The following is a 57,369-nucleotide window of genomic DNA, read 5'->3' as shown; positions in this document are numbered from 1 at the left end:
CGAACTGGAGGCGATTCGCGAATTCAATCTCGACATCGCCGAGGGCGAATTCGTCGCCATCGTCGGCTCCAGCGGCTGCGGCAAATCCACTTTGCTGCGTTTGCTGGTCGGCCTCGACACCGAGTTTCGCGGACAGATCAGTGTCGATGGCAAGGCCGTCAGCGGCATCGGCGGCGAGCGCGGTATCGTCTTTCAGGAACATCGTCTGTTTCCGTGGCTGACGGTCGCCGACAACATCGGCCTGGGTCTGGTCAATGAACCGCTGAGCGGAGCGCAGAAACAACAACGCATCAAGGATTTCATCGAGCTGGTCGGCCTCAGCGATTTCACCGCGGCCTATCCGCATCAACTCTCCGGCGGCATGGCGCAACGCGTGGCGATCGCGCGCGGCCTCGTCGCCAGCCCGCGAATCCTGTTGCTCGACGAACCCTTCGGCGCCCTCGACGCACTGACCCGCCAGCAAATGCAGGACGAGCTGCTGGCGATCCGCGAGCGGGCACAGATCACCACGATTCTGGTGACCCACGATGTCGAGGAAGCGATTTTTCTGGCCGACCGCGTGGTGGTGATGGAGCCGCGTCCGGGGCGGATCAAGCAAGTGGTCGACATCGCCCTGCCGCACCCGCGCCAACGCAGCGGTTACGACTTTCATCAGCTGCGTGAAGAACTGCTGCACGAGCTGACCAGTGATGACCATTACCAACCGAGCGCAGCGGTGCAGATCCGCGATCTGCCGCTGACGTTCATTGCCTGCTGAACAGGAGTTTCGCGATGCCGCAACGTCCCAACTTTCTAGTGATTCTGGCCGACGACCTAGGCTTTTCCGACATCGGTGCGTTCGGCGGCGAAATCGCTACGCCGAACCTCGATGCGCTGGCCGAGAACGGCCTGCGCCTGACCGATTTCCACACCGCACCGACCTGCTCGCCGACGCGCTCGATGCTGCTGACCGGCACCGATCACCACATCGCCGGTATTGGCACCATGGCCGAAGCGTTGACCCCGGAACTGATCGGCAAACCCGGTTACGAGGGCTACCTCAACGACCGCGTCGTCGCGCTGCCTGAGCTGCTGCGTGAGGCTGGTTACCAAACTTTGATGAGTGGTAAATGGCATCTCGGTCTTAAGGCCGAACTGGCGCCCCATGCGCGCGGTTTCGAGCGCTCGTTTTCACTGTTGCCGGGCGCTGCCAACCACTATGGTTTCGAGCCGACCTACGATGAGCAAACGCCGGGCCTGCTGAAATCCACCCCGGCGCTGTACATCGAGGACGATCAGTTTGTTGACGAGTTGCCGAAGGATTTCTATTCCTCCGATGCCTTCGGCGACAAGCTGCTGCAGTACCTCAAGGAACGCGATCAGACCCGGCCGTTCTTCGCTTACCTGCCCTTCTCCGCGCCGCACTGGCCGCTGCAGGCACCGGCCGAGATCGTCGAGAAATACCGTGGCCGCTACGACGCTGGCCCGCAAGTGCTGCGCCTCGAACGCCTGGAAAAACTCAAGGCACTGGGTCTGATCGAGGCAGACGTCGAACCGCACCCGCTGATTCAGCTCAGCGCGCAGTGGGACGCGTTGAGCGATGAACAAAAGCAGATTTCCGCACGAGCCATGGAGGTCTACGCGGCGATGGTCGAGCGCATGGACTGGAACATCGGCCGGGTCGTCGATTACCTGCGCCAGCAGGGACAGCTCGACAACACCTTCATCCTGTTCATGTCCGACAACGGTGCCGAAGGCGCGCTGCTGGAAGCGTTCCCCAAGTTCGGCCCGGAGCTGATGACCTACCTCAACCAGCATTACGACAACAGCCTCGACAACATCGGCCGGGCCAATTCCTACGTCTGGTACGGGCCGAACTGGGCGCAAGTGGCAACCGCGCCGTCACGCTTGTTCAAGGCTTTCACCACCGAGGGCGGGATCCGCGTGCCGGCGCTGCTGCACTATCCACAATTGCCGCTGAAAGGGCAGATCAGCCATGGTTTCGGCACGGTGATGGACATCACCCCGACCATTCTCGATCTGGCTGGCGTGCGGCATCCGGGCAAACAGTGGAAAGGCAAAGCCGTGGCGCCACTGCGCGGCAAGTCGTGGCTGGGCTTCCTGTCCGGCGAGACCGCGCAGGTGCATGACGAGCATACGGTCACCGGTTGGGAATTGTTCGGACGCCGGGCGATTCGCCAAGGGTCGTGGAAGGCGGTGTGGATTCCCGGACCGGTCGGGCCAGCGACCTGGCAGCTTTATGATCTGGCGAGCGATTCAGGGGAGATTCATGATCTGGCGTTGAGTCAGCCGCAGAAACTCACTGACTTGATCGGGCATTGGCAGCGGTATGTGGAAGAGACCGGAGTGATCCTCAGTGCTTCGCCGTTTCAGCCGGATTGATAGGGTCTGACAGATCGTATTCGCGAGCAGGCTCGCTCCCACAGGAAACCGGATTCCAACTGTGGGAGCGAGCCTGCTCGCGAAGGGGCCTTTGAGCACAACCCATCAAGCCCGGGCTGAACTCACCTCTTCATTGACCATCTCAGCCGGACGCACAAACCGGTTCGCCCGACCAAACGTGCCGAAATCATTGAAGCGCACACCCATCTCGCGCATCACCTTGTGCGCCACCGGCACGGTCATCTGACGAATGTAAAACGGCTCCTTGACCACGAAATGATGAATCCCGTGACTGCTGCCGAAGTTGAAGCAGAACGCTTGCAACGGCCACAGCCACCACGGGTTCAGCACCTGGCATTGCTGCAGCACATTGCCCGGTTCGACGTCGCCGTAGTAATGCATGTTCGAGCTGATGAAGTGCAGGCAAAAAGTGCGCAACACATTCGGGCCGATGATCACTACGGCGGCGATATCGATCACCTGCATCACCGAAAGCGTGGTGGCCGACCACTCGATGGACGAGCCGAGCAAATGCGCAATGCCATCGGCCGCGTGAAAGCCGAGAAACACATACCACGCGCCCCAATGCAGCAGCGCCAGCGGTGCGTAGACCTTGAGCACGCGTTTGCCGATGCCCCACTTGTGTGCCCAGGTCCTGGCGCGGAGCAGGCGGATAAACGCCGACATCAGGTTGTCGCCAACCATCAGCAGACGGGCAAAACCCCACGGCTCGCCGTTGGTGATTGCGCGCTCTTCCATGTCGGCTTCAGTGCCGGAAACCTTGTGATGGTTGAGGTGCAGGTGGCGACGGATCCACGGGTTGATCGTGCTCGGCCGCGCCAGCCAGACCAGGCCCATCATCAGGTTGTGCGGTACGCGCTGTTTGCGGAAGTACATGCTGTGGATCAGGTCGTGTTCCAGCTCATGGGTCAGCGAGGCGAAAAAAGCATTGAACAGCAGGCACACCCACCAGGCCATATGGCCAGTGATGTACAGCGCCGCCGAGCCGATCATCCCGGCCAGCGCGAACGCCAGAATCCCCGCACCGAGGGCATCCTGATGCCGAAAAATCGGGTAGCGCTCACGTAATTGCACGCCTTTGGCCAACACCACTTGGCGAATATGTGCCGAGCGCTGCGCCGCATTCAGTCGTTCAGGGCTTGCAGAAGTACCGTCCATGCTTCCATCCTCGGGTCTAAGATGAATGCATCGTGCCTTGCCGGGGTTCGATCCGCGCTAGCCAAAAACGCCAACCTGTTGACCGGACGCGCCAATTCGCATGAAGGAACCGACCTCCCTCGCCAGCTGGACCCGCGCCTTGCGCAAACAACTCGACGCGCTCGGGCTGGACAGCCTTGCCTTGTGCCAACAGGCCGGGCTCGACCCAGCGCTGATGGACGACCCCAATGCGCGCTATCCGCTGTCCGGTACCACGCGCCTGTGGGCACTCGCCGTGCAGGCCAGCGGCGACCCGGCGCTGGGCTTGCGCGTGTCGCGTTTCGTCAGCCCGACCACCTTCCACGCGCTTGGTTATGCACTGGTGGCCAGCGGCAGCTTGCGCGAGGTGTTCGAGCGCATCGTGCGCTATCACCCGGTGGTCAGCGATGCGCTGGAACTGGAGCTGAGCCGCAGCGAAGACCGCTATCAATTCCGCCTGAAAATTCCGCCCGGCAACCCGGCGCCGGCCGTCGAAGCCATTGACGCCTTCGCGGCGATCTACGTGCGCACCTGCCGCAATCGCCTCGGCCGTGACTACGCACCGCTGGCGGTGTACTTGCGCCGCCCCGAACCGAGCGATGCCCAGCAATGGCACAAAGTCTTCCGCGCGCCGGTGTATTTTTCCGCCGCCGAAGACCGCCTGGAATTCGCCCTCAGCGACTTCGACAGCCACCTTGACGACGCCAACCCGGAACTGGCCGAACACAACGAAGCCGTACTCAAACGCACCCTCGCCCAGCTCAAACCGCTGACCTGGGAGCGCAAGGTGCGCGATGCCATTGAAGAACAATTGCCCGAAGGCGAACCGAGCGCCGAGCGCATCGCCCAGGCCTTGCACCTGAGCCTGCGCAGCCTGCAGCGGCATCTGGCGGATGAGGGCTGTCGCTTCGACACCCTGCTCAACGAAAGCCGCGAAAATCTCGCGCTGCTGCACCTTCGTGACCCGCAGTGCTCGTTGAGTGAAGTCAGCTATCTGCTCGGGTTCGCCGACACCAGCAGCTTCAGCCGCGCGTTCAAGCGCTGGACAGGGATGACGCCGGGGCAGTTTCGCGATGGGTTGCGCTGATCCGAAATCACCATTGTGTGATCCAGCGCCTTCGCGAGCAGGCTCGCTCCCACAGTTGGAATGCGTTTCCTTGTGGGAGCGAGCCTGCTCGCGAAGAGGCCGTCAGACCACCACAAACCCCAGCTCAAAAACAGTGCCGTCGGCGTCACTCCTCACCCGCACCCGCCCGCCATGCAACTGCATGATCGACTGCACGATCGCCAACCCCAGCCCACCCGAATCCCCCGGCTCCGCCCTTGAGGGGTCGACGCGGTAGAAACGATCGAACAGTTTGCCGAGATGCTCAGGCGCGATGACCGGGCCGTGGTTGTGCACCTGCAGCCAGCACATACCCGGTTCATCACGGCGTTGCAGGCTGATCAGGGTGCCGGGGTCGGCGTGGCGTACGGCGTTGGCCAGCAGGTTGCCGAGGGCGCGTTGCAGCAGTTGCTGGTCGGCGAGCAGTTCGCCGTGCATGCGGTTTTGCAGCTTGAGATTACGATCATCGGCCAGGGCTTCGAAGTAATCGCAGAGTTCGTCGCCGGCATTGTGCAAGTCCAGTGTTTGCAGATTGAGCGCACGTTCGGCCTGTTCGGCGCGGGCGAGGAACATCAGGTTCTCGGCCATGCGCTTGAGCCGTTCGAACTCTTCCATGTTCGAGGCCAGCACTTCCTGATATTCGGCCGTGCTGCGCGGATGGTTCAGCGCCTGGCCGTTGCTGGCGAGCAAGGTGTGCAGCGGCGTGCGGATTTCGTGGGCAAGGTCGGCGGAGAACTGCGACAGGCGCTGCACGCTGTCGTCCAGCCGCGCCAGCATGGTGTTGAGCGCGTGCACCGGTTCGCGCAGTTCGCTCGGCGTGCCGTCGACCGGCAGGCGTCGATCGAGGCTGCGCAGATCGATACTGCGCACCGCTTCGCTCAACTGATGCAAGGGCTGCAAGCCACGCCGCAGCAACAGCAGGCCCAGAGCGAAAGCGAGCAACGCGCCGAGGCCGACGGACAGATACAGACGCAGGCGATAACTGCCGAGCATCTGCTCGCGCTCGCTGAGCACTTTGCCGGCGATCACCGTGAGGTTTTCACCGTTGGGGCCTTGCGCCTGGCCGGACAGCAAGGCCAGCTCGGCGCCGTCACTGGCCTGCCAGGTGAGCACGTCACGGCGCTGCGGCATTTGCTCTCGCGGTAATGCACTGAGCGCCGGCAACTCACGCTGGCGCGGGTTGATCGCGATCACGCTGGAGCCGTCGGCCCGGCGCACCAGCAGCAGACTGTCGAGATTACCGAGCATGTTCTGATACAACCGTGGCCGCGCCTGCAAAGCGTCGAGGCTGTCGCTGTCGGCGAGCAAGGCGCGTACTTGCTCGAGGCGACCGAGCAGGGCCATGTCGTCACGAAAGGCCAGTTCCGAGGCCAGCGAGCGGTAGAGAAACACGCCGATTGCGCTCAGCACCAGCGCGCAGACCATGGCGAAGGCCAGCGCCAATCGCCAGGCGATCGACTTACTCCACATCGTCCGGCGCTTCCAGTTGATAACCGACGCCGCGCACGGTGTGGATAAGTTTCGGCATGTACGGATCGTCAACCTTGGCACGCAGGCGACGCACGGCGACCTCGACCATGTTGGTGTCGCTGTCGAAATTCAGGTTCCACACCTGCGAAGCGATCAGCGTGCGCGACAGCACTTCGCCCTGGCGGCTGGCGAGCAGCTGCAAGAGGGCGAACTCCTTGTTGGTCAGGGCAATGCGCTGGCCGCCGCGACTGACGCGGCGGCGCAGCACGTCGATTTCCAGGTCGGCGATGCTGTACGACTCGGCTTCGCGCATCGGCCCGCGTCGCAGCAGCGTGCGCACGCGCGCGAGCAGTTCGGCGAAGGCGAAGGGTTTGAGCAGGTAGTCATCGGCGCCCAGTTCGAGCCCACGGACGCGGTCTTCGATGGCGTCCTTGGCGGTGAGAAACAGCACCGGTGTGGCGCCGCGCTGGCGGATCAGTTGCAGCAATTGCCAGCCGTTCAGACCGGGCAGCATTACGTCGAGGATGATCAGGTCATATTCCTGCTGCTCGATAAAATAGCGGCCGTCGAGGCCATTGAGCGCCACATCCACGGCAAAACCCGACTCGCCCAGGCCCTTGGCGAGGAAATTGGCGGTTTTGGCTTCATCTTCTACGACCAGCAAACGCATGGCACACCTCGATTGATCAGGCACACAGGCTAGGCGTGTTCGGCGCCTTTGCCCATTACAAACTTGTAATGCGCCTGACGGGGTTCTGACGAAGTGCGCCGGTTAAGGTGCAGACCTTCCCATTCGGAGCCTGCACATGACCGTCAAATACCTTGTCGCCAGCCTGATCCTCGGCCTCAGCGGCGTTGCCAGCGCCACGCCAGAACTGCCGCGCCACGCCGATCTCGACCTGAAAACCGCACGCTGGCTGGCGGACAAGGCGATGAGCAGTTGCACCGGCACGGTGTCGGTACTCGACCGTGGCGGCAACCTGCTGGTGACTCTGCGTGGTGACGGCGTTGGCCCGCACAACACCGCCGCCAGCCAGCGCAAGGCCTACACCGCGCTGTCGACCAAGACGCCGACGCGGCTGTTCGCCGAGCGCGCCCGCAGCAACCCGGAAACCGCCAACCTCAACACCCTCGATGAATTGCTCTTGCTCGGCGGCGGCATTCCGCTGTTCGCCGGCAGCGAACTGGTCGGCGCCATGGGCGTGGCCGGTTCCGGCGGCGGTGAACAAGACGAAAACTGCGCCCGCGCCGCCGCCGACAAAGCCGGCCTGACCATCACCCGTTCCCACTAAGGAGATCCACCATGACCACCCTGCGCATGACTCTCGCCGCGCTCGGCCTGAGCGCTGTTTCCAGCCTGGCGCTGGCCGCCGGCAATCCGCTGAGCGTGCACGTGCTCAACCTGGAAAACGGCCTGCCGTCACCGGGCATCAACGTCACCCTGGAAAAACACGTCGGCGAAAACTGGCAGCCACTGGCCCAAGGCACCACCAACGAACAAGGGCGGATTGCCGAACTGTTCCCGGCCAAACAGCCTTTTGAAGCAGGCGAATACCGCGTGGTGTTCAAGACTGGCGAGTACTACCAGAAGATCAAGCACGAGACGTTCTTCCCGGAAATTCCGGTGATCTTCCAGGTCAAGCAGACCGATCAGCACTACCACATCCCGCTGCTGCTGAGCCCGTACGGTTTCTCGACCTATCGCGGCTCGTAATCCAAACGCAGATCCTTCGTAGGAGTGAGCCTTTGTGGTGAGGGGATTTATCCCCGCTGGAGTGCGCAGCAGTCCCTTTTTCAGGGCCGCTTCGCGCCCCAGCGGGGATAAATCCCCTCGCCACAGGTGCCAGTTCCGACATTGGATCGGTTTCAGTTTTCAGATCGTGGCCAAGGCACGCAATCTCACCGCATCGAGAATTTCGATTTCGCCGTATGCGAGCCCGATAATCCCCTGCCCCTGCAGATCCTTGAGGATCTGATTGGTGGTCTGCCGCGACAGCGACAGCATCGCCGCCAATTGCTCCTGCGGCAGTTGCAGCACCCGACGCGGTGCGTCGAGTTCGCCGTAGCCTTCGGCGATCATCAGCAAGCGATGCGCCAGACGCGCTGGTGCCGGCAGCAAACTCAACTGCTCCAGATTGATGAACGCCAGGCGCAATTTGTGGCTCATCAACAGCGCCAGATGCCGCCAGTACTGCGGCTGTTCGTCGAGCAATTTGAGTATCGTCGCCTGCGGGATATTCAGCAAGGTACACGGCCCGACCGCATAGGCGTCATGGGTGCGTGGCTGACCGTCGAACAGGCAGATTTCGCCGAACCAGTGCGGCGCCTCCACCAGACTCAGCAAGGCCTCCTTGCCCTGCTCGCTGACCGCGCCGATTCGCACGGCGCCATCGAGCACTGCATACAGACCGCACGGCGCATCGCCACGCTGGAACAGTCGTTGTCCCGCCGTCAGCCGCCGCTCCCGGGCCAGCGCCAGCAGGCTATCCTGCAAAGATGCAGGCAGATGACTGAACCACTGGCCGCTGAGCAACCGTGCACGAATTTGCATAACCACTCCTGGAGTGTCGCCTGCCCGACAGAGCGAACGCGGATCCCGAGGGATGATGCATTCAACCCCACTGGAGGAACAACAATGAAAAGCCTCGTCGACCACCTCAGTCAATACGCCGCCTACCACCGCGACCCGCGCAACATCGCCAGCCACTTTATCGGCATTCCGCTGATCGTGGTGGCGGTGGCGGTGCTGCTGTCACGGCCGCAATGGACGCTGGGCGGATTGTGGATATCTCCAGCCGTCGTGGTGGCGCTGGCCTCGGCGTGGTTTTACCTGCGCCTGGAATTGAAGCTCGGCGCATTGATGACCGTACTGATGGGCCTGTCGGTCTGGGCCGGACATGCACTGGCGCAGCAGAGCACCCTGGTCTGGCTGAGCAGCGGCCTGGCGATGTTCGTGATCGGCTGGGTGATCCAGTTTGTCGGGCATCACTATGAAGGGCGCAAACCGGCATTTGTCGATGACATCAGCGGGTTGATTGTCGGGCCGTTGTTCGTTGTGGCCGAGCTGGCGTTCTTGCTCGGGCTGCGGCAGGAATTGAAACAAGAGATCGAGTTGCGGGCGGGGGTGGTGCGGGTCAATCCGAAGCGTGCGGCTGTTTAGACCGCTTTCGCGAGCAGGCTCGCTCCCACAGAAAAACGCATTCCAAATGTGGGAGCGAGCCTGCTCGCGAAGCTTTTGCTTTTAGAGGTTAGCGACTTTCTGCCAGACCTTCGGCTTGAAGAACAAGGTCTCACCCTTGGCCAGGCCGATCAGGCTGTCGTGATCCTTGACCACTTCCGCTTCGATCAGATCGGTCTGCCCCTCCACTTTCAAGGTCACCCGGGTAGTCGCGCCCAGCGGGCGGATATCGCGCACTTCAGCGGCGTGGTGATCTTCCAGCTCATGCCTGGACAACGACACTTCGTGCGGGCGGAACAGCACGTGATTGTCGTCGCTCAGCAGCAAGCGGTTCGAGTCGCCGAGGAAGTGATAAACGAAGTCGCTGGCCGGGTTTTCGTAGACGTCGCCCGGTGAGCCGATCTGCTCGATCACGCCTTTGTTCATCACCACGATACGGTCAGCGACTTCCATCGCTTCTTCCTGGTCGTGGGTCACGAACACCGAAGTCAGGTTGATATCTTCGTGCAGCCGCGCCAGCCAGCGCCGCAGTTCCTTGCGCACCTTGGCGTCGAGGGCGCCGAACGGTTCATCCAGCAGCAGCACTTTAGGTTCCACCGCCAAAGCACGGGCCAAAGCGATACGCTGACGCTGACCACCGGACAACTGCTCCGGGTAGCGATCCGACAGCCAGTCCAGTTGCACCATGTTCAGCAGTTCGTGAACCTTGGTGGCGATCTGGCTTTCGCTCGGGCGCTGGTTTTTCGGTTTCATGCGCAGGCCGAACGCGACGTTGTCGAACACCGTCATGTGGCGGAACAAGGCGTAATGCTGGAACACGAAACCGACGTTGCGATCACGCACATCGTGGCCGGAAACGTCTTCGCCGTGAAAAACGATGTTGCCCTGATCCGGGGTTTCCAGACCGGCAATAATGCGCAGCAAGGTGGTTTTGCCGCAGCCCGACGGACCAAGCAGCGCGACCAGCTCACCGCTGTGGATATCCAGGCTGATGTTGTCCAGCGCCTTGAACGCGTTGAAATTCTTGCTGACGTTACGCACTTCGATCGACATGAATTATTCCTCCGCGGCGCTGGCGCGCAGGCGGTTGATACGGTTTTCGCTCCACTGCTTGAGCAGCAGGATGAAGAGCGCCAGGATCAGCAACAGGCTCGCCACGGCGAACGCGGCCACGTGGTTGTATTCGTTGTAGAGGATCTCGACGTGCAGCGGTAAGGTGTTGGTCACCCCGCGAATGTGCCCGGAAACCACCGACACCGCACCGAACTCGCCCATGGCCCGCGCGGTACACAGCACCACGCCGTAAATCAGGCCCCACTTGATGTTCGGCACGGTGACGTGCCAGAACATCTGCCAGCCGTTGGCACCGAGCAGGCGCGCGGCTTCCTCTTCCTGCGTGCCTTGTTCCTGCATCAGCGGAATCAGTTCACGGGCCACGAACGGCACGGTGACGAAAATCGTCGCCAGCACAATGCCCGGCAGGGCGAAGACGATCTGGATGTCGTGATCCTGCAACCACGGCCCGAACAGGCCCTGCGCACCGAACATCAGCACGTAGACCAGACCGGCAATCACCGGCGACACCGAGAACGGCAGGTCGATCAGCGTGACTAGCATGCTCTTGCCACGGAACGAGTATTTGCTCACGCACCATGCCGCACTGACGCCGAACACCAAGTTCAGCGGCACCGAGATCAGCACCGCGAACACGGTGAGTTTCAGAGCCGACAGTGCATCCGGTTCAAAGATCGCGGTGAAGAATGCGCCAAGGCCATTCTTCAAACCCTGCGACACCACGATGAACAACGGCAGCAGCAGAAACAGGAAAAAGATCAGCCAGCCAAGGCCGATCAGGATTCTGCGCGAAGTGGCACTGCCACGCCGCGCAGCGTTGGCCGAAGAGGCGGCCGCAATAGACGATTGGGACATGTTCGCGCCTCCTTATGGGGTTTCGATGCGCCGCTGCAGCAAGTTGATCAGCAGCAACAGGACAAAGGAAACCACCAGCATCAGCACGCCGATGGAAGTGGCGCCGGTGTAATCGTACTGGTCGAGTTTGACCATGATCAGCAGCGGCAGAATCTCGGTTTTCATCGGCATGTTGCCGGCGATGAAAATCACCGAACCGTACTCGCCGACACCACGGGCAAACGCCAGGGCGAAACCGGTCAGCCAGGCGGGCAGCAATGCCGGCAGCAGAATGTGGCGGAACACCTGCAACGGTTTTGCACCGAGGCAGGCGGCCGCTTCTTCGACTTCGCGGGGAATATCGGCCAGCACTGGTTGCACCGTGCGCACCACGAACGGCAGCGTGACGAAGGTCAGCGCGAGGGTGATGCCAAGCGGCGTGTAGGCGATCTTGAAACTAAGGTCGGCGGCGAACTGGCCGACCAGACCGGTCGGCGTATACAGCGCCGTCAGCGCGATACCTGCCACGGCGGTGGGCAAGGCGAACGGCAGATCGATCATCGCGTCGATCACCTTGCGCCCCGGGAACGTGTAGCGCACCAGCACCCACGCCAGTAGCGTGCCGATGATGCCATTGATGATCGCCGCACACAGTGCGGTGCCAAAGCTCAGCTTCAATGCCGCCAGCACCCGCGGCGCGGAAATGATCGTCCAGAACTGATCCCAGGTCAGCTGGGCGGCGTGGACGAACATCGCCGCCAGCGGGATGAGCACAATCAGGCTGAGGTACACCAAGGTGTAACCCAGCGTCAGCCCGAAGCCGGGTATGACGGGGGAGATACGACGCGACATAAAAGTCCCTGGTTGAAAACGCATCAATGTGGGAGTGAGCCCTGTGGTGAGGGGATTTATCCCCTCACCACAAAAGCTCAGTCCCACATGTCATGTGCCCAGACATCAGGCCGGTTGAAGGCGAGATTACTGCGCCTGATAAATCTGGTCGAACACGCCACCGTCGTTGAAGAACTTCGGCTGTGCGGATTTCCAACCGCCGAAGTCCTTGTCGATGGTCACCAGTTCCAGTTTCGGGAACTGCTGGGCGTACTTGGCCGCTACGTCCTTGTCACGTGGACGATAGAAGTTTTTCGCGGCAATTTCCTGGCCGGCCGGGCTGTACAGGTGCTTGAGATAAGCTTCGGCGATCTGCGCGTTACCCTTCTTCTCGGCGTTCTTGTCGACCACGGCCACTGGCGGTTCGGCGAGGATCGACAGCGACGGCACGACGATGTCGAACTTGTCTGCGCCGCCGTCTTCTTTCAGCGCCAGGAACGCTTCGTTTTCCCAGGCCAGCAACACGTCGCCCTGACCGTTGTTGACGAAGGTGATGGTCGAACCACGCGCGCCAGTGTCGAGGATCGGCACATGCTTGAACAGGGTTTGTACATACTCTTTGGCCTTGGCTTCATCACCACCGTTGGCTTTCAGGCCATAGGCCCACGCGGCGAGGAAGTTCCAGCGCGCACCGCCCGAGGTTTTCGGGTTCGGCGTGATCACCGAGACGTCATTCTCGACCAGATCGCCCCAGTCCTTGATGCCTTTCGGGTTGCCCTTGCGCACCAGGAACACGATGGTCGAGGTGTACGGCGTGCTCGCTTCCGGCAGACGCTTCTGCCAGTCGGCCGGCAGGCTCTTGCCGAGCTTGGCGATTTCATCGATGTCACCGGCCAGAGCCAGGGTCACCACGTCAGCGCGCAGACCGTCGATCACTGCACGGCCCTGCTTGCCCGAACCGCCATGTGACTGCTGGATTTTCACCGTGTCGCCGGCATGATCCTGCTGCCAGAACTTGATGAATTCGGCGTTGTATTCCTGATACAGCTCCCGCGTCGGGTCATACGACACGTTGAGCAGCTCGTAATCCTTGGCAACGGCGGAACCGGCAAACACGGTACTGGCCAGCGCGGCCAAAGCATAACGGCGAATCGACGACATGGTGAAAGCTCCTGGAATTCCTGGTGGTGGCTTGTTCTTATGTATTGCTGGAATCGGGTCCCGTTGAAAGATCGCCGCCTTCGCCAGCTCCTGCACACAGCCCCCTGTAGGAGCCGCCGCAGGCTGCGATCTTTTGATTTCAGCCCGGTTGTTTACCGGGTTGCTGCAAACGAAATTTCTCTTTGCGTTCGATCTGTACGACTTGCGCGTTGTGCACAGTGATCTCCACCGCGCCGAACCGCAGATCGCGCAGGGCGCTCTGGATTTCCCGCAAGATGGTGCTTTCGTCCTGACCGTCAACGCTGCGAAGGGATGCGCTCATGGTGCTGCTCCTTTGAAGGGGATTTGCCTGGCAGTGGGCGGCACTGCGTTCGGCGTGGGAGCAATATAAGAGAGGCATGGATATTCTTAAAAAGACTATTTAAGAATGTTTATATAACCAAAAAATAATATGAGAGAGGGCAAGGGTTTGCACTGATTTGAAATCGTTACGAGACTTGTGGCGAGGGGATTTATCCCCGTTGGGTCGCGAAGCGACCCCAAAAAAATGGGACTGCTACGCAGTCCAACGGGGATAAATCCCCTCACCACAAGGTCGGTGATAGCCAGATAGGCCTTTTCAGCCAATCAATGGCGTTTTCGCCCAATCAAGCCGATCCGCAGACACCGGCCGCCCAAACCAGTAGCCCTGCCCCAGATCGCATTCCTGCGCCAACAGAAATGCCGCCTGCTCAGCCTGCTCGATCCCCTCGGCATGCACCTGCATACCCATGCTCCGCGCCAGCGCGATGATCACCCGGACAATCGCCACGTCATCCTCATCCCACGGCAACCCGGCGACGAAGCCCTGATCGATCTTGAGTTTCTGCACCGGCAGGCGCTTAAGCCGCAGCAACGACGAATAACCGGTGCCGAAATCATCGATGGCCAGACGCACACCCAGCTCGCGCAAGCGATGCATCTGTTCCAGCGCCACTTCCGGATCATCCATCACCGCGCTTTCGGTAACTTCCAGCTCCAGATACGCCGGATCCAGCCCGGTGTCGTGCAGCACCTGCGCCACCTGCTGATAAAGCTCACGCCGGGCAAACAGCCGCGACGAAACATTCACCGCGACGAACGCCAGCACCACACCGCTCTGCTGCCATTGGCACATCTGTCGGCAGGCCTGCTGCATCACCCAGGCATCGATCTCGGCGATCAGCCCGGTGCGCTCGGCAATCGGAATGAATTCCGCCGGCGACACCAGCCCGCGCTGCGGATGCTGCCAGCGCACCAGTGCCTCGACGCCGATCAGACGGCTGCTTTGCAGGTCATGCACCGGTTGGTAGTAGACGCGTAACTCTTCCTGCTCCAGTGCACGGCGCAGCTCGAAGGCGATTTCGACCCGTTGCTGGGCGTGGGCGGTGAGCTCTTCGGTGTACAGCGCGTAGCCATTGCGCCCGCTGCTTTTGGCCTTGAACAGCGCACTGTCGGCATTGCGCAACAACTGCTCGGCGCTGAGGGCATCGCTGGGAAACAGGCTGATGCCGATGCTCGCGTTGACGAACAGTTGATTGCCATCTACCAGCACCGGCTCCTTCAACGCGTCCAGAGTCCGTTGCGCCAGCGCGGCGGCCTGGGCCGGCTGTGGACAACTTTCCGCGAGCACCGCGAACTCGTCACCGCCGAGCCTTGCGAGGGTGATGCCGGGGCCGAACAATGCCTGCAACCGCGTGGCGACCGCTTTGAGCAACCGATCGCCGACGTTATGCCCGAGGCTGTCGTTGATCATCTTGAAATGATCCAGATCGAGCATCAGCAGCGCGCAGCCACGCTTGTGTGTCTGTGCCGACGCCAGCGCCTGCTCGGCGCGGTCGCTGAACAGCAGGCGATTGGGCAGATCGGTCAACGGATCGTGATGAGCCAGGTGTTTGAGCTCGGACTCGGAATCCTTGATCGCACTGATATCGGAAAACACCGCCACGTAATGGCTGAGCCGTCCGGAATCATCGAGAATCCCCCGGATGGTCTGCCACTGTGGATAAATCTCGCCGGTCTTGCGCCGGTTCCAGATCTCACCGCTCCATTCACCTTCAGTCTCAAGGGTGGCGAACATCGCCTGATAGAAGCCCGGCGGATGATGGCCGGACTTGAACAGACTGGGCTGCTGGCCGATGACTTCGTCGCGCCGATAACCGGTGATCTCGATAAAGGCGCGGTTGACGTGGACGATCAGGCCCCGGTGATCGGTAACCAGCACACCTTCGCGGGTGCAATCGAACACGGCGGCAGCCTGACGCAGGCGCTCACGGTCGCTGTGGCGCTCGCGCAGGCGGGCACCGATGCCGAGAAACCGACACAGCCGCGCCCGCGCGAGAAAAATCAGCCCGGCACTGAGCGCTGCCAGCAAATAACCGTTGATCAGTTGCCAGCGGGCCAGCGCACTGGAGTCATCGAAGAATCTGCTTAATAAATGATCGGAAACCTGCAGCCACACGGCGGCGAGTACGAGGTAGAGCAGCGCTGCACGCAAGGCATCGCGGTAAGTCGCAGACATTCGGTCGTCCATGTCCCTACAAAAAGGTTGGAATTATAGGTCAAGAAACATTCAGCGACTTCTTATCTGAAAGGGCGACTGGTTTTATCTGTGTGCTTAGTGATAATGCAACGGCTGTTTTTATCTTTATCGAGGGCCCTATAGCCTATGTGGTACGAAGGTTTTCTTGGCTTGTCGGCCTGGTCACTGGTCGCGGTCACCCTGCTGATGACCCATGTGACGATTGTTGCCGTCACGGTCTATCTGCACCGTTACTCGGCCCATCGCTCGCTCGAGCTGAATGCGGGCCTCAAGCACTTTTTCCGTTTCTGGCTGTGGCTGACCACGGCGCAGAACACCCGCGAGTGGACCGCCATCCACCGCAAACACCACGCCAAATGCGAAACCGAAGATGACCCGCACAGCCCGGTCATCAAGGGTCTGTCCACCGTACTGCGCACCGGCGCCGAGCTGTACCGCAGCGAAGCGCAGAACCCGGAAACCCTGCGCATCTACGGCAAGAACTGCCCGGAAGACTGGATCGAACGCAACGTCTACAGCCGCTATCCGCTGCTGGGCGTGGCGATCATGGGCGTGATCGACCTGCTGCTGTTCGGCACCATCGGCATCACCATCTGGGCGATCCAGATGATGTGGATTCCGGTGTGGGCCGCTGGCGTGATCAACGGTCTGGGCCATGCCGTCGGCTACCGCAACTTCGAATGCCGTGACGCGGCGACCAATCTGGTGCCGTGGGGCATCCTGATCGGCGGCGAAGAGCTGCACAACAACCATCACACCTACCCAAACTCGGCCAAGCTGTCGGTCAAGAAGTGGGAATTCGACTTGGGCTGGGCGTGGATCAAGGTCTTCTGCTTCCTGCGTCTGGCCAAGGTGCAGCGGGTCGCACCGATTGCCCACCGCGTCGAAGGCAAGGGCAGCCTGGACATGGACACCGCCATGGCGATCCTCAACAACCGCTTCCAGATCATGGCCCAGTACCGCAAATTGGTGATCGGCCCGCTGGTCAAGCAAGAGCTGGCCAAGGTCGATCATTCGGTGCGCCACCAGTTCCACCGGGCCAAACGCCTGCTGTCGCGCGAAACCAGCCTGCTGGAAGACCGTCATCACTTGCGCATCCAGACCATGCTCGAACACAGCCATGCTTTGAAAGTGATCTACGAGAAGCGCCTGGCTTTGCAGCAGATCTGGGTCAAGACCAGTTCCAATGGCCACGACATGCTCGCCGCCATCAAGGAATGGATTCACGAGGCCGAGGCCAGTGGCATCCAGTCGTTGCGTGACTTTGCTGATCAGCTGAAAACCTACTCGCTGCGTCCTGCGACTGCCTGACCTGCAACGAGGCTGTGATCTAGAAGGTCGCAGCCTCGTTGCACACGTCGCCTCCTTAACCCCGCCGCCCGGCGGGACTCGGTAATGGGCGGGAACTTCGCCGAAAATCCCCTATCTCAAAGACACTTCGCCATTCCGGCGGGTTGTCCTGTGGCCGTCGTCGACATTGCGGCGCGCCCTTTGAGATTTGTGCCGATGGTCAACAACAACCAGAAAGACACAACCTTCACCCAATGGCCCGAGGCCGCGCAAACGCTGATGGCGCTGATGCACGCGCAGGGCGAAGTCGCGCGGCTGAGCGAGCGCGAACAATTGATCAGTTCGCTGCTGGTCAGCGTCAACGCCGTACTCTGGGCTTTCAACTGGGAAACCCGCCAGGTGTTGTACGTCAGTCCGGCCTATGAACGGATCTTCGGCCGTTCCGCCGCGTTGTTGCTGGCGGACTACAACCAATGGCGCGACAGCATTTACCCCGATGATCTGGAGTACGCCGAGCAGAGCCTTGCCGAAGTCCTGCACCGAGGTGCGGTGGAAGATCGCGAGTACCGCATCATTGCCGCCGATGGCCAGGTGCGCTGGCTCAGCGACAAATGCTTTATCAATCGCCAGGACGAGCCCGGGCAGCCGGTGATCATCGTCGGCATCGCGGAAGACATCACTGACAAAAAACACATGGAAACCGAGCTGCAACGCTTGGCCACCACCGATGTGCTGACGCAAAGCAGCAACCGCCGCCACTTCTTCGAATGCGCCCACCGCGAGTTCGCCGAGGCGCGGCGCCAAGGCACACCGCTGGCCTTCCTGCTGCTGGACATCGACGATTTCAAAGTGATCAACGACAGCTACGGCCACCCCGAAGGCGACAATGTGCTGCAACGGATCGCCGAATGCGGGCGCGGCTCACTGCGCCGTGGCGACCTGTTCGGGCGGATTGGCGGTGAGGAGTTCGCCGCGGTGTTCCCCGGCTGTGCGCCGGAGATGGCCGTGCAAGTGGCAGAGCGCCTGCAGCAGGAAATTCAACGGTTGCGCTTCAACCACGACGGCCAGCCGTTCAGCATCACCGTAAGCCAGGGCCTGACCAACCTCACCGACGAAGACAAAAGCCTGGACAGCCTGTTCGCCCGCGCGGATGCCGCGATGTACGAGGCGAAACGGCAGGGCAAAAACCGGATCATTGCGGCCTGACCCGTATTTTGTGGCTGCCGCAATTCCTGTGGGAGCGGGCTTGCCCGCGATGAGGCCTGCACCTTCAACAAAAATGTTGCCTGCGCTGGCGCCTTTGCGAGCAGGCTCGCTCCCACATTGGAATGTGGTGATCTGTCATTTGCGCATCCGCATCAACTCCGGCAGCCCGATCTTGAGCAACCGCGCCGTCCGGCTCTTCGCCAGCTCCTCGACACCTTCATGCTCGGTCAGCCGCGCCATCTGCGCGGCCATGTGCATCACCAGCGCCTCGCGACTGTAAACGCCACCACCGAGCTGGTAGGCCGAAGCAATCAACTCGCGCAACTCCAGCGGCAGACGCCAGCGGGTGCGCAATGCCGAGCCATAAGAAGCGCCAAACTTCGCCAACGCTTCACCGACCTCCTCCAACTCGTCCAGCTCGCCGCCGGCCTGCTGCCATTCCTGCAGGCAGCGCAGCAGCGCCAGATCGCCGAGCCGATGCAGCATGCCCGCGCAATAGCAGCGCTCCTGATCGAGATCGAGCAGGCGCGCCAGCGTGCGGGCGTATTCTGCCGTGTGCAGTGACAGCCCCCAATAGCGCTCGGCGTAATCCGCCAGGCATGGATCGCTGAGCCGCGCGCTGCGTTTGAGCGCTAGCCCGAGAATCAGGTTCATGCTCTGCCCGGTGCCGAGTCGGTGCAGCGCCTGGGCCAGGGTTTGCACCGGCGCGCCGTAGTGTTGCGCGGCACTGTTGGCGGCTGCGATCAGCACGGCGGTAATCTGCGGGTCAGTGCGGACCTCTTCTTCCAGCAGTTTGAGGTCCAGCCCCTCGGGATTGAGGCTGCGCTTGACCGCCACTTGCACGTCGGTCATCAACGGCGCGCCATCGGCCTGCTCGCGACGCCGTTCAAGGAACACCGACAGGGTCATGCCCGGCGCCAGTGCCGGCACTTCGCAAACCACTGCTTCGCCAGCGTTGAGCAGCAACCCCTGCAAGCGCTCGGTCAGGCCTTCCATGTTCAACGGTTTGGTCAGGTACGCCGTCGGCGCCAGCGGAATCGCTTCGCGCACGCTGGCGCTGTCGTTGCGGCTGCTCATCAGAATGAACGGCAGCGGCGGATTGCGTTTGCGCTGGCGGACGCTGCGCAGCACATGCAATCCGTCGATGCCAGGCAGTTCCCAATCGACGATGGCCAGGTCATAGGGCACCTCGCTGAGCAGCGACGTTGCCTGCTGGCCATCGGCACACAAATCCAGGCGCGCATCGCAGCGCACATTGAGCAGCACTTGTTTGAGCAGGTCGCGGGACCAGGGATCGGCCTCGGCAATCAACACCCGGGGTACGGCGGGTAAATCAACGGCAGTCATGCGCGCTCTCCTTGCAATGTCTGAACCTTAGTCAATGCTGGCGATTCGATACAGCGCAAACCCGTCCGATGTGTTTCAAGGAGCGAAAAAAACCCGCCGAAGCGGGTTTTTGTCGAGCGGGTCACACGAGCGGATCAGAGTTCAGAGAAGCACTCTTCGATGATCGCCAGGCCTTTGTCCAGTTGCTCGTCCGGCGACGTCAGCGGAACCAGCACACGCAGCACGTTACCGTAAGTGCCGCAGGACAGCAGGATCAGGCCCTTGTCACGCGCCTTGGCCACCACAGCGGCCACGGCAGTCGGGTTCGGCTTGTGGCTGTCGCCGTTTTCGAACAGCTCGACCGCGATCATTGCGCCCAGCGCACGCACTTCACCGATGACCGGGTACTTGGCCTGAATCGCCTTCAAACCGGTGACCAGGCGCTCGCCGACAGCCTTGCAGCGGTCCAGCAATTGCTCTTCTTCAAACACTTCCATGACTGCCAGCGCAGCGGCGCAAGCGATCGGGCTACCGGCGTAAGTGCCGCCCAGGCCGCCCGGAGCAATGGCGTCCATGTATTCGGCCTTGCCGCACACGCCGGCCAGCGGGAAGCCGCCAGCGATGGACTTGGCGAAAGTGGTCAGGTCGGCGGCAACGCCCATCTGTTCCATGGCGAAGAAGGTGCCGGTACGGCCAGCACCGGTCTGCACTTCGTCAGCGATCAGCAGGATGCCGTGCTGGTCGCACAGCGCACGCAGACGCTTCATGAATTCCTTCGGCGCGACGTAGAAACCGCCTTCGCCCTGCACCGGCTCGATGATGATTGCAGCGATGTCTTTCGGCTCGGCGTCGTTCTTGAAGATGCGTTCGATGGAAGCGATCGAATCGTCGATGCTCACGCCGTGCAGTTCGTTCGGGTACAACGCGCGGAAGATCCCGCCTGGCATCAGGCCCATGCCCGCCGAGTACGGCACGACTTTACCGGTCAGGCCGAGGGTCATCATGGTGCGACCGTGGTAAGCGCCGGTGAAAGCGATCACGCCAGCGCGGCCAGTGGCGGCACGGGCGATCTTCACGGCGTTTTCAACGGCTTCGGAACCGGTGGTGACCAGCAGGGTTTTCTTGGCGAAATCACCTGGCACCTTGGCGTTGATTTTTTCGCACAGCTCAACGTAGGGCTCGTAAGCCAGCACCTGGAAGCAGGTGTGGGTCAGCTTGTTCAGCTGTTCAGTCACGGCGGCGATGATTTTCGGGTGCACGTGGCCGGTGTTCAGTACAGCGATACCGCCGGCGAAGTCGATGAACTCACGACCTTCAACGTCGGTTACGGTGGCGTTCTTTGCCGACTCGGCGAAGATCGGGTGAATCTGGCCAACACCACGAGGTACGGCATTGGTGCGGCGGGCCATCAGTTCAGCGTTAGTCTTGCTCATTACAGTCCTCATTCGCCGCTCATCGGGCGGCGTGGTTCAAGGATGAAGCGGGAGAAATCGGCGGTAGCAGCATGCGATGATCGACTGCCACGGCGTTCCTGGCCGCAGAGAAAATTCCTTTTTGAAACGACGCAAAGGGACAGCGCTCTCGTGCCCTTTGCGTTTGCAGCGATCCCTTTCCCGGCTTAGATGCCCAGGCAGAGGTATTTGATTTCCAGGTAGTCTTCGATGCCGTACTTGGAGCCTTCACGGCCCAGGCCCGAAGCCTTGATGCCGCCAAACGGCGCGACTTCGTTGGAGATCAGCCCGGTGTTGACGCCGACCATGCCGTACTCCAGCGCTTCGGCGACACGGAACACACGGCCAAGGTCACGAGCGTAGAAGTAAGAAGCCAGACCGAATTCGGTGTCGTTGGACATGGCGATCACTTCGGCTTCGTCTTTGAAGCGGAACAGCGGCGCCAGCGGACCAAAGGTTTCTTCCTTGGCCACGGCCGCGTTTTTCGGCACGTTGGTCAGGATGGTCGGCTCGAAGAAATTGCCTTCCATCGCCTTGCCGCCCGCCAGTACGGTGGCGCCTTTGCTTACGGCGTCAGCGATGTGTTCCTGAACCTTGGCCACCGCTTTTTCGTCGATCAGCGGGCCGGTGGTGGTGCCGTCTTCCAGACCGTTGCCGATCTTCAGTTTGGCCACAGCCACTTTCAGCTTCTCGGCGAACGCATCGTAGACCGCGTCCTGAATGTACAGACGGTTGGCGCAGACGCAGGTCTGGCCGTTGTTGCGGTACTTGGAAATGATCGCGCCTTCGACGGCCTTATCCAGATCGGCGTCGTCGAACACGATGAACGGCGCGTTGCCGCCCAGTTCCAGCGAGACTTTCTTGATGTCCTTGGCGCATTCGGCCATCAACTGGCGACCGATTTCGGTCGAGCCGGTGAAGGACAGTTTGCGCACGATCGGGTTGCTGGTCAGCTCGCTGCCGATGTCGCCGGCGCTGCCGGACACCACGCTGAACACGCCCGCCGGAATGCCCGCACGCTGGGCCAGCTCGGCCAGGGCGAAAGCGGAAAATGGAGTTTGCGAAGCCGGCTTGAGCACCATGGTGCAACCGGCGGCCAGTGCTGGGCCGGCCTTGCGAGTGATCATTGCTGCCGGGAAGTTCCACGGAGTGATCGCAGCGGTGACGCCGATCGGCTGCTTGATGACGATCAGGCGCTTGTCCGGCTGATGGCCCGGAATCACATCACCGTAGATGCGCTTGGCTTCTTCGGCGAACCACTCGATGAACGATGCGGCGTAAACGATTTCGCCCTTGGCTTCGGCCAGCGGCTTGCCTTGCTCGAGGGTCATCAGGCGCGCGAGGTCGTCCTGGTTCTCGATCATCAGTTCGAACCAGCGACGCAGCTTGCCGGCACGCTCTTTGGCGGTCAGCGCACGCCAGGCCGGCAGCGCCTTGTCGGCGGCCTCGATGGCACGGCGGGTTTCAGCGGCGCCCATCTTCGGCACGGTGCCGAGGATTTCGCCGGTGGCCGGATTGTTGACCTTGATCGTCTGACCGTTGTCGGCATCGACCCAAGCGCCATCGATGAAGGCTTGCTGGCGGAACAACTGGGTGTCTTTAAGCTGCATGTCGGCTTTCCTTAACAGCACCGCGGCCTGCGCGGAGCAAATTATGATTGTAGAAAGGCGCCTCGCAAGGCTGCCGTCAGGGAAATCAGTGAGCGGATTGTGGCGCGTCTACAGTGCACGACCGGGCGCACCTGCGCTGCAACATCCCGCCAAAGAGCGTTTGAAATCTCAAACGGATCGTAGGTTCAAAGGGGGTAAAGGACAATAGGTCGTTCGAAAAAAAGAACAAAAATGCCGCTTTTCAGATCAACGTACTGAAAACCCGTGCCGCAGGAAAAACCTTAGATCAACCCCGGCAAAGCGCCAAGCGAGGGTTTTGCAGGACGTTACCGCTTTAAGGAATGCAGCGATTTTGCGCCGACACGCACACTGACAAAACCCGCCAAACCCGGCATGGACGCCCCGAGCCGACCTAGGTATGATGTCGCCCGCTGCACCAGTAGCTCAGCTGGATAGAGTACTGCCCTCCGAAGGCAGGGGTCGTGGGTTCGAATCCCGCCTGGTGCACCATGAATCAAACGAGAAAGCCCCGGACTGTGATGGTCCGGGGCTTTTTTGTGGGTAACGATATATGAGACTTATTGAGGCTGATCCGTGGTGGGGGTATCAAATAGCCGCGTTATATCCCGCGCGCCATGTAGTACCCGCTCTATCAGCACATCACTTTTCAATATTGAGTAGAAAATGAGGTATCTGCCGTGAGTGATCATTTTCAGACCTTTGGCGCAATCCTCCCGGGCAATTCCTTGATTTGGCAAACTGGTCAATTGAGCACATCGCATACGTAATTCGGCGACGAAAGAACGAGCACGTCCAGGATTGTCACGAGCGATATAGCGGGCAATCTGCAACAGATCATCTCGGGAAATTGCTGAAAATAATAATCGCATCATCCGTGATTTTGCTCAGCTTCGATGTCATCTATAAGCGCATCAAGCTCTGCAAATACTGTATCGGCTGCGACAACTGGACGAGGATCATTGCGACTTGCAGCAATCGCTTCACGCAATTCAGCCGCCCGAAGACGATCTAATAATTCTTGATATGTCGCATGGGCTAATAAATAGGCAGCCGGACGATTATGGTTGAGAACGGCGATGGGTTCTGCCCCAGCCTGGTCAATCACCGTACTGGGGCTGCGTTTTAATTCGGTAATACTCACCGAGCGATTAGCAAGCAGCTGCTCCATGACGACTCCAAAGGTACGTAAAAAAGTACCTTATAGTGCTCTTTTAAGAAGTCTTGGGTCAATGAGCAAATAGTCCACGGCGTGCAGGCGTCAGCTATGCGCGGTCAAGGGTTAACGCATCCATCGCATAGAGATGGCAGGATTTCAAGCAGATCACTCCGTCGTCCAGTCAAACTCATCATATTCATCGTCGTCATCCCCCTCCTCCTCAGCCTCGTCAAACAGCTCATCTTCTTCAACGATGTCTTCTTCCGGCTGATTCAGCAGAAATTCCTTACGTGTCTCGGTTACTGCACGCCGCATTTGTTCGCCCTTTTCCGGGCAGTTGAGTAGCTGGGCGATGCGGTCGATTTTTGCTGCCACGGTGTCCTCCAGCGCATTGGCAATGGCTCGATAGTGCGCGTTTTCGCGGGGCAATGCCAAATGGCTGGGGAATCAGAGCAGTCAGCCGCCCGTGAGCGGCCGAACCTCAGCGGTGATAACGCCGCACCGCGCTGCTGTTGCGCAGCACATGGCCTTTGATTTTTTCCATCAGCTCGGCGCGGGTCAGGCCGGCAGGCAGGGCGTCCGGGGCGAGGTCGAGGGCGTAGATCTGGATGATGTAGTGGTGCGCGCTATCGCCCACTGGCGGGCACGGACCCATGTAATGGGTGTTTCCTTTGCTGTTGGTGCCGCCGACGCCTTCGAGGGCGGATTTGGCACCGACGCCGGCCGCGATCTGGTGGGTGGTAGGTTTGATGCCGTAGTGAATCCAGTGATCCACGCCCAGGCCTTTCTGGCCATCCGGGTCGTGCATGACGATGGCGTAACTCTGGGTACCGGCCGGGCCGGCGTTCCAGCTCAGCGCCGGCGACTGGTTCTTGCCGCCGCAACCGGGTGCGTCGCTGGCGGCGGCCGAGGTGAACAGACGGTTATCCGACACGCCGGGGATGCTCAGGGTGAAGCGTTCCTGGGCCTGTGCCGGGAACTGCACGCAAAGGGTCACGGCGATGGCCGCCAGCCATGGGTTGAGAGAGGTCAATCGGGTCATTCCGGGAGCACCTTGTGCAGTGAGGCCGTCGTCGGCCCGCAAACTATAGCTGTACCGTTCGTGCCTTGGCAGTAGCAAATGGCTGAACCTCGCGCGCCAGCACCAACTCACAAGAGAAATGCCTGCGAGGAAGCCGAAGATGTCCCTGCACCGTGTCGCCCGCTTCGCCGATGTTCCGCAAGACCGTGGCCTGCAAGTCGAAATCGGCGACTGCAAGATCGTCCTGTTGCGTGCCAACGGCGAGTTGCGGGCGTTTCAGGGGCTCTGCCCGCATGCCGGTGCACCGCTGGCTGAAGGTGCGTTGTGTCACGGCAGGTTGATCTGCCCTTGGCACAAAGCCGCGTACCGCGCCGAGGACGGTGGCCTGTGCGAGCCGCCATCGCTGGACAGTCTCAAGCGCTATCCGCTGGAGTTGCGCGGCGATGAAGTGTGGGTCGATGACCAGCCCCTGCCCGATCCGCACACCCCGCCCGCTGACGATCCAAGAACCTTCGTGGTGGTCGGCGCCGGCGCCGCAGGCACGGCGTGCGCGGCGGCACTGCGCGAGAAGGGTTTTGGCGGGCGCATTGTGCTGATCGACGGCGAGCCGGATGCCGGCTACGACCGCACGGTGTTAAGCAAATTTGTTCTGGCTGGGGAAATGGCGGCAAAAGAAGTGCCAACCTTGCGCGATGAGGCGTTCTACCAAACGCAGCGCATCGAACGTGTGCAAGGCGAAGTCAGCTCACTTGACGCTCCAGGCAAAACACTTCATCTGAACAATGGCGGCATCCTGCGCTACGACGCCGCTGTACTCGCCACCGGTGGCGCGCCCAATCCGTTGAAGCTGCCTGGTGCCGAGTTGGCCAACGTCTTCGTCCTGCGTTCGAAAGCCCAAGCTGAACAGATCATCAACGCCGCTCAACCGGGCCAGCGCGCGGTGATCATCGGCGACAGTTTCATCGCCCTCGAATGCGCGTCAGCCCTGCGCGAATACGGCCTCGACGTTACCGTGCTGGCACGCCACGCAGTCCCGTTTGCCAAGCAATTCGGCGAGGCCGTGGGCAAGGCGATTCGCGCCCTGCACGAAGAGCACGGGGTGAAGTTCATCAGCGAACACGAGGCTACGCAGATCCTTGGTGAGGACAAGGTCGAGGGCGTGCTGCTCGACAACGGTCTGCGCTTGGCAGCGGATCTGGTTCTCGCCGGCGTCGGCGTTCACCCGGCCACTGAACCTTTCGAATCATTGCCCAAGGAAGAAGACCAATCGTTGCGTGTCGATGACGGCATGCGCGTCAGCGATGGCTTGTGGGCCATCGGTGATATCGCCACGTTCCCGTTGAGCGGCCAGCCAACCCGTATCGAGCATTGGCGCCTGGCCCAGCAACACGCGCGCATCGCTGCGGCCAACATGCTCGGTGACGAGGAACATTATCTGGATGTGCCGTTTTTCTGGACCTACCACTTTGGTAAGAACTACGAGTATCTCGGTCACGCGCAGGAGTGGGACGAGGTCGAGTTCAACGGTGAGCCGGAACAGCCGCCGTTCATTGGCCTGTTTGCAAAAGACGGCATCGTCGTTGCGGCGGTGGCCTGCGACAAGCAACGCGCAATGGCGCTGCTGGCCGAGCGAATGAAGCAACCTTTGCGGATGAAAGAGGCCTGGACGCTGATCCAGGCCTGACACCGGTCCTATAGGAGCTGACGAGTGCAACGAGGCTGCGATCTCTTGATCTTGTTTTTACATAAGCAAATCAAAAGATCGCAGCCTTAGGCAGCTCCTACAGTGGGGGTCACGTCAGGCGCTTCACCGGCTCGCGACTGTCATCTTCTTCGGCATGCAGAAAGATCACCCGTGGATGCTCAAGGGGTGCCAGCGGCGCCGGCAGTGCCTGCTGCTGAACCGGCCAGAAATGCGTTTCCACATGGCTGATGTCGCCGTCCTGGTCGTTGTGAATGGTCATCACCCCCGGCGTGCGCAATTTCTGGAAACGCTCGTCGCACAGCTTGAAACTCTTGCTCAGACCTTCATCGCCAATCACCGGTGACGGCAAACGGCGCTGGGCGAAGCTGCGGCTTTTGCGTTGCTGGTAACGCGCCCAGCCGATCAGGATCACCGCGTTGACCAGCGCCACCCACATATAAACCTGCAAAGTGCCCAGGGCATCGAACGCCGAATGATCGATGCGCGGGCCGCCGGTGGTTTCGATCAACGGCCATAACCCGCGTACCAGCAGGAACAGCAGGCCAACCCAGGCCAGGACGGTGAGGATCACGTCGATCACCACCAGAAAGGGCCGTTGGCGAGTCCGGATAATTTTCATTTGATGACTTCCTCCTGGTCGTCGCCCAGCGGTTTGATACCCCGATCAGGACTGACCCAGCGCGCGCGTTTTTTGTGTTGGCTGAACAACACCTTGGGGAAGCTGACCAAGGTGGTCAGCAGACTGACGAGCCAGAACACCAGCGGATACCAGACCACCCAGAACATGGTCTTGCCCAGACCCGGTTCATAGCGCCGATCAATGACGATGCTGACGGCGAACTGCACCAGGCAGACGAACGCCAGCAACAGACCGGTGAAGGCCGGCGGCATCAGGTGATCGACGGCGATCGCGTCGGGCATGACCATGAACTTGCCCATGCCCCAGAAAATCACCGACAGCAGGAAAGTGAACGCCCAACCAGTGGACAGGCAGTATTCGAACAGCAGCGGCCACAGGTAGCGATGGCGGTACTGCCAGATGCCGCGAATGTTCTTGAACAGCACTTCGGCGCCGCCCTGAGCCCAGCGCAGACGCTGCTTCCACAGGCCGCCGAGGGTTTCCGGCATGAGGATCCAGCACAGCGCACGCGGTTCGTAGAAGATGCTCCAGTGATCCAGTTGCAGCTTCCAGCTGATGTCGATGTCTTCGGTGATCATGTCCGGGCTCCAGTAGCCGACCCGGTTCAGCGCAGTACGACGGAACGCGACGATCACGCCGGAGACGGTGAAGATGCGCCCGAACACCCGTTGCGTACGTTTGATCAGGCCGATGATCGAGGAGAACTCGCCGACCTGCACCCGCCCGATCAAGGTCGAACGAGTGCGGATGCGCGGATTGCCGGTGACCGCGCCAAGGCGTGCGTTATCCAGCATCGGCGCGACCAGATACGCCGCCGTATTGGGCGCCAGCAAGGCGTCGCCATCAATGCACACCAGATACTCACTGCGTGCAGCGATCGCGCCCATGCGCAGGGCCACAGCCTTGCCCTGGTTTTCCGCCAGATGCAGGACCCGCAGTCGCGGATCTTCCTTGGCCAGCGCATCGAGCACAGCGGCAGTGTTGTCCTTGGAGCCGTCGTTGATCGCGATGACTTCGATGTTCGGGTAGTGCTGGGCCAGCGCTGCGTAAATGGTATCGGCCGCGTTATCGCCTTCGTTGTAGCAAGGAATCAGGATCGAAATCAGCGGCTCGCCTTCCAGCGGCGGCGGCAGCGTGTCGTCCTGCCATGGCCAGTGGCGCTCCCAGTGCAGCCAGAAATACAGGCCGCCGGCGATCCACAACCCGGACATGAACAGCGGGTAGAAGAATACGAACGACATCAGGAACTGGCCGGTCACCAGGAAGATCAGCCCCAGCGGAACGCCAAGGACAATCGCCAGAACAAGCAGGGCTAACAGTCTATCCAGCATGTTATGGATTCCATTTGTTGGAGAGTGCAGGCCTTACGGTTTTCAGGTCTGGCAGGTTGTCGAGGAAGTTGTCCGGGTAGTAACCGAAACTGGTCGCGCCCTGACGCTTGAGCCGGCCCATCCAGTCCGCCAGATGCACAGCATCGATATCGGCCTGATCCTTCTGGTTCCAGTCACGCGCCTGCAATTCGAACACGGTGCGGTTGAGCGCGCCGGGGCGTTTCTTCACCGTGGCAACCAGTTCTTCCAGCCACGGGCCGGACTCGGCCAGCGTCTGTTTTTCCATCAATGGCATGGCCATCGGCGCCGTCCAGTCGTAGGTGGCGAGGAAGTCATCGAGGTTCTGCGCGAACCACGCTTCGCTTTCAGGATTGAGCATCGGTTCGGCGAAGATGTTGCGCGCGGTCAGCACTTGCGGACCGCGAATCGCACGGACCTTCGCGGTCAGTTCGTTGGTGAAGTCGATCAGGTAGCGGCTCTTGAAACGCGTCCAGCGTTGCATCGCCGCCGGATCGTCGCGCAGCGCGGCAATCGAACCCGGCAGACCTTGAGCGGCATAGGCCTTCAAGGCATCCGGGCTGGCGTCTTCGAAATCCGAGAGCACCGCATCGTCGTGATAGAGAATGCCGTCGACCGAGGTCAGCCGCGCCACGTCTTCATAGATTTCACCGATGATCTTGCGCACTTCGGGATTGAACGGTGACAGGCGTTTGTACTGCTTCGGATCGACCGAGGTGATGGCGGTTTTCGGGTCCCAGCGGGTTACACGCGGCAGTTTCGAATCCAGTTCGAAACTCAGCACCGGCATCCATGCAAAGACTTTCACATGGGCACGGGTGCGCAACTGCCAGGCGACGCGGTCGAACAGGTCGGCGCGCATCGGCAAGTGACGGTTGGGGAAGTACAGTGAATGCACCAGACCATCGCCCTTGGGATCGGCGAAGGCTTGCAGGAACACCGTGCTGGCGCCGAGGTCAGCCACGCGCTGCACCAGTTTGCCGAGGTTGATGTCCTGCTGAGCCGGGTCCGGGTCGTAGACGTTGTCGAGATCGACATGCACCACGCGCATCGGCGCTTCGGCCTGCACCGAAACGATGCTGTTGGCGAAATGCTCGCCGTCAGGATCGGACGCGACGAGAAAGCGCGGCCCGCTCATCAGGTTATCGAGGGTGTCGAGGCCGTCGTCCAGCGTCAGGGCCATTTCATAGCCCTCCTCACCGACCACGGTCAGCGAGGTACCGTCGGCGGTGCCGTACGGCCAGACCCAGACCCGTGGTTTGTAACCGGTGGCCTTGCGGATCTTCTCGGAAATGTTCTTCACGTCGGTACGAATGCGTGCCTGGAAATCGGCTTCGGATTCATAGCGCTTGGTCACCGGGTCATAACGCCGGGTCGCGGCGGCCGGTTGCAGGTTGCCCTGCGGGTTGCCAAGAATGCCTTTGTGGTTGGCATCGGTGTGAGCGGCGATCTCTACCAACCCGGACTTGGAAATTTCGCGGATCTGCTGCCAGGTCAGGAAGTTGTCACGGTTACGCGGCGTGCCGGCGAAATCCACCGGTTGATTGAGCGGCGTGTCGATCCAGGTGCCCACCGGCGCCAGCAAGGCTGGCCAGTTGTAGGCGCGCAGCACCGGCAGCACGCGGGTATAGAAGCTGGCATAACCGTCATCGAAACTGAGCAGCACCGCTCTCGCCGGCAGCTCCGGGCCACCCTTGCGCGCAGCCATGATCTGGTCGACGGTCACTGGTTTGTAGCCGTTCTCGCGCAGCCAGGCGAGCTGCTCGATCATGCGCTCGGTGCGCACCGCCACCACGGCCTGATCGGGATCACGGTCTTCGACATCGTGGTAGGCAATGCCGAGCACATGGTTTTTTGGCCACGGTTGTTCACTGGCCGCGACCGGGCGCTCGGAGGGCGGCGCGAAGGCCGGGGCTTGCTGGGCGCAGGCGCTGACCAGCAGCGCTCCCAGCAGAAGGATGAAACGCGAGATAAAAGGCATCTTCAAACTCTTCTAGAAGCGGAAAGTGAGGTCGACGAGCAGACGCAGATCAGTTTCCCGATCACCGTCGTAAGGCCGGTTGATCACACTGAACATGCCGCCCACATCGAACACGTCGTTCCAGGCGTACCGTTGGCCATAACCGAGCAATGCCATGCCGCCGGTGCCGTGGTCGCGCTGGCTGTAGGTGCCCGCGCCGGCCTGGAATTGCTGGCTCCAGGAAGTCTCGTAGCGGTGGTAGAGCACGTGATTGACGTTGACCAGCGGCATCACGCTGAAGTCCGACTTGGGGTTGAAGTACGGCACGTCGTCGGATTTCGAGTTGTGGCTGGTGCCGACTTCCAGGCCGGCGTCGACCTGAATGTTCGGCGCGGTATAGATGCCCTCGCGCCCGGTCACCAAGGCTTCGACGCGGTTGTTGCCATCGCTGAAGTGCGACGGGCTGACCGACACTCGCCACTCGCGGCTTTCGTTGGCGCGCCAGCGCAGGAACGCACTGCCGCCATTGGCCTTGATATCGCTGTTGAGCGCGCGCAGCGGGGTTTCCGCCGAGAGGTATTCGAGGCTGCCGCCGTATTGCCAGTGATCGTTGATGTCGCGGGCAATCGCCAGGCGTGCGCCCTGTTTGTCACCGAAGCCGTAATCATGATTCGACACCTCGGCTTCGAGGGTCATGTCACGGGTGCGCCGTTCCAGGCCGACCCGCTGGAAGCGATGGTGACCGGTGCCTTCGGCGAAATCACCGGTGGCATAACCGGCGCCGGCGAACACGCGCCAGTCTTCGTTGATCGGTGGGCTGTAAAGGATGCTCTGGATACCGAAATCACGGCTGCCGCTGACCGCACCGGCATCGCCGCTGTCGCCACCGTTGGCCTTGCCGCCGTAGGCTTCGACACGCAGTTCGGCCATGTCATGCACTTCCCGTTCGCGAGCCAGGCGCTGCACCTGGCGGTTGTCCGGATAGCGCGCGACCACGTCGTCGACCAGCGCATCGTTCTGCCGCCACTCCTGCAACTCCATCGCGGTGCGCGCCTGAGCGACCTCCAGGCCGGCATCGCGCGGGGCCATGCTCTCGGTTTCCTTGAGCTGGTTTTCCGCGCGGCGCGGCATCTGGCGGGCGAGGTAGAGATCGGCCTGGGCCAGACGCAAGCCAAGGTTGCCCGGTGCCTGATCGACCAGCGTCTGCAAGCGCTCTTCGCCGTGCGGAAGATCGGAACCGTAGGTACCGGCCTGGGCGGCGAGTTGCTGGGCATCCATCCATTCGTCGTTGGGGTTGCCGATCGGCAAGCCCTTGAGCTCGACACGCGGACGCTGGGCTTTCGCTGCGTCCTCGGCGACCTTGCGGGCTTCGTCGGCGCGGTCGCTTTCCAGCAGCGAGTAGTACAGCGCAGTGGTGTCCTCAAGACGATCACCGACATCGGCGTCCGGCGCCGAGAGCACCTGCCGATACAGATCGGTGGCAATCTCAGGCTCGCGTTGATCCAGATAAGACGCCGCGACCCAGCGCAGTGCATAGGTCGGAATCTCCACGCCTTCGGCTTGCAGTTTCTGGTACTCGCTGATGACGTCGGCAGTGCGCGCGCGGGCCTTGAGCGCGCCCATGCGGTCGATGCGCCAGCGCGTCACGTCATCGTGGGCAGTGGCGTCGGGCGTCCAGGTCGCGAGCAATTTGTCGTAATCGGCCAGTGCGCGATCGGCGATGACGTAGCGTTCCTTCTCGCTGCGGGTGGCCAGTTCGGCAAGGCGCACGCGTTCGGCGGCGAGATCGCCTTCGAGCCGGCGCAAGGTCACCGGATCAATCAGGCCGGGACGTTGACTGGCCAGACGCAGCGCCGGTTCAGGCAGACGGGCCTTTTGCAGCGCGACCACGTACTCACGGGCGACTTCCGGTTTGTTGCCGGCACGGATAAACGCCTGATCAAATTCAAACAATGCGTCGTACTGTTTGCCGGCGCGACCGAGGGCGTAGCCCAAGGCGAGGCGGCGGGAAGGATCATCGGGTTTGGCGGCAACCAGCGCCTGGGCGCGGGTGACGGCCTGATCGGGCTTGCCGGCATCGGCCTGAGTCAGCGCGAGGCCCAGTTGCAGGTCGGCGTTGTCCGGCTCCAGCGCCAGCGCTTTGTTGTAGACCTGGGTGGCCTGATCCCAGCGCTTGAGGTTGCGATAGGCACGCGCGGCGGCGGTCAGTGCCTGCACCGGCAGGACGCGGTCGCGACCCTGGGTTTCATAGACCTTGACCACTTCGGCATCGAGCCCGGCCCAACTGGCGATTTGCAGGTGATCGCTGACCTGGCCGTCGCTGGCCTGGCCCGGCGGCACCTGACGCAAAACCGTCAGCGCAGGCGTGTAGTGCCCGGCGCGGGCATCGCGCACCATCTCGTCGTAGGGTGTGTCGGCCAACGCCAGCACTGGCCAGAGCAACTGGCTGCACAGGGCGAATCGGAACAAAGGGCGCAAACCACGATGTAATACAGGGCCATCAATACGCGGCATTTGTCAGCATCCTTACATGGCCAGCCGGGTCGCAATGCCCTCCTTGCCCATTCGTAACGGTGGCCGACGATGACAGCCCTCGGCCAAGCTTGGTGAGGCAGTCTGCACGCAAGCGTAGTCGAATTTTCACAACGCAATAATTGTTCAGAATCGGCCTGTCTGTACAAAACCCGTACAGCAAAACGCCCGGCGCCTGTTTACACAGGGGCCGGGCGTCTGGAGGGAGCGCGGTGGGCTTATTGCTCTTGGGTGACGCCGGCAAACTTGCTCATGAGAAAGCCGATGAACTGCTCGACGGTCATCTTCTGGCCGTTGAATTCGACCTGATTGGCCGCGTAATGCAGTTTGGTCACCACGTTGGTGCCGTCGGCGACAGCCAATTGCGAGCCGACCGCCATGCCGGCGAACATGTCCGCCGCTTCCTTGGACTGATCGACGATGGCTTTGGCGTCAGTCTGGCCATCGAGTTGCGCCTGCACGCTGAGCAGATCGACCAGCATCGGCTTGGACACCTGAATGTTCAGGTCGAGCAGCGCGATCAGTTGCTTGCCGAGTTGATCCGGCGGCAGGTCCATCGATTGCGGCTTGGTCAGGTCGATCACCAGATTGGCGCGGCTTTCACCGTTGGCGGTGTTGAACGAAAGGTTCTCCAGCGCCAGCTGCGGACCGGCCGCCAGCAACTTCTGCAGATCGGCTTTGACCTGGGCGTTTTCCGCTTCGGTCAGATTCAGCTCCGGTGCCGGCAACCCCTGTGCGGCAGCTTCGGCGGCAGCTTTTTCGTACGGCTGCAGTTTGGTCTGGTAGATCTGCATCAGCGACATGGTCGACGGAATGTCGAGGTTCTTCAGGCTCATGGCCATGGCCGCCGAACCGACTTTCTTGTCGTTGAGCGTCACTTCGCCGATTTTGTAGTCGGCACGCCCCGAGGCGTTGCTGCCGCTTTCTTCGGTGCGGTTCTTCATTTCGAAGTTCTTCACGCCCAGCACCATCGGCTTGGCGCCGAAGGTGGTTTTGCTGCTGGTCACTTCCAGGGTGTTTTCCCCGGTGTAGTAGCCGTAGCTGCTCTTGGCGAGGTTGCTGGCCAGGGTCAGACCGTTGAGCTCGACCTGCACCGGCGCCTGGTCTTCCGACACGGTGACCAGTTTCAGATTGTCCATGTAACCGTCGGCCTTGACCTTCTGCGCCTGGGCGCTGGCGGCGATGTCCATGCTCAGACCGGAAAACTTCAGGCTCGACTGCTCATCCAGCGCAGTTTCGAACGGCACCAGATTCAGAGTGCTGGTGGTCGATTCGTCGTAACCGATGTTGGTCACGCCCTTGAGCGGCGCGGCGCCGTTGGTGGCGGCGAACCATTTTTCCGTGGACGGGCTCTTTTCCAGCTCGTAGTTGCTGGTGGCCATGACCGGCAGCCACTTCAGCGAAACCAGACGCGAGAACGGCAGCGGGCCGTGTTCGATGTGGTCGACGAACAGCAGCTCGACCGGCGCATCGCCGAACATCTCGCCCTCGCCCTTGAGACGATAGTGCGCGGTGCTGGTGAAGGTGTGGCGTTCCAGCGACACCAGTTCCAGCGACGCGGTGCCGTTGGAGCCGGCCATGGCGGTCTGCAACTCTTTGTTGGCATTGGTCACGGCGTTGTTCAGCACGCCTTCGATCTTGGTCCCGGTGTACCAGGCCCCGCCTGCGCTGATCGCGCCAATGGCAACAACAATTCCGAGAAGCACGCCTGCTGATTTATTCATGAATGACCTGATCGGTTTCCGTGGCTGTGGATGAAGTCGTCTTCCTTGAACCCGGGATCGGGTCGCGGCTCGACTGTGCGCAATTAAGCGGTGGAGATTAGCACCGGGCGCGGACGACGGCCCAATGTTTAAAGGTTAAAGAGTGTCTATGGACACTTGGGAGAGCAAAAAGATCGCAGCCTTCGGCAGCTCCTACATTTGCAATCCGATTGTCCTGTAGGAGCTGCCGAAGGCTGCGATCTTTTGATTTCAGGAATATTGAACCTCGATTTCATCCAGCTGATGATCAAAGCTCTTCAGCCGCGCGGTCCAGGTATACACCAGCACTTCGAAGTCACGATCGATCACCGCTCCGCCGGTGGTATCCGCCCGCACATCGCAGAAATCCAGCTGATAGCGTTCGCGGGCCATGGCCGTGGCGACGTCGGAGAGCTCGCGGGCGTTGTTCAGCCAGTGCCAGCCGTCATCGGCGATCTGCTTGTCGAGTTCCAGGCATTGCTTCTTCAGGGCTTCGAGGCTTTTTTCCAGCGGCGTGCCGGTGAGCTCGCCCATGACTTCGGCGAAGGTTCGCCCGGGCTGCCAGTAGCTGCCCCAGAAATAGCGGTCGAACACGGTTTCGACCCGGCGCAGGGCGACTTTGGTGTCCCAGATCAGCACGAGCATCCTGCCCCGTTCGAGCTGGCGCTTCTTGACCCGTTGCAGCTGAATCGAGGTCCACGCGACGACGACGATCGCCATCACCGCGATCAGCGCAACGGCGCTGTCGAGGAAGATCATCGCCGTATCGATCTGGTGAGCCAGCATGATCCCGTAGAAATACGTGGCCGAGAGCAGCACCAGTGCGACCAGAGCGCACCAGAAGCCGAGAGCGTAAGGGTTTTTCATTATTGGTTTCCCCTGGGCCAGCACGAGCAATGTGCATTGCAGGAGCGCTTGGCATGGGGCGCCCCTCCAACACTTCAAAGCATAGCAACGGCCTCAGGGTTTGCTGGCGCTCGAGGTGTTCGTTCGTCCGCTTTCCCAGCCACCGCCCAGGGCGAGGAACAAATCGATCTGGCTCATTGCGACCTGGGTATTGGCGGCGGCCAGTTGCGCGGTGACATCGGTATAGGTGCGGGTCGCTTGCAGGTCGGCAAGGAACGACTCGCGGCCGGCCTGGAAGAAGCGGTGCGTCTGCTCGGCGGCGAGCTTCGCCGACTGCTCGGCTTCAGCCAGCGCATCGCGGCGTTGCAGCAACGCGCTGTACTGGGCCAGACCGGTCTGGGTCTCGCGGATGGCGTTGAGCACCACGCCGTCGAAATGCGCCAGCGCGCCTTGAGTGTTGGCCTCGGCTTCACGAATGCGCGCACGGGCGCCGTTGGTCGGTACTTTCCAGCTCAGCGACGGGCCAAAGCCCCAGCGGTTGGTCGACGGATCGCCGAGGTCATCAATGATGCCGACGGTGCCGATGGTCGCGCCGATGCTGATGTCCGGGTACAGCTCACCGGTGGCGATGCCGATGCCGGCGGTTGCCGCTGCAAGACGCCGCTCGGCCTGACGAATATCCGGGCGGCGCTTGAGCAGCGCAGCGCCGTCACCGACCGGCACCAGTTGCGCGATCTTCGGCAACTCGGCGCAACTGGCGGTACCTGCCGGCAACTGTTCGACCGGTTTGGCCAGCAGCATCGACAGACGGAACAGCCCGGCCTGCCGCGCCGCTTCATAGCGCGGCAAGTCGGCGCGCAGGGATTTGAATTGGGTCTGCGAACGGGTGACCTGAGTCTCGTCACCACGCCCGGCGTCACGCAGACGCTGGATCAGCGTGGTGCTCTGCGATTGCAGTTCGAGAGAATGCTCGGCGATTTCCCGCTCTTCGTTGGCTGCGCAGACCTGGGTGTAAGCACGAACCACGTCCGCCACCAAGGTGATACGCGCCGTATCGGCTGCGGCCTGAGTCGCATCGGCATTGGCTTTGGCCGCTTCGATGCCGCGTTGCAGAGTCCCCCACAGGTCGAACTGGTACGAAGCGCTGATGCCGACATCAGCGATGTTCGCCACCGGGACTTTCTCCGGCAGCAGGAACGCCTGACCGGATTCCTGCAAACGTTGCGCGCCCATTTTCACCCCACCGCTCCAGCCACCAGCGGCCTCGGCTTCATCCACCTGAGCACGTGCCCGCGACAGGTTCGCCGCCGCTACACGCAAATCGGTGTTGGACGCCATGGCCTGCTGCACCAGTTGATCGAGGCGCGGGTCTTTATACAGCCGCCACCAGTCGGTCGGCACCGGCGCTGAGACCACCGGTTTGCCGGCGACTGCCAGCTCACCCTGAATATCCTTGCGCTGCACCGCCGCGTCGGCGGGCACCTGATAATCCGGGCCGACCATCTGACAGGCCGAGAGCATCACGCCCAACCCGGCGATCAACCAGGCCCTGCTCATGGCTGCGACTCCTCATGCTGGTCGTCGATGATCGACACGGTGGCGGTACGCCCGGCGATCATGCGGAAGTCGGCCGGCACCTCGTCAAAAGCGATGCGCACCGGAATCCGCTGCGCCAGGCGTACCCAACTGAACGCCGGGTTGACGTTGGGCAGCAGGTTGCTGCCGCTGGTGCGGTCGCGGTCTTCGATGCCGGCGACGATGCTTTCGACATGCCCGCGCAACCTGGCGCGGTCACCGATCACGCGAATATCCACCGATTGCCCGACATGGATGCCGTCGAGTTTGGTTTCTTCAAAATAGCCATCGATGTGGAAGGAGTTGCTGTCGACCACCGACAACACCGGGCGCCCGGCGGTGACGAATTCCTGCGGACGCGGCGCGCGGTCGTTGACGTAACCGTCGACCGGGCTGCGGATCACCGAGCGATCGAGGTTGAGCTGCGCACTATCGACCGCCACCAAGGCTTCGGCCAATGCCGACTGTGCACGGGCGACGCGCGACTGGCTTTCTTCCAGCTGTTCGGCCGGTACCAGATTGCCGAGGCCACGGTTACGCTTGGCTTCACGCTGCGCCTGGGCGAGGGTTTCCTGGCGATCGGCAACGGCGGCCTTGGCCTGGCGCAGGGCCAGTTTGAAGCGATCCTGGTCGATGCTGAACAGCACCTGGCCACGTTTGATCAACTGGTTGTCCTTTACCTCGACCTGCTGGATCAGCCCGGAAACGTCAGGGGCGATCTGGATGATGTCGGCGCGAATGTGGCCGTCGCGGGTCCACGGCGCGAACATGTAATACATCACCATGCGCCAGACGAGGACAACGGCAAAAGTCACGATCAGCAGGGTCAGGACCACGCGACCGATGGTCAGAAACGGTTTTTTCATGTCATCAGGTATCGACTGAGTGAGTCCACGCCGTACAGCAGCACGGCATAGAGCGCCACGTTGAACAATGCCCGGTGCCAGACCAGACGGTAAAAGTGCAGGCGTTGCAGCACGCCATGCACCAACAAAAACAGCACGTAAGTGATGCCCATCAGCACCAGCAGGGTCGGCAGGAAGATGCCGCTGATATCCAGATCACCGATCATAGGGGCGCTCCATCGGGCAGCGGTTCTTCGGGCTCGACGCTGGAGACGAACTCGACGCCGGGCAGCAAGGCCAGACGCAGACCGCTCAAGGCGTGCAACAGGTGTCGACGGGTTTCATCGTCGCCCTGTCCGTTCAGCGCTCGGCGGGTACGATCAAGGGTCATCAGCAGACCGCTCGGTGCCGGCAGGCGTTCGTCGGCTTTGAGGCACGCGCGAAAATACTCGCCAACCTCGCCCACCACTTGTCGCAACAGGGCGTTTGGCACGCCGCTGACGCGCGGGGTGTAAGCAAGCAAGTCGAGCATATTCAGACCGACGCGCACTTCGCGCATGGCAATGCCGGTGTCCTGACCGGTCAGGGCCAGACGCGGCAGGTGCTGCATCAGCCGATCGAGCAACTGCACGCCCAACTGCCGATGCTCGGCGAGGCTGGCCGGCTCGGTCATGCTGACGATGTCTTTCCAGCTGAACCGGGTCAGACGCTTGGCCGCCAGCTCGGCGCCGAACGGTCGCGCCACCAGCGTCCAGATGAAAGCGAACAACAGACCCAGCGGCCCGGCGAGGTTGGAGTTGGCGAAGGCGAAAAAATCCGCGTCGTAGGCACCCTGAATGCTGATAAACGACGAGGTATTGACCAGCGTCAGCAGCATGCCGAGGTAGAAACGCGGTTGCACCGTCAGCGTGCCGATGCAAATGAACGGCACGGCAAATGCCAGCACCAGCATCGGGAAATCGTGCAGGTTGGGCAGAATCAGAAACAGATAAAGGCTGGCGAACAGCACCGACATCCCGGTCCAGAAAAAGAACCGGTAAATCTGCGGCGCCGGGTCGTCCATCGAGGCGAAGAAGCTGCACGCCACCGCCGCCAGGATCACCGCACTGCCGCCATCCGGCCAGCCAAGCAGAATCCACAATACCGAAGCGACGATGATCGCCAGAATGGTCGAGGTCACCGAGTAGAGCATCAGCCCGCGATCGATGAACGGCGTCAACCGGCCGAGGCGCCAGTGCCGGTACACGGCGCGCCAGCTGTCCTGGCGCTCGCAGAGAATCGCATCCTGCAGACTGCGGCAGTCCTGCCACAGATCGATGAATTCACCGAGGCGGTAGATCGCGTTGGAGAACAGCAGCTGTTTGCGCTCCTCCAGCGCTGCGGCGCTTGGTTGCAACGCGTCGAGTTGATCGCGGAGTGCTTGCCAGCGCTCGAGGTTGGCGTCTGCGTGGCCCAGCCATTCACGGGTCGCGGTCAGCAGCGGCTGAAATTTTTCCACCAGTTCCGGCGTGCGGCGCTCGAGTGCATACAACGAATCCTCGAGCGCATCGATCACCGGCAACAGATGGATCATGCGCCCGCGCAATTCCTTGGTATTGCGCACGGTTTGTGGCCGCGCGCCTTCGTGGGGCAACTGGCCGATCATCAACTCGAGGCTGTTGAAGTTGGCGACCATGGCCATGCGCAGCGCGGTAACTTCTTCCGGCTGCACATCGCGGCTGAGAAACTTCAGGCTGTAGCTCGTCGCGTCGGCGAACCACTTGCTCACCGCATCGTTGAACACCGGCGCCAGCCGTCGCGGCCAGAACATCGCACCGACCACCGCAGCGACGGCGATGCCAAGGAAAATCTCTTCGGTACGCGCCTCGGCCACGTCCCACACCGCCAGCGGATTATCCACCACCGGCAGGGCAATCAGCGGCAAGGTGTAACCGGCCAGCATCAGCGCATAGCTGTTGGCGGTGCGCAGATGCAGCGACATGAACAGCAGAATGCCGGTCCACAACGCAATGACCACCACCAGCACATACGGGCTCTGCACGAACATCGGCACGAACAGCACCGCCGCCGCCGCGCCCAGGAAAGTGCCCGCCGCGCGGTATAGCGCTTTGGAACTGGTCGGGCCGAGAAACGGGCTGGAGACAATGTACACCGTGGCCATCGCCCAATACGGACGCGGCATTTGCATGAGCAAGGCGATGTACAACGCAATCATCGACGCTGCAAAGGTACGGACCCCGTAAAACCAGTCACGGGCCGGCGGCATGCCAGTGAAAAAACCGTTCAAGAATTGACCACCACAGGCGAACTCGCCGCCTCAAAAGCCCTCAGTACCCGAAGCGTAGCTTCCAGATCGCTGCGCTCGATGCCTTCCAGCACTTCGTGGCGCAGGCGCACCAGCTCGGCCTCCACCGCCTGCACCAGCTCGCGGCCGGTATCGGTCAGGCTCAGGCACTTGGCGCGGCGATCCTGAGCGTCTTCGGTGCGACAGACGTAACCGGCATGGCACAACTGATCGAGCAAGCGCACCAGCGAAGGACTCTCCATCCCCGCGGCCTGGGCGACTTGCACCTGACGCACGCCCTCGCCCAAGCGGCCGATCATCAACAAGGGCACGGCGCAGGCTTCGGAAATTCCATAGTTGACCAGCGTGGTCTGGCAGATCTTCCGCCAATGCCGGGCGGCCACCACCATGGCGCTGCTGATGTTCATCTGGAGACTGTCGAGGGAATCGGACACGGGATAACGGACACTGTTAGTTTGCTAACTATCAATATCGCATTGGAGGGGAATTTCAGTCAAGTTTTGAAACAAATCTCTCCGCTGAAGACCGTCCTATATTTCATCAATCTCGACAGGGCGACCAATTTCTCCTCGGCGCGCCTGAACACCACAAGCCAATTCGAGATCATCGATACGGTCCAGCAAATCCTTAAAATGCTTGGCTGATATCAGGATCGCGATTGCTTGACCCTGATGATCCTGAACGGAAATCGGCCCGAACTGAGCGGTTTCAATAATGGTCTCGGGGCAAACTGTCAGTTGCAAAAGACTCGTCGATTGGATTGGCAAAAAGGATTTCATGCTCAACTCTCCAGCTCTTAGAGCTGCGACACTACTGCAATGCGGTCTCTATCTCTCACACATTCTGTAAGTGGGGTTTGCCTTAGCTCGATGCACCGCGCCCCTTACGCAACATCACATTCAACTGATCCACCACTTCCGCCCAATCCGCATCATCCAGAATCTCCTCGCGCAGAAACTGCGCCTGACCTGCCGTCCAGAAAAACGCGTCAGCCAGATGCAAATCCGGCTTGAGCGGCGAATGGCTGGCGATGAATTGGTCGATGCCGGTCGGATCATCATCGAGGCCGAGTTGTTTGAACAGGGCCGGTAGGCTGTGCTGCGGATTTTCCATGATGCAACTCCTCTGCAATTCAGGTCCGGCGTTGCGCCGTTCGCTGCAGTGGAGTTGATCATAGCTGTCGCTGCGGGTTCAGGGTCTGGCGACGTCAAGTGAGCCTGCGGCCAGTTGCGCTGCCGGATAAACCGACTGCCATCCGCCGCCGAGCGCCTTGTACAACCCGACCATCGCCAGAGAGACGCCGGTCGAGCTTTCCACCCATTGCTCCTGCGTGGCGAGCAAGGCGCTCTGCACGGTGAGGACGTTGATGAAATCGACCACGCCTTCGACGTATTGCTGTTGCGCGGTGCGCAGGGCGATCTGGTTCTGACGCACGGCTTCGGCGAGGCTGTCGCGACGGCGCTGGCTGGCGTTGTACGCAGTCAGTTGATCGTCGATTTCATGCCAGGCGCGCAGCACGGTCTGCTGGTAGGCGATGGCCGCTTCCTGTTGTTGGGCTTCACGCAATTGGAGCATGCCGCGCAGGCGGCCGCCGTCGAACAACGGCAGGCTGAATTGCGGGCCGATGCCGAAGGCACGCGAGCCCCATGAACCGAAATCGCTCAGCTGCATGGCCTGTGAAGCGAGGTTGCCGGACAGGGTAATGCGCGGATAGAAGTCGCCCTTGGCCACGCCGATGTTGGCGGTGGCCGCATGCAGACGCGCTTCGGCCTGGCGGATATCCGGGCGGCGCTCGGCCAATTGCGACGGCAGGCCGATGGCGACTTGCAGTGGCGACTGCGGCACTGCCGCGTCTGTGGACAACTCGCGTGCGAGGGCCTGCGGCGGTTCGCCCATCAGCAGACTGATCGCGTTGATCAGTTGCGCCTGACGCTGCTCTAGCGCTGGCAGCCGTGCTTCGATGGCGGCGACTTGTGCGGCGGCTTCGGCGACGTCCAGGTCGGTGGCCACGCCATCGGCCAGCCGCAACTGCGAGAGTTTCAGGCTGTGGCGAGCGACGTCGAGGTTCTGCTCGGTGACAGCGCGGGTGTTCTGCACCCCGCGCAGCTGAATGTAGTTTTGCGCGGTGTCGGCGAGCACGGTCAGCAGCACACCGCGACGATCATTTTCTGCCACTTCGAGATTGGCATCAGCGGCTTCGGTTTCACGGCGCACGCGCCCCCAGAAATCCAGTTCCCATGACGCCGAGAAACCGGCATCCCACAGGTTGAACGCCTCGTCGCCGTTATTTCCCGATGGATCGTTCAAGCCTTTGCCACTGTTGCGTTTGCGCCCGTAGCTGCCGCTGGCGGTGCTGTTCGGATAACGCTCGGCGGTGATCACCTGACGCGCGGCGCGGCTTTGTTGCAGGCGGCTGCTGGCCAGTTGCAGGTCGAGGTTGCTGTTCAGCGCGCGCTGGGTGAGCGCGGAAAGCTGCGGGTCGTGGAAGATTTCCCACCAGCGTTCGTTCAGGGGTTCGCTGACGGCCTGGCTTGGGGCGGACCGGGCGGGTTTGGCCCAGTCGGCAGGCTGAGGGGCTTCGGGTTTCTGGAAGTCTGGGCCGACGGTGCAGGCGGTGAGACTCATTGTGAGCAAGGCACTGAAGGTTAGCTGCTGCCACTGGCTTTTTCGCGAGCAGGCTCGCTCCCACAGGGGGAACGCATTAAAAAATGTGGGAGCGAGCCTGCTCGCGAAGGCGACAGCCGATTCAACACCGATCATCGCTGCGTCACCTCGCGCCCGGACGCCTTTGAGCTGGCGGTATCAATACTCGCCTCGACGGACATCCCCACCCGCAACCGCTCGGCCAGTGGCTGGCCCGGTTCCAGCATGATCTTCACCGGAATCCGCTGCACAACCTTGGTGAAATTACCGGTGGCGTTATCCGGTTTCACCGCCGCAAAGGTCACGCCAGTTGCCGGCGCAATGCTCTCGACGCGGCCAGTCAGAGCTTCGCCACCGAGACTATCCACTCGGACTTGCACATCCTGCCCGGGCTGCACGTCGGTCAACTGGGTTTCCTGAAAATTGGCCACCACATAGGCCTGCTGCAACGGCACCACCGCCAACAGCTTGCTGCCCGGCGTGACGTAGGCGCCGACGCGCACCGCACGCTCGCCGATCATGCCGTCCTGCGGCGCAGTAATACGCGTGTAAGAGAGGTTGAAACTGGCAATCTCCAGCGCCGCCTGCGCGTGTTTCAAATTGCCTTCGGCGGCGTTGCGCTGGGCGGTGAGAATCTCGACCTGCTTGCGTTCGGCCGCCAGCTTCGCGGTCGCGGTGTCGAGGCGCGCCGAGGCCTGATCAATGCGCGTGCGCGCCTGCTGCGCGTTCTGCACGGTGCCGGCGCCGACACCGGCGAGGTGGTTGTAGCGGTTCAGTTCCTGTTGTGCGAAGGCCATTTCCGCTTTGGCCGAGACCACGGTGGCCTGCGCCTGAGCGATCAGCGAAGCCTGCCGCTCGAGAGTCGCGTTGGCGTTCTGCAACTGCGCCCGCGCGACCAGGGTTTGCGCGTCAGCCGCCTCCGCCGCTGCGCGCAAATCACGGTCATCGATCAGCGCCAGCAACTGCCCGGCCTTGACCTGTTGGTTGTCTTCGACCAGCACCTGCTTGATGAACCCGGCCACGCGCGGCACCACCAGCGTGTAGTCGGCGGAGACGAAGGCGTCGTTGGTGGTTTGCTCGGTGCGTTGGCCGAACAGCCCGGGCATTGCCAGGTACACCAGCACGCCCACCGCCAGCGCGGCAGCCACGGCCACCGCGAGTTTTTGCTTGGATTGAGTCATAAAAAACCTTCAGTTTCAGTACAGCGATCAGGTCGGCGCGCGCGGCGGATAAATCCGCGTCGGCAGCCAGAAAATCAGCAGGATCAACGCCACAGCGACGCCGGCCATGCACAGGTACAAATCGGACGAAGTCAGCACCACCGCCTGCTCATGCACGCGGTGAGCGAGGCCCGGATCGCTGTGATCGGCCAGCGGCGAATTGCCGAGGCTGTCGACCAACATGGTCGAATGGAAATGCAGGCGCGCGGTGGTCAGCGCTTCGATGACGCCGGTGGCAACCACGGCAGCCAGGCCTTTGACGGTGTTGAACCACGCCGACGCGAACGGTCCTTCCATCGGCGTGATGCTGCCGGTCGACAACATCAGCAGCGGCAACACCGCCATCGGCTGGCCGAAAATCTGCAGCCATTGCAGGACGTAGAAATCGTCGCGAATCCACGCCGAAGTCAGGTGCGAACCGCCGAGGCAGGACAGCGCGAGCATGCTCAGACCAATGCCGAGCACCCAGCGGCAATCGACCCAGCGCAAGTTGCATAGCGCCGCCACCAATGGCAGCGCGATCAACTGCGGCAGCGCGGCAATGAGCATGATCGGCGCGGTTTGCGCCGGACGATAACCCTGCACCTGGGCCAGATAACTCGACGGAATCAGCACCACCGCCAGCAGCACGATCAGCACCCCGGCGAGGGTGATCAACGCAAACAGCAGGTTGCGGATGCCGAGCATCTGCAATTTGAAAAACGGAATCGGCTGCGACCATTCATTGATCATAAAAGCCACCAGCAGCAGCGAACCGGCACCGAGTAATCCACAGATCAGATTCGACTCGAACCAGTCCAGCCGATTGCCCTGCAACAGACCGATCACCAGCATGCAGATTGCTGGAAAGCCCAGCAGCAGGCCTTTCCAGTTGAACGCCCTGAGACGTTCCAGCCGCAGCGGATCCTGGGGCAATCCGTAAGCCACTGCGGCCATGGCGATCAGGCACGGCACGATGATCTGCCAGAACGTCCACTGCCAGCCGACGTATTCGGTCCACAGACCGGCCAGCGGCGTGCCGAGTCCCGGGCCGAAAGTCGCGGTCAGGGCGTAGCCGGCCAGTCCGTACAGTTTGATGTTCGCTGGGAGAAAGCGCAGTGCGACGGTCATCAGCATCGGCGGCAATGCACCACCGGCGAGGCCCTGGAGGATGCGCATCAACAACAGGCTTTCGTAATTGGGCGCGAACGGGCACAGCACGCCGAGCACGGTAAAAAGACCGATGGCGCACAGCGTGAAGCGGCGCAGCGAGAAGGTCACTGAGCACCACGGCGCAAAGGCCATGGCCGCGACCGACGTCGCCGTGTAACTGGCGACCAGCCAGGTGCCTTCGTCGTAGCCGATGTGCAGCGCGCCGCGAATATCGGCGAGTGCGACTTTGGTGACCATCTCGTTGAGGCCCGAGACCAGCACGGCCAACAGCACGCCGACCAGACCAATGATGATCCGCGCCCCGAACACCGCAGGCGCAGCCGCCGTCGCCGGGCTGGTCGCGGCGAGAGGTGCCGGGACCGTCAGGGATGTCATGAATGAAAACTCCGGGGGTGAAATACCGGAGCATTTTAGTGGGGCTTGATGCTGACGAAAATTGACTTATTGGCAGGTTATAAGTGCATCAGACACAACGGTGAATGCCTATGTGGGAGCGAGCTTGCTCGCGAAAGCGGTGGACCAGTCGCCATTGAGGTGACTGATCCACCGCTTTCGCGAGCAGGCTCGCTCTCACAGGGATTCGATGGTGCCTGATGATTTACGGCTGTGCCGCCAGCCACGTTTCATCGCAGCAGGTCTTGAGGGTTTCACGCAGCCAGCGGTGGGCCGGGTCCTTGTCGAAGCGCGGGTGCCAGGCCTGGGTCAGCATCAGCATGGGCAGCGGAATCGGCAGGTCGAACGAACGCAGTTTCAGCCCCAGCCGCCGCACGCTGAGCAGGGCTTCTTTAGGCACCGGCAGGATCAGGTCGGAGTCGGGCAGGGCAAACATCGCTGCATGGAAACTCGGCGCGATCACCGCCACTCGACGCTCCAGCCCCAACGCATTCAACGCCGTGTCGATCGGGCCGCGAGCGATGCCACGGCGCGACATGCTGATATGGGAAAAACCGGCGTAGCGCTCGGCCGTGATTTCGCCATCGAGCAATGGATGATTCTCGCGCACCAGGCCAACGAAATGCGTGGAGAACAGGTTCTGTACCTTAACCTCCGGGGTGAGCGGCCGGGTGTTGCTGACGCTCAGATCGATGCGCCCTTCGCGCAGCGCCTCATCGTCGCCATCGCCTTCCGGGACGAAGCGCAATTCGCAATGCGGGGCGAGTTGGTCGAGGGTGTCGAACAGCTTGCCGCCGTAAACGCCGACGAAGAAATCATTGGCGCGGATGCTGAAACGTCGACGCAAGGTGCCCAGTTCGACGCTATCGGCGGAGCGAAACAGCAGCGCCGCCTGCTCGACCACGTCGCGTACCTGCTCGCGCAGTTCGAGGGCTTTGGGGGTCGGTACCAGGCCACGCCCGGCGCGCACCAGAATCGGATCGCCGATGGCTTCGCGAATCCGCGTCAGCGTGCGGCTCATGGCCGCCGGGCTGAGGTTCATCCGCCGCGCCGCGCCGACCACACTGCCCTCGTCGAGCAAGGCATCGAGGGCGACCAGAAGGTTCATGTCCGGGAGTTGCATGTTGAGCACTCTTGGCTGATCTGGATTGATCCATGCGCAATGCTAGCAGATCAAAAGATCGCAGCCTGCGGCAGCTCCTACAGAGGATGGTTTTCCCATGTAGGAGCTGCCGCAGGCTGCGATCTTTTCAGGTCAGCGCTGCATACCCCAGCGCTTGACGGTCACCCGCTCAAGGGTGGCAAACACCAGATTCTCCACCAGCAGACCAATCAGGATCACCACCGCCAACCCGGCAAACACCTTGTCGGTGTACAGCTCATTGCGATTCTGGAAGATGTACCAGCCCAGCCCGCCCTTGCCACTGGTCGCGCCAAACACCAGTTCGGCAGCGATCAAGGTGCGCCAGGCGAACGCCCAGCCAATCTTCAAACCGGCGAGAATCGAAGGCAGCGCCGCCGGAATCAGTATGAACAACACAAGGCGCAACCCCTTGAGACCATAATTGCGCCCGGCCATACGCAGCGTTTCGGAGACGCCGAGAAATCCGGCATAGGTGTTCAGCGCCAACGCCCACAACACTGAATGCACCAGCACGAAAATCAGGCTGTTCTGGCCCAAGCCAAACCAGAGCAGCGCCAACGGCAGCAGGGCAATCGCCGGCAACGGGTTGAACATCGAAGTCATGGTGCTGAGCAGATCACGTCCCAACTGGGTCGAGACCGCCAATGTCGTCAGGGCGAACGCGAGGACGATGCCGATCAGGTAGCCCTTGATCAGCACCACCAGGGATATCCACACCTTGGCCAGCAGCTCACCACTGAGCAAACCGTCGAACAGCGCCTGCGCGGTTTGCAGAAAACTCGGCAGCATCAGGTCGTTGTTTTGAATGCGCGCGACCACTTCCCAGATAATCGCCAGCACGATCAGGATCAGGCTTTTGCGCAACCAGCCCTGTTGCCACAGGCGCGTGCCGAGCGGCAATTCGCGCTCGACCGGCACTGCGGTCAGCGGTTCGAGCACGGTTTCGAATTCTTCACGCACGGATGATGAATGGCTCATCGGGTAGTCCTCCTGGCCGCTCAATAGGCGATGCGAATATCGTTGAAGTCGTGGTCACGCTCGGTCTCTGGCGCCTGGCCCTCATCGAACAGCAGACGATGAATGCGCCGCGCCGATTCCTGAAACGCCAGGCCACCGAGGCTGTGCAGATCGTATTGATGGCTGTGCACTTCGGCGCGCACCCGCCCCGGATGCGGCGACAGCAGGAGGATGCGATTGCCCACCACCAGTGCTTCTTCAATCGAATGAGTGACGAACAACAAGGTGAAGCGCACCTCTTCCCAGAGCAGCAGCAACTCCTCCTGCATCTTGCGGCGGGTCAGCGCATCGAGTGCAGCGAAGGGTTCATCCATCAAGAGAATTTTCGGCTGCATGGCCAACGCCCGGGCGATCGCCACCCGGGCTTTCATGCCGCCGGACAAGGTGTGTGGATAGGCGTCGGCGAACGCTGCGAGGCCGACCTTTTCCAGATAGTGCAACGCGCGTTCTTCCGCGTCTTTCTTGTTCAAGGTACGCGAGGCGAGCAGCGGGAACATCACGTTCTGCTTGACGGTTTTCCACGGCGGCAACTGGTCGAATTCCTGGAACACCACAATGCGGTCCGGCCCCGGCGCATCGACGCGCTGCCCTTGCAGACGAATCTCGCCTTCACAAGGCCGGATGAACCCGGCGACCGCCTTGAGCAAGGTCGATTTCCCGCAACCGGACGGGCCGAGCAGGACGAAACGATCAGCCGGGTCGACGGCGAAACTGACTTGATGGGTAGCGCGCACCACTCGCTGCGGCGTGCGGTATTCAAGGCTGACGTGATCGACGGCCAGCAAGGCTTCGCTGCGGGCGATCGGGTTGCTGGCCGCGTGGCCTGGCAAAGGGGCGTTCATGATCGATCTCCGGCAAATCAGAAAGGCGCGTCGCCCTGAATGGTCGTGCGATACAGCTTGCGGCGCAGATGCGCAGGGCAGCCGGCGGCAAGGTGGATCAGCGAGCGGTTGTCCCAGAACACCAGGTCATGCGGTTCCCACTGATGGCGGTAGATGTTTTGCGGCAGCACGCTGTGGGCGAAGAGTTCGCCGAGCAACTGACGACTTTCGTCTTCCGGCAGACCGACGATGCGCGTGGTGAAGCCTTCGCTGACGAACAAGGCCTTGCGGCCGTTTTCCGGATGAGTGCGCACCACCGGGTGCACCACTTCGGCGACCTGAGCCAACTGTTCAGGAGTCAGGGTCGGGCGCCAGTTACCCTCGAACTTGGTTTCGCTGTAGCGCGCGGTATAGGAATGCGCAGCGCAACGTCCTTCGACCGCAGTGCGCAACGCAGCGGGCAAGTCGTCCCAGGCTTTGTGCATGTCGGCAAACAGCGTGTCGCCACCCTCGGCGGGCAGCTCTTGGGCGTGCAGCATCGAGCCGAGACTCGGCAGCTCTTTATAGGAGAGATCGGAATGCCAGAACTTGCCGGCGTCTCCGAGACCGATGTTCTGGCCGTTCTCGATGATGTTGGAAACGATGAGGATTTCCGGGTGATTGGCCAAGAGGAATTGCTTGAGCACGTGGATCTGCAACACGCCGAAGCGGCGGCTGAAATCGATTTGCTGTTGCGGGGTGATCTGCTGATCGCGAAAGACCACGACGTGGTAATCCAAGTGCGCGCGATGAATGCGCGCGAAGTCCTGATCATTGACCGGCCGGCGCAGGTCGAGGCCAACGATCTCGGCGCCGACGGCACCGCTGAAGGGGCGAATTTCAAAAACTTGTGGCGCGGCAGTTGCGGCGCTTTCGGTGGCAGTAGCGGCGGACATCAATCATCTCCCACGCACGGCGCGCTCATGGATGCGCTCGTCGATCAGACACTCACGCTGGATTGCGTGTCGGTTCAGGTCGTGCGGCGCGCCGATTGGTCGGCAGGTACGCAGGAGGGTGACTTTATAGCTATAAGAATTGGAAATTAAATACCGTTAATGAATAACGATATGGCGAATGGTGAGGGGGGTGGAGTGACGATTTGTGTCACTTACCGACGGATATGCAGCGCCTGAGCGGGCGCCTTCGCGAGCAGGCTCGCTCCCACAGTTGGAATGCAATCTCCTGTGGGAGCGAGCCTGCTCGCGAATAGGCCGTCACCAGCGCCGAAGATCTAGCGCTCGTGCAACGCTTCAGCCCGCGCCCGAATGATCGGCTTGAGCAAATAGCTCAACACCGATTTCTTGCCAGTGATGATATCCACCGAAGCGACCATCCCGGGAATGATCAGCAAAGGCTTTTCATCCGTGCCCAGATGGCTGCGCTCGGTGCGCACCTTGATCACGTAGTAGGTGGTTTTCTTGTCTTCATCGGTGATGGTATCCGCACCGATCTGCTCCAGCTGTGCCTTCAGGCCGCCGTAAATGGTGTAGTCATAGGCGGTGAATTTGACGATCGCTTCCTGTCCCGGATGCAGGAAGGCAATGTCCTGCGGGCGGATCTTGGCTTCGACCAGCAGGGTGTCATCCAGCGGCACGATTTCGACCATGTCGCTGCCCGGCTGGATCACGCCGCCGATGGTGTTGACCAGCAACTTGTTGACGATACCCCGCACAGGTGAGGTAACCAGCGTACGGCTGACGCGGTCTTCCAGCGCCTTGCCGGTGGCCTGGGCCTTGTTCAGATCGGTGCGCGCTTCGTTGAGTTGGGTCAGCGCTTCGCTGCGGAATTTGCCGCGGGTCTCGTCGATCTTGCGCTGCACTTCCTTGATCGCCGATTCGGCGCGCGGAATGGCCAGCGTGGTCGCGTCGAGCTGGCCACGGGTTTCCACTTCGGCACGCTTGAGGCGCAACACTTCCACCGGCGAGACCGCGCCCTGCGCCACCAGCGGCTCGGACATGTTGATTTCCTGACGCTGCAAGCCGAGTTGCTGACGGTACTGCGCCTGCTTGGAGCTGAACTCACGCAGCTCTTGCTGACGCTGGATCAATTGCTCCTGCAGGCCGCCGATTTCATCGTGCAACTGCTGACGGCGGCTGATGTACAGCGACTCTTCGCTTTTTGCCTGACCCGGCACGGCTTTGAGCACGTCCTCGGGGAAATTCAGCGGACGATCATCGACTTCCGCGCTCAGACGCTCGACCCGCAGCAACATCGACAGGCGATCAGCCTCGGTTTCGCCGACGTTGGAGGCAAAACGTGTGTCGTCGAGACGAATCAGCGGCGCGCCGGCCTCGACGATCTGGCCTTCCTTGACGAACAGCTCGGAGACGATACCGCCCTCCAGGTTCTGGATTTTCTGGATCTTGGAAGACGGAATCGCCTTGCCGTCGCCCTTGGTCACTTCGTCGATCACGGCGAAGTTGGCCCAGAGCATGAGGAACACGAAGAAGCCGATGATTGCCCAGATGGTCAGGCGCACGACGCGCGGGGCGTCTTCGATCAGCGCCTTGTTGACCTCTGGCAGCGGCTGGCCCTGCAGCGAGGCAGAGCCCTTGAAGTAGCGACGGATCGACTCCTTGACACCGGACTTAAGCAACACTGATCTGCCCCTTCTTCAACGCTTCCATCACGGCGGCTTTCGGGCCGTCGGCGAGAATCTGCCCGCGATCGATCACCAGCAGGCGATCGACCAGCGACAACAGCGATGCCCGGTGCGTGACCAGCACCACGGTCTTGTTTTCAATCACTGCTGCGAGGCGTTGCTTGAGGCGTTCTTCGCCGGTGTTGTCCATCGCACTGGTTGGCTCATCCATCAGCAGAATCGGTGGATTGAGCAACAGCGCCCGGGCCAGGGCGACGTTCTGCCGCTGACCGCCGGAGAGGTTTTGCCCCCGCTCGCCGACTTGCAGCTCGTAGCCTTGCGGGTGCAGACGGGCGAATTCGTGGACGCCGGCCAGTTCGGCGGCTTGCAGCACCAGCTCGTCTTCGACGTAACGCGCGCCGGACACCAGGTTGTCACGCAGGGTGCCGGACAGCAGCTGAATGTCCTGCGGCACGTAACCGATGTTGTAGCGCAGTTCGCTGACGTCGATCTGGCGGATGTCCACGCCGTCGACCAGCAAGGCACCGTCGTCCGGTTGGTACAGGCCCACCAGCAGTTTCGCCAGCGAACTCTTGCCCGAACCGCTGCGGCCGATGATGCCGATCTTCTCGCCGGGACGGATCACCAGGTTGATGTTCTTCAGCGCCGGGTTCTGCTGGTCCGGGTAGGTGAAGCTGAGCTGACGGCATTCGATCGCACCCTGCAGGACCTTGCGGCTCAGCGGGCGCTCCTCGAAGTTGCGCTCCTGCGGCAGCTCCATCATCTGGTCGACCGAGGTCATGGTCACCCGCGCCTGTTGATAGCGCGTGAGCAGGCCGGACAGCGACGCCAGCGGGCTCAGCGCGCGGCCACTGAGCATGTAGCAGGCAATCAGCCCGCCCATGCTCAGGTTGCCGGCGATGATCTGGTACACGCCGAAGACGATCATGATCACCCCGGCCAGTTGCTGGATCAGCAAGGTGATGTTCATTGCCAGACCGGAGAGCATTTTCACTCGCAGCTCGAGACGGCTGAGGGTGCCGATGGTCTGCTCCCACTGATACTGGCGCTCGCTTTCGGCGTTGTTGACCTTGACCGCGTCCAGCCCGGCGAGGGTTTCGATCAGGCTCGACTGGCGCTCAGCGCCCAGCGCCATGGTGCGCTCCATGGTCGCGATCAACGGCTTCTGCAAGGCGTAGCCGATCAACAGGGCAATCGGGAACGCCAGGACCGGGATCCACACCAGATGCCCGCCGAGAATGGCGATGACGATGAAAATCAGGATGGTGAACGGCAGGTCGATCAGGCTGGTCAGGGTCAGCGAGGCGAGAAAGTCGCGCAGGCTCTGAAACTCATGGATGTTCTGCGCAAAACTGCCGACCCGCGCCGGGCGGTATTTCATCGCCATGCCGACAATGCGCTCGAACAGCGTGGCGGAGATGATCAGGTCGGTTTTCTTCCCGGCCAGATCCAGGCACAGGCTGCGCAGGCTCTTGAGGATCAAGTCGAAGATGTAAGCGCCGGTGATGCCCAGCGCCAGCACCCAAAGGGTTGCTTCGGCCTGGTTCGGCACCACGCGGTCGTAGACGTTCATCACGAACAGCGGCGCGGCCATGGCGATGATGTTGATCAGGAAACTGGCGGCGATCGCATCGGCGTACAGCCAGCGCGAACGCTTGAGGGTGTCACGGAACCACGAGCGTGCGCGCGGGATCAGCGTGCCGTGGTTGACGTCGAATTTGTGCTGCGGCTGGGCGAAGAACACTTTGCCGGTGTAATCGTCGCTCAGCAGTTCGCGGCTGACCACCGATTCGCCGCCATCGCTTTCGCTCAGCAGTACGCGTGCTTCGTTGTCGCCCTGCCAGCCGAGCAGGACGGCACTGCGGCCATCCTTGAGCAGCAACAGCGCGGGCATGGCGATCGCCGGAATTTCTTCGAGCTTGCGCTGCAACACCCGCCCCTGCAGCCCGGCGCGGGCCGCTGCGCGCGGCAGCAACTCGACACTCAAACGTTGTTTGGGCAGCGGCAGGCCGGTGGTCAGCATCGCCGCGCTGGCAGGCTTCTGGTGCAGCATGCACAGGGCGAGCAGACCATCCAGCAACGGATCGTCATGCAACGCGCGTGGATCATGGCTGAGTTGAACTCGACTGACTTCTGATTCCACGCTCGACACTCTTTAACAGTTGAAAGGGATAACTCAGTTCATCCCAGGCAGCTGGACCTTGGGCTTCACGTCGTTCTGCACAACGGATGCCAACGGCGCGACCACTCCCTGGCTTTTGAGCAATTGGCCCATGGTCGCCTTGATTCGATACTGAGTAAATAACTGAATGTTCTTGATTTCCGCCAGACGCCGCGAGGCGGTGAACAGCTCGTTTTCGCTGTCGAGCAAATCCAGCAGGGTGCGTTCGCCGAGGCTGAATTGACGCTGGTAGGCGGTACGCACCGAAGTGCTGCGATCGACGTATTGCTGAGCGATCGGCACCTGAGCGTTGGCGTTGTTCAGGGCGTTCCAGGCCAGGCCGAGCTCTTCGTTCAACTGACGCAGGGCGTTGTTACGGATGTCCAGCGCCTGGTTGGCCAGGTACGACTTGGATTCCAGATCGGCCTTGTTGCTGCCACCGGAATACAGGTTGAAGCGCATGCGCAGCATGGCCTGCCATTCATTGTTGTGGCCGTTCTGGCCGTCGATATCGTTATCGGCGGTACGGCCCAGTTCGGCGTCGAAGCGCGGGTAAAAGGTCGATTTGGCGGTGGCGAACTGCTTCTCGGCAGCGGCAATATCCGACTCGGCGGAACGCAGGATCGGGCTGTTTTCCAGCATCTGCGCGCGGGCTTCATTGAGGTTGGCGGGCATCATCGCCATGAACGGCGCCGGGCGCTCGAGCTGGTCGGGCATCTGGCCGACGGCGCTGAGGAAGTTGGTTTCCGCGTCGGCGAGGTTGGTCTGTTCGGTGATCAGATTGTTGCGGGCCTGGGCCATACGCGCTTCGGCCTGATCAAGGTCGGCACCGCTGCCGACGCCGCGCTGGGTGCGCAGCTGGATCTGATCGTAGATGCGCTGGTGGCTCTTGAGGTTTTCCTCGGCCAGACGGACGAATTCGCGACGGGTCAGCACGTCCAGATACACCTGGGCGACAGTAAGTGCAGTACGCTCGGAAGTGCCAAGCAGTGAGTAAGCGCGGGAGCTGACGTTGGCTTGTTGACGCGCAACTTCGTTGGACGTCGCGAAACCGTCAAAAACCATTTGCGAGAGACGTAAACTTGACTCGCTGCGGTTCAACGTCTCCCAGTGATTGCTTCCACCGTTCGCTCGAGTGGTCACACTGTCGGTGCCTTCACGGCCATAACCGCCGAGCAGATCGACCTTGGGCAGGTATCCCCCTTTCGCAGCCTTTAACTGATAATCCGCCGCCAATCGACTGTTGACCCCCGCCTGAATCTCCGGATGGACATCCAGCGCCTGTTGCATGGCTTCTGGTAAGGATTGTGCTTGTACAAATGAGGCGGCGAGAGCGAAGGGAGCGGCAAGGAGCAAAAGCGAACGCATGGTTGGAATTTTCCCGGAACTTCTTGTCTTGAATCACAGCAGAAACGTGGTGCTGCGTCGGATGATGGCAACCCGAAAGACCGTATGTCGGAAAGTTCAAAAGAGGAACTGGATGACAGGCTGAAGGACAGGTCGCCGCGGAAATATCAATGTGACATTAGTGGGGCGATTGTTTAGGATGGCTCCCAGAAGGTCAATAGTTTGGCATAAAGTTAATCTCGATAATTTATAGCCAGATTATTGACGGAAATACAGCGTCAATAAGTTATCCATTTATAGAAAGTACGTCCAGACTGAAGTGGCGCCGACGCCCGTCAGGTCCATGGAAGTCAACTGAATGTGACACCCCGGAGAGTCTTCAATGAGCAGTGTTGTTGCCATCGTCAAAAGCATTGTCGGTCAGGTTTTCGTGGTGTCCCCAGAGGGCGTGCGTCGCGTACTCGTTGAAGGCGATCGCCTGTATGTCGGCGACCAGATCGATACCGGCCTGTCCGGCGCGGTGTCGCTGGAACTGGCCGATGGCCGCATGCTCGATCTGGGTCGCGACACCCAATGGAGCGCCAGCTCGCCTGACTCCAGCACTGACCTGGCCGAAGCCACGGCGCAGGCTGCGCCTTCTGTAGAAGAACTGCAGCAAGCCATCGCCGCCGGTGTCGACCCGACCACCGCACTCGAATCCACTGCGGCCGGCCCGACCGCCGCAGGTACCGGTGGCGCCGCCGGTGGTGGTCACAGCTTTGTCATGCTCGACGCCACCGCTGGCCGCGTCGATCCGACCATTGGCTTTCCGACGGCGGGCATCAATTCTGCCGGCCAAGTCGCGCAGGACACCACCGGCGGCCTGACCACCGACACCACCACCAACGCGCTGCGTGACTCGACCCTGAGCCTCAGCGCCACGCCGACCATCACCGAAGCCGGCGGCGTGCTGGTGTATACCGCGACCCTGACCCAGGCGCCGCTGACCGACCTGACCATCACCCTGTCCAATGGCGCAGTGATCGTTATCCCGGCCGGCGCCACCACCGGCACCGTCAACGTGCCGCTGGCGCCGAACGACACGGTCTACAACGACCCGAGCCAGATCGACGTGACCGTCACCGGCACCAGCGGCGGCAACGGCATCATCGTGACCCCGCCGACTATCCCGGCGACCACGCAAGTGACAGACACCGTCGATACCACTACCGTCACGTTGACGACTGGTTCGAGCGTGACCGAAGGCGGCCAGATTACCTATACGGCGACTTTGACTAATCCAGCGCAGACGCCGGTAACAGTCACTCTGTCGAACGGCTCGACCATTACCATTGGCGCTGGCCAGACTATCGGCACCGTCAACGTGCCGACCCCAGCGAATGACGTTTACAACAATGGCAGTACCGTTACGGCCACGATCACCGGCGCTACCGGCGGCAATTTCGAAAATCTGGTGCCGAACCCGACGCCAGCCGTTACCACCATTACCGACTCGGTCGACAACACCGGCCTGACCCTGACTGCGACCAACAACATTGTTGAAGGCGGTCAGATCACTTACACCGCGACGCTGACTAATCCAGCGCAGACGCCGGTAACCGTCACTCTGTCCAACGGTTCGACCATCACCATCGCGGCTGGCGAAACCGTGGGCACCGTCAACGTGCCGACTGCGGTCAATGACGTTTACAACAATGGCAGCACCGTCAGCACCACGATCACTGGCGCTACCGGCGGCAACTTTGAAAACCTGGTGCCAAGCAACACGCCTGCGGTCACCACCATCACCGATTCGGTCGATGACACTGGCCTGACCCTGACTGCGACCAACAACATCGTTGAAGGTGGCCAGATCACTTACACCGCGACGTTGACCAACCCGGCGCAAACCCCGGTGACCGTCACTCTGTCGAACGGTTCGACCATCACCATTGCGGCTGGCGAAACCGTTGGCACCGTGAACGTGCCGACTGCGGCCAATGACGTCTACAACAACGGCAGCACCGTCAGCACGACGATCACCGGGGCTACCGGCGGCAATTTCGAAAACCTGGTGCCGAACACCACGCCAGCCGTTACCACGATCACTGATTCGGTTGATAACACCGGCCTGACGCTGACCGCGACCAATAACATTGTTGAAGGCGGTCAAATCACTTACACCGCGACACTGACCAACCCGGCGCAGACGCCGGTGACCGTCACCCTGTCGAACGGTTCGACCATCACCATCGCGGCCGGCGAAACCGTGGGCACCGTCAACGTGCCGACTGCGGCCAACGACGTCTACAACAATGGCAGCACCGTCAGCACCACGATCACTGGCGCTACCGGTGGCAATTTCGAAAACCTGGTGCCGAACACCACGCCAGCCGTTACTACGATCACTGATTCGGTCGACAACACCGGCCTGACCCTGACTGCGACGAATAACGTCGTCGAAGGCGGCCAGATCACT

General features: G+C 61.3%; 50 protein-coding genes and 1 tRNA gene (1 of these 51 only partly in view). 11 read left to right on the top strand and 40 right to left on the bottom strand.

From position 1 onward, the window contains the following. Positions 1-757: the 3' portion of an ABC transporter ATP-binding protein gene (locus AC0IXA_RS10735; RefSeq protein ID WP_471812983.1), read on the top strand. The gene continues 59 nt to the left of window position 1, outside the view; 757 of the gene's 816 nt are visible here — the last part of the coding sequence; its start codon lies off the left edge, out of view; the stop codon is at positions 755-757. A gap of 14 nt (positions 758-771) precedes the next feature. Further along, positions 772-2,382, top strand: coding sequence for an arylsulfatase (locus AC0IXA_RS10730; protein ID WP_471812981.1), 1,611 nt, complete (start codon positions 772-774; stop codon positions 2,380-2,382). A gap of 105 nt (positions 2,383-2,487) precedes the next feature. On the opposite strand, the gene AC0IXA_RS10725 is transcribed toward AC0IXA_RS10730, so the two are convergent. Then, positions 2,488-3,561: a fatty acid desaturase gene (locus AC0IXA_RS10725; RefSeq protein ID WP_471812979.1), complete on the bottom strand. Its 1,074-nt coding sequence runs from the start codon at positions 3,559-3,561 to the stop codon at positions 2,488-2,490. A 100-nt stretch (positions 3,562-3,661) separates the two neighbouring features. Here AC0IXA_RS10725 and AC0IXA_RS10720 point away from each other — a divergent pair, with 100 nt between their 5' ends. Further along, positions 3,662-4,666 (top strand): AraC family transcriptional regulator, encoded by a 1,005-nt coding sequence (locus tag AC0IXA_RS10720; RefSeq protein ID WP_471812977.1) that lies wholly within the window; start codon positions 3,662-3,664, stop codon positions 4,664-4,666. A gap of 102 nt (positions 4,667-4,768) precedes the next feature. On the opposite strand, the gene AC0IXA_RS10715 is transcribed toward AC0IXA_RS10720, so the two are convergent. Further along, positions 4,769-6,154, bottom strand: coding sequence for a heavy metal sensor histidine kinase (locus AC0IXA_RS10715; protein WP_471812975.1), 1,386 nt, complete (start codon positions 6,152-6,154; stop codon positions 4,769-4,771). After that, positions 6,144-6,824 (bottom strand): heavy metal response regulator transcription factor, encoded by a 681-nt coding sequence (locus AC0IXA_RS10710; RefSeq protein ID WP_041477440.1) that lies wholly within the window; start codon positions 6,822-6,824, stop codon positions 6,144-6,146. Before AC0IXA_RS10710 ends, AC0IXA_RS10715 begins: the two co-directional genes overlap by 11 nt. Before the next feature lie 136 nt (positions 6,825-6,960). On the opposite strand from AC0IXA_RS10710, the gene AC0IXA_RS10705 reads away from it, so the two are divergent. Both AC0IXA_RS10705 and uraH read left to right on the top strand, forming a co-directional pair. Continuing rightward, positions 6,961-7,446 carry a GlcG/HbpS family heme-binding protein gene (locus AC0IXA_RS10705; protein WP_129998376.1) on the top strand — a complete coding sequence of 162 codons (486 nt, stop codon included), beginning with the start codon at positions 6,961-6,963 and terminating at the stop codon, positions 7,444-7,446. Between the two features lie 11 nt (positions 7,447-7,457). Next, positions 7,458-7,868, top strand: coding sequence for a hydroxyisourate hydrolase (gene uraH / locus AC0IXA_RS10700; RefSeq protein ID WP_042610175.1), 411 nt, complete (start codon positions 7,458-7,460; stop codon positions 7,866-7,868). A gap of 159 nt (positions 7,869-8,027) precedes the next feature. Here the strand turns inward: uraH and AC0IXA_RS10695 are convergent, their stop codons facing one another. Next, complete coding sequence (locus AC0IXA_RS10695) at positions 8,028-8,705, bottom strand: Crp/Fnr family transcriptional regulator (RefSeq protein WP_471812973.1); 678 nt, start codon at positions 8,703-8,705, stop codon at positions 8,028-8,030. Positions 8,706-8,789: 84 nt separating this feature from the next. Between AC0IXA_RS10695 and AC0IXA_RS10690 the strand changes: the two genes are divergently transcribed. Beyond that, a complete protein-coding gene (locus tag AC0IXA_RS10690) occupies positions 8,790-9,314 on the top strand; it encodes an Mpo1 family 2-hydroxy fatty acid dioxygenase (RefSeq protein WP_471812971.1) in 525 nt (174 codons plus the stop codon). 81 nt (positions 9,315-9,395) lie between these two features. Here the strand turns inward: AC0IXA_RS10690 and AC0IXA_RS10685 are convergent, their stop codons facing one another. The 6 genes from AC0IXA_RS10685 to dibA all read right to left on the bottom strand — a co-directional run bounded on the left by AC0IXA_RS10685 (position 9,396) and on the right by dibA (position 15,771). After that, a complete protein-coding gene (locus tag AC0IXA_RS10685; RefSeq protein ID WP_122747893.1) occupies positions 9,396-10,385 on the bottom strand; it encodes a sulfate/molybdate ABC transporter ATP-binding protein in 990 nt (329 codons plus the stop codon). Between the two features lie 3 nt (positions 10,386-10,388). Further along, positions 10,389-11,261, bottom strand: coding sequence for a sulfate ABC transporter permease subunit CysW (gene cysW / locus AC0IXA_RS10680; RefSeq protein WP_007917679.1), 873 nt, complete (start codon positions 11,259-11,261; stop codon positions 10,389-10,391). 12 nt (positions 11,262-11,273) lie between these two features. Continuing rightward, positions 11,274-12,092, bottom strand: a complete 819-nt coding sequence (gene cysT, locus AC0IXA_RS10675; RefSeq protein ID WP_471812968.1) for a sulfate ABC transporter permease subunit CysT — start codon at positions 12,090-12,092, stop codon at positions 11,274-11,276. A 126-nt stretch (positions 12,093-12,218) separates the two neighbouring features. Then, complete coding sequence (locus tag AC0IXA_RS10670) at positions 12,219-13,232, bottom strand: sulfate ABC transporter substrate-binding protein (protein ID WP_341638333.1); 1,014 nt, start codon at positions 13,230-13,232, stop codon at positions 12,219-12,221. A gap of 139 nt (positions 13,233-13,371) precedes the next feature. Next, positions 13,372-13,554, bottom strand: coding sequence for a sulfur starvation response protein OscA (gene oscA / locus AC0IXA_RS10665; RefSeq protein ID WP_007917682.1), 183 nt, complete (start codon positions 13,552-13,554; stop codon positions 13,372-13,374). Between the two features lie 297 nt (positions 13,555-13,851). Beyond that, positions 13,852-15,771 (bottom strand): phosphodiesterase DibA, encoded by a 1,920-nt coding sequence (gene dibA / locus AC0IXA_RS10660; protein ID WP_471812965.1) that lies wholly within the window; start codon positions 15,769-15,771, stop codon positions 13,852-13,854. Positions 15,772-15,918: 147 nt separating this feature from the next. On the opposite strand from dibA, the gene desA reads away from it, so the two are divergent. After that, positions 15,919-17,103, top strand: a complete 1,185-nt coding sequence (desA, locus tag AC0IXA_RS10655) for a delta-9 fatty acid desaturase DesA (protein ID WP_016772248.1) — start codon at positions 15,919-15,921, stop codon at positions 17,101-17,103. Between the two features lie 195 nt (positions 17,104-17,298). Beyond that, positions 17,299-18,288, top strand: coding sequence for a GGDEF domain-containing protein (locus AC0IXA_RS10650; RefSeq protein WP_122751857.1), 990 nt, complete (start codon positions 17,299-17,301; stop codon positions 18,286-18,288). Positions 18,289-18,423: 135 nt separating this feature from the next. Here the strand turns inward: AC0IXA_RS10650 and AC0IXA_RS10645 are convergent, their stop codons facing one another. From AC0IXA_RS10645 to gabD, 3 genes are all read right to left on the bottom strand, one after another. After that, positions 18,424-19,635: an HDOD domain-containing protein gene (locus tag AC0IXA_RS10645; RefSeq protein WP_471812963.1), complete on the bottom strand. Its 1,212-nt coding sequence runs from the start codon at positions 19,633-19,635 to the stop codon at positions 18,424-18,426. Between the two features lie 134 nt (positions 19,636-19,769). Beyond that, entirely contained in the window at positions 19,770-21,047 is a 1,278-nt protein-coding gene (gene gabT, locus AC0IXA_RS10640) for a 4-aminobutyrate--2-oxoglutarate transaminase (RefSeq protein ID WP_016772251.1), read from the bottom strand. A gap of 185 nt (positions 21,048-21,232) precedes the next feature. Then, a complete protein-coding gene (gene gabD, locus AC0IXA_RS10635) occupies positions 21,233-22,675 on the bottom strand; it encodes an NADP-dependent succinate-semialdehyde dehydrogenase (RefSeq protein WP_024011131.1) in 1,443 nt (480 codons plus the stop codon). A gap of 433 nt (positions 22,676-23,108) precedes the next feature. Between gabD and AC0IXA_RS10630 the strand changes: the two genes are divergently transcribed. Continuing rightward, positions 23,109-23,185, top strand: a tRNA-Arg gene (locus AC0IXA_RS10630). Between the two features lie 68 nt (positions 23,186-23,253). On the opposite strand, the gene AC0IXA_RS10625 is transcribed toward AC0IXA_RS10630, so the two are convergent. From AC0IXA_RS10625 to AC0IXA_RS10610, 4 genes are all read right to left on the bottom strand, one after another. Next, on the bottom strand, positions 23,254-23,565 hold the full coding sequence (locus tag AC0IXA_RS10625) for a type II toxin-antitoxin system RelE/ParE family toxin (protein ID WP_471813091.1): 312 nt from the start codon (positions 23,563-23,565) through the stop codon (positions 23,254-23,256). Next, on the bottom strand, positions 23,565-23,864 hold the full coding sequence (locus AC0IXA_RS10620; RefSeq protein WP_341638329.1) for a type II toxin-antitoxin system Phd/YefM family antitoxin: 300 nt from the start codon (positions 23,862-23,864) through the stop codon (positions 23,565-23,567). The genes AC0IXA_RS10625 and AC0IXA_RS10620 overlap by 1 nt, the downstream gene beginning before the upstream one ends. A 153-nt stretch (positions 23,865-24,017) precedes the next feature. After that, the gene (locus tag AC0IXA_RS10615) at positions 24,018-24,287 is read right to left on the bottom strand and encodes a hypothetical protein (RefSeq protein ID WP_341638328.1); all 270 of its coding nucleotides are present in this window, start codon (positions 24,285-24,287) and stop codon (positions 24,018-24,020) included. Between the two features lie 46 nt (positions 24,288-24,333). Next, complete coding sequence (locus tag AC0IXA_RS10610; protein WP_016772253.1) at positions 24,334-24,894, bottom strand: YbhB/YbcL family Raf kinase inhibitor-like protein; 561 nt, start codon at positions 24,892-24,894, stop codon at positions 24,334-24,336. 139 nt (positions 24,895-25,033) lie between these two features. Between AC0IXA_RS10610 and AC0IXA_RS10605 the strand changes: the two genes are divergently transcribed. Next, a complete protein-coding gene (locus AC0IXA_RS10605; protein WP_471812959.1) occupies positions 25,034-26,557 on the top strand; it encodes an FAD-dependent oxidoreductase in 1,524 nt (507 codons plus the stop codon). Positions 26,558-26,666: 109 nt separating this feature from the next. Here AC0IXA_RS10605 and pgaD read toward each other — a convergent pair whose 3' ends face one another. The 23 genes from pgaD to AC0IXA_RS10490 form a co-directional block, all read right to left on the bottom strand. After that, positions 26,667-27,197, bottom strand: a complete 531-nt coding sequence (pgaD, locus tag AC0IXA_RS10600) for a poly-beta-1,6-N-acetyl-D-glucosamine biosynthesis protein PgaD (RefSeq protein ID WP_471812957.1) — start codon at positions 27,195-27,197, stop codon at positions 26,667-26,669. Beyond that, positions 27,194-28,549, bottom strand: coding sequence for a poly-beta-1,6-N-acetyl-D-glucosamine synthase (gene pgaC / locus AC0IXA_RS10595; RefSeq protein ID WP_341638325.1), 1,356 nt, complete (start codon positions 28,547-28,549; stop codon positions 27,194-27,196). The genes pgaD and pgaC overlap by 4 nt, the downstream gene beginning before the upstream one ends. Position 28,550: 1 nt before the next feature. Next, complete coding sequence (gene pgaB, locus AC0IXA_RS10590) at positions 28,551-30,548, bottom strand: poly-beta-1,6-N-acetyl-D-glucosamine N-deacetylase PgaB (RefSeq protein ID WP_471812955.1); 1,998 nt, start codon at positions 30,546-30,548, stop codon at positions 28,551-28,553. A gap of 12 nt (positions 30,549-30,560) precedes the next feature. After that, the gene (gene pgaA, locus AC0IXA_RS10585) at positions 30,561-33,041 is read right to left on the bottom strand and encodes a poly-beta-1,6 N-acetyl-D-glucosamine export porin PgaA (protein WP_341638323.1); all 2,481 of its coding nucleotides are present in this window, start codon (positions 33,039-33,041) and stop codon (positions 30,561-30,563) included. A 236-nt stretch (positions 33,042-33,277) separates the two neighbouring features. Further along, the gene (locus tag AC0IXA_RS10580; protein WP_016772258.1) at positions 33,278-34,783 is read right to left on the bottom strand and encodes a YdgA family protein; all 1,506 of its coding nucleotides are present in this window, start codon (positions 34,781-34,783) and stop codon (positions 33,278-33,280) included. 249 nt (positions 34,784-35,032) lie between these two features. After that, positions 35,033-35,668 carry an NADH:ubiquinone oxidoreductase subunit N gene (locus AC0IXA_RS10575; protein ID WP_071174014.1) on the bottom strand — a complete coding sequence of 212 codons (636 nt, stop codon included), beginning with the start codon at positions 35,666-35,668 and terminating at the stop codon, positions 35,033-35,035. Positions 35,669-35,761: 93 nt separating this feature from the next. Beyond that, positions 35,762-37,204, bottom strand: a complete 1,443-nt coding sequence (locus AC0IXA_RS10570) for a TolC family protein (protein ID WP_341638318.1) — start codon at positions 37,202-37,204, stop codon at positions 35,762-35,764. After that, positions 37,201-38,088 (bottom strand): efflux RND transporter periplasmic adaptor subunit, encoded by an 888-nt coding sequence (locus tag AC0IXA_RS10565; RefSeq protein ID WP_122698862.1) that lies wholly within the window; start codon positions 38,086-38,088, stop codon positions 37,201-37,203. Before AC0IXA_RS10565 ends, AC0IXA_RS10570 begins: the two co-directional genes overlap by 4 nt. Then, positions 38,085-38,294, bottom strand: a complete 210-nt coding sequence (locus tag AC0IXA_RS10560; RefSeq protein WP_016772264.1) for a DUF1656 domain-containing protein — start codon at positions 38,292-38,294, stop codon at positions 38,085-38,087. The genes AC0IXA_RS10565 and AC0IXA_RS10560 overlap by 4 nt, the downstream gene beginning before the upstream one ends. Next, positions 38,291-40,354, bottom strand: a complete 2,064-nt coding sequence (locus tag AC0IXA_RS10555) for an FUSC family protein (protein WP_460154344.1) — start codon at positions 40,352-40,354, stop codon at positions 38,291-38,293. Before AC0IXA_RS10555 ends, AC0IXA_RS10560 begins: the two co-directional genes overlap by 4 nt. Continuing rightward, entirely contained in the window at positions 40,351-40,779 is a 429-nt protein-coding gene (locus AC0IXA_RS10550; RefSeq protein WP_016772266.1) for a MarR family winged helix-turn-helix transcriptional regulator, read from the bottom strand. Before AC0IXA_RS10550 ends, AC0IXA_RS10555 begins: the two co-directional genes overlap by 4 nt. A gap of 123 nt (positions 40,780-40,902) precedes the next feature. Beyond that, the gene (locus AC0IXA_RS10545) at positions 40,903-41,151 is read right to left on the bottom strand and encodes a hypothetical protein (RefSeq protein ID WP_471812951.1); all 249 of its coding nucleotides are present in this window, start codon (positions 41,149-41,151) and stop codon (positions 40,903-40,905) included. 82 nt (positions 41,152-41,233) lie between these two features. Next, entirely contained in the window at positions 41,234-41,485 is a 252-nt protein-coding gene (locus AC0IXA_RS10540; protein ID WP_341638316.1) for a DUF2789 domain-containing protein, read from the bottom strand. 78 nt (positions 41,486-41,563) lie between these two features. Then, complete coding sequence (locus tag AC0IXA_RS10535; protein ID WP_341638315.1) at positions 41,564-43,132, bottom strand: efflux transporter outer membrane subunit; 1,569 nt, start codon at positions 43,130-43,132, stop codon at positions 41,564-41,566. Further along, on the bottom strand, positions 43,129-44,196 hold the full coding sequence (locus tag AC0IXA_RS10530; protein WP_341638314.1) for an HlyD family secretion protein: 1,068 nt from the start codon (positions 44,194-44,196) through the stop codon (positions 43,129-43,131). The genes AC0IXA_RS10535 and AC0IXA_RS10530 overlap by 4 nt, the downstream gene beginning before the upstream one ends. A gap of 27 nt (positions 44,197-44,223) precedes the next feature. Beyond that, positions 44,224-45,762 carry an MFS transporter gene (locus AC0IXA_RS10525; protein WP_460154345.1) on the bottom strand — a complete coding sequence of 513 codons (1,539 nt, stop codon included), beginning with the start codon at positions 45,760-45,762 and terminating at the stop codon, positions 44,224-44,226. A 223-nt stretch (positions 45,763-45,985) separates the two neighbouring features. Continuing rightward, positions 45,986-46,903: a LysR family transcriptional regulator gene (locus tag AC0IXA_RS10520; protein ID WP_016772273.1), complete on the bottom strand. Its 918-nt coding sequence runs from the start codon at positions 46,901-46,903 to the stop codon at positions 45,986-45,988. Positions 46,904-47,035: 132 nt separating this feature from the next. After that, positions 47,036-47,902: an ABC transporter permease gene (locus AC0IXA_RS10515; RefSeq protein WP_041477414.1), complete on the bottom strand. Its 867-nt coding sequence runs from the start codon at positions 47,900-47,902 to the stop codon at positions 47,036-47,038. A 20-nt stretch (positions 47,903-47,922) separates the two neighbouring features. Beyond that, complete coding sequence (locus AC0IXA_RS10510) at positions 47,923-48,783, bottom strand: ABC transporter ATP-binding protein (RefSeq protein WP_471812947.1); 861 nt, start codon at positions 48,781-48,783, stop codon at positions 47,923-47,925. A gap of 17 nt (positions 48,784-48,800) precedes the next feature. Further along, the gene (locus tag AC0IXA_RS10505; RefSeq protein ID WP_197892861.1) at positions 48,801-49,697 is read right to left on the bottom strand and encodes a TauD/TfdA dioxygenase family protein; all 897 of its coding nucleotides are present in this window, start codon (positions 49,695-49,697) and stop codon (positions 48,801-48,803) included. 335 nt (positions 49,698-50,032) lie between these two features. Continuing rightward, the gene (locus tag AC0IXA_RS10500) at positions 50,033-51,400 is read right to left on the bottom strand and encodes an HlyD family type I secretion periplasmic adaptor subunit (RefSeq protein ID WP_024011116.1); all 1,368 of its coding nucleotides are present in this window, start codon (positions 51,398-51,400) and stop codon (positions 50,033-50,035) included. Beyond that, positions 51,390-53,546: a type I secretion system permease/ATPase gene (locus tag AC0IXA_RS10495; RefSeq protein WP_051600365.1), complete on the bottom strand. Its 2,157-nt coding sequence runs from the start codon at positions 53,544-53,546 to the stop codon at positions 51,390-51,392. Before AC0IXA_RS10495 ends, AC0IXA_RS10500 begins: the two co-directional genes overlap by 11 nt. Positions 53,547-53,579: 33 nt before the next feature. Beyond that, positions 53,580-54,932 carry a TolC family outer membrane protein gene (locus AC0IXA_RS10490; RefSeq protein WP_016772278.1) on the bottom strand — a complete coding sequence of 451 codons (1,353 nt, stop codon included), beginning with the start codon at positions 54,930-54,932 and terminating at the stop codon, positions 53,580-53,582. Positions 54,933-55,293: 361 nt separating this feature from the next. Here AC0IXA_RS10490 and AC0IXA_RS10485 point away from each other — a divergent pair. Continuing rightward, the coding region (locus AC0IXA_RS10485; protein ID WP_471812943.1) for a retention module-containing protein at positions 55,294-57,369 on the top strand (2,076 nt) is incomplete at its 3' end.

This window comes from Pseudomonas sp. AC083 (assembly GCF_979253165.1).
Note: the sequence above shows the minus strand (reverse complement) of the source record. Positions and strands in the feature narration are given on the sequence as shown.

Bases quoted from the DNA above. Each gene is read 5' to 3' on its own strand.
- AC0IXA_RS10705 (WP_129998376.1), top strand. From the start codon at position 6,961: ATGACCGTCAAATACCTTGTCGCCAGCCTGATCCTCGGCCTCAGCGGC.
- pgaD (WP_471812957.1), bottom strand. From the start codon at position 27,197: ATGAAAATTATCCGGACTCGCCAACGGCCCTTTCTGGTGGTGATCGAC.
- gabT (WP_016772251.1), bottom strand. From the start codon at position 21,047: ATGAGCAAGACTAACGCTGAACTGATGGCCCGCCGCACCAATGCCGTA.
- gabD (WP_024011131.1), bottom strand. From the start codon at position 22,675: ATGCAGCTTAAAGACACCCAGTTGTTCCGCCAGCAAGCCTTCATCGAT.
- pgaA (WP_341638323.1), bottom strand. From the start codon at position 33,041: ATGCCGCGTATTGATGGCCCTGTATTACATCGTGGTTTGCGCCCTTTG.
- uraH (WP_042610175.1), top strand. From the start codon at position 7,458: ATGACCACCCTGCGCATGACTCTCGCCGCGCTCGGCCTGAGCGCTGTT.
- AC0IXA_RS10710 (WP_041477440.1), bottom strand. From the start codon at position 6,824: ATGCGTTTGCTGGTCGTAGAAGATGAAGCCAAAACCGCCAATTTCCTC.
- AC0IXA_RS10575 (WP_071174014.1), bottom strand. From the start codon at position 35,668: ATGAAAAACCCTTACGCTCTCGGCTTCTGGTGCGCTCTGGTCGCACTG.
- AC0IXA_RS10545 (WP_471812951.1), bottom strand. From the start codon at position 41,151: ATGAAATCCTTTTTGCCAATCCAATCGACGAGTCTTTTGCAACTGACA.
- AC0IXA_RS10610 (WP_016772253.1), bottom strand. From the start codon at position 24,894: ATGACCCGATTGACCTCTCTCAACCCATGGCTGGCGGCCATCGCCGTG.
- AC0IXA_RS10605 (WP_471812959.1), top strand. From the start codon at position 25,034: ATGTCCCTGCACCGTGTCGCCCGCTTCGCCGATGTTCCGCAAGACCGT.
- AC0IXA_RS10715 (WP_471812975.1), bottom strand. From the start codon at position 6,154: ATGTGGAGTAAGTCGATCGCCTGGCGATTGGCGCTGGCCTTCGCCATG.
- AC0IXA_RS10725 (WP_471812979.1), bottom strand. From the start codon at position 3,561: ATGGACGGTACTTCTGCAAGCCCTGAACGACTGAATGCGGCGCAGCGC.
- AC0IXA_RS10650 (WP_122751857.1), top strand. From the start codon at position 17,299: ATGGTCAACAACAACCAGAAAGACACAACCTTCACCCAATGGCCCGAG.
- AC0IXA_RS10695 (WP_471812973.1), bottom strand. From the start codon at position 8,705: ATGCAAATTCGTGCACGGTTGCTCAGCGGCCAGTGGTTCAGTCATCTG.
- AC0IXA_RS10520 (WP_016772273.1), bottom strand. From the start codon at position 46,903: ATGCAACTCCCGGACATGAACCTTCTGGTCGCCCTCGATGCCTTGCTC.
- AC0IXA_RS10685 (WP_122747893.1), bottom strand. From the start codon at position 10,385: ATGTCGATCGAAGTGCGTAACGTCAGCAAGAATTTCAACGCGTTCAAG.
- cysW (WP_007917679.1), bottom strand. From the start codon at position 11,261: ATGTCCCAATCGTCTATTGCGGCCGCCTCTTCGGCCAACGCTGCGCGG.
- AC0IXA_RS10565 (WP_122698862.1), bottom strand. From the start codon at position 38,088: ATGAAAAAACCGTTTCTGACCATCGGTCGCGTGGTCCTGACCCTGCTG.
- AC0IXA_RS10535 (WP_341638315.1), bottom strand. From the start codon at position 43,132: ATGATCGGTGTTGAATCGGCTGTCGCCTTCGCGAGCAGGCTCGCTCCC.
- pgaC (WP_341638325.1), bottom strand. From the start codon at position 28,549: ATGCTGGATAGACTGTTAGCCCTGCTTGTTCTGGCGATTGTCCTTGGC.
- oscA (WP_007917682.1), bottom strand. From the start codon at position 13,554: ATGAGCGCATCCCTTCGCAGCGTTGACGGTCAGGACGAAAGCACCATC.
- AC0IXA_RS10505 (WP_197892861.1), bottom strand. From the start codon at position 49,697: ATGTCCGCCGCTACTGCCACCGAAAGCGCCGCAACTGCCGCGCCACAA.
- cysT (WP_471812968.1), bottom strand. From the start codon at position 12,092: ATGTCGCGTCGTATCTCCCCCGTCATACCCGGCTTCGGGCTGACGCTG.
- AC0IXA_RS10510 (WP_471812947.1), bottom strand. From the start codon at position 48,783: ATGAACGCCCCTTTGCCAGGCCACGCGGCCAGCAACCCGATCGCCCGC.
- AC0IXA_RS10515 (WP_041477414.1), bottom strand. From the start codon at position 47,902: ATGAGCCATTCATCATCCGTGCGTGAAGAATTCGAAACCGTGCTCGAA.
- dibA (WP_471812965.1), bottom strand. From the start codon at position 15,771: ATGTCTGCGACTTACCGCGATGCCTTGCGTGCAGCGCTGCTCTACCTC.
- AC0IXA_RS10625 (WP_471813091.1), bottom strand. From the start codon at position 23,565: ATGCGATTATTATTTTCAGCAATTTCCCGAGATGATCTGTTGCAGATT.
- pgaB (WP_471812955.1), bottom strand. From the start codon at position 30,548: ATGCCTTTTATCTCGCGTTTCATCCTTCTGCTGGGAGCGCTGCTGGTC.
- AC0IXA_RS10730 (WP_471812981.1), top strand. From the start codon at position 772: ATGCCGCAACGTCCCAACTTTCTAGTGATTCTGGCCGACGACCTAGGC.
- AC0IXA_RS10690 (WP_471812971.1), top strand. From the start codon at position 8,790: ATGAAAAGCCTCGTCGACCACCTCAGTCAATACGCCGCCTACCACCGC.
- AC0IXA_RS10550 (WP_016772266.1), bottom strand. From the start codon at position 40,779: ATGAACATCAGCAGCGCCATGGTGGTGGCCGCCCGGCATTGGCGGAAG.
- AC0IXA_RS10540 (WP_341638316.1), bottom strand. From the start codon at position 41,485: ATGGAAAATCCGCAGCACAGCCTACCGGCCCTGTTCAAACAACTCGGC.
- AC0IXA_RS10670 (WP_341638333.1), bottom strand. From the start codon at position 13,232: ATGTCGTCGATTCGCCGTTATGCTTTGGCCGCGCTGGCCAGTACCGTG.
- AC0IXA_RS10720 (WP_471812977.1), top strand. From the start codon at position 3,662: ATGAAGGAACCGACCTCCCTCGCCAGCTGGACCCGCGCCTTGCGCAAA.
- AC0IXA_RS10580 (WP_016772258.1), bottom strand. From the start codon at position 34,783: ATGAATAAATCAGCAGGCGTGCTTCTCGGAATTGTTGTTGCCATTGGC.
- AC0IXA_RS10570 (WP_341638318.1), bottom strand. From the start codon at position 37,204: ATGAGCAGGGCCTGGTTGATCGCCGGGTTGGGCGTGATGCTCTCGGCC.
- AC0IXA_RS10645 (WP_471812963.1), bottom strand. From the start codon at position 19,635: ATGACTGCCGTTGATTTACCCGCCGTACCCCGGGTGTTGATTGCCGAG.
- AC0IXA_RS10620 (WP_341638329.1), bottom strand. From the start codon at position 23,864: ATGGAGCAGCTGCTTGCTAATCGCTCGGTGAGTATTACCGAATTAAAA.
- desA (WP_016772248.1), top strand. From the start codon at position 15,919: ATGTGGTACGAAGGTTTTCTTGGCTTGTCGGCCTGGTCACTGGTCGCG.
- AC0IXA_RS10490 (WP_016772278.1), bottom strand. From the start codon at position 54,932: ATGCGTTCGCTTTTGCTCCTTGCCGCTCCCTTCGCTCTCGCCGCCTCA.
- AC0IXA_RS10530 (WP_341638314.1), bottom strand. From the start codon at position 44,196: ATGACTCAATCCAAGCAAAAACTCGCGGTGGCCGTGGCTGCCGCGCTG.
- AC0IXA_RS10560 (WP_016772264.1), bottom strand. From the start codon at position 38,294: ATGATCGGTGATCTGGATATCAGCGGCATCTTCCTGCCGACCCTGCTG.
- AC0IXA_RS10525 (WP_460154345.1), bottom strand. From the start codon at position 45,762: ATGACATCCCTGACGGTCCCGGCACCTCTCGCCGCGACCAGCCCGGCG.